Here is a 55558-nt window from a genome sequence, read left to right as displayed (position 1 = left end):
GATCCCCGCCCCCGACGCCGACGGCCACGACGCCGGCCTGCTGAACCACGGCCGCACGGCCTACCTGGCGAGCAAGGCCGGTTTCGACTGGTGGGACGTCAGCGACCCGGCGAAACCGAGGCGCACCGGCTCCTCGGCGATCAAACCCCCGGAGGGCTCCTCCGATTCCGGTGGCTCCGCCGACTCGCTGAACATGGGTTCCGCGCTCTCCCGCGACACCCCGGCCGGTACGGTCATGGCCGTCACGAGTACACCGGACATCACCTGCAAGTGCTCGGCCCTGGAACTGTTCCACTTCACCGCCGGCGGCGAGCCGACGTCGAGGGTCACCGTGCCCGGTGCCTTCAACGACGTCCTGGGCCTGAGCGGTGACGGCCGGCTGCTCGCCGCCGGCGCCAACAACGGAAGCGCCGTCTCTCTGGGACACCGGCGATCCGGGGCATCCCCGTCCCGAGACGACCATTCAGACGGTGCAGGGTGTCAAGGGCGTCGAATTCGCCCAGAACGGCGCGCTCATGGCCATCTGGAACAGCAGCACCCTGGAACTCTGGGACGTCCGCAACCCCACCGCTCCCGTTCTGGTGGCCTCCGTCGCCAATCCGAGCGGCGACACGATCCGCGCGGTCGCGCTCGTGGCGACCGGGCCCACCCTCCTCGTCGCCTCCAACCGGACCGTCTCGCTGCTCGACACCGATCCCGCCAGGCTCGCCGACCGCCTGTGCTCCTACAGCAGGGGCTCCGTCAGCCCCGCCCAATGGCGCCTGTACGCGCCCGACATCGCCTACCGGAACCCGTGCCCGAGCCGCTGACAGGGCTGCGGCCGTCCTCGGCCGCAGCTGCGGACAACCCTCAGGCTCCGTGCTCCCGGGCGGACGCGATGGCCGCCCGTACCGTTTCCAGCAGGGCTTCCAGGCCCTGGGCCCGCTGCCATTCCTCGGCCGACAGGTGCCAGGTGTGCTGTGTCGCCGGGGCCTCGGGCGGACCGGCGACGACCTCGACGGTCCGCCTCCCCTTCCGATCGGGGCCCGTGACCCGCAGGTCCGTGTTCCGGATGTGGAACCGCTTCGGATAGCTCCCGAAGACCTCCAGGATCCGGCCGTCGAACGTGTAGAACTCTCTGCCTGCCCTGGCCGTGATCTCGTCGGTCATGGGGCGACGCTACAGGCGGGACCCGCGGCTGTCAGGCCCCCCGTCCGGCGGCAGGTCCGTCACCGCTCCGGCCGCGGGGCGTGTCACGTGATCCAGGTACCGCCGCTCCGGCACCGGATCTTCGTGACTGTCCGTGACCATCGCGGCTCGGCAGGATCTACCTCACCGAACGGAACGCCGGCAGGAAGGCGGACCGGACAGGTGGCGGCGGTGACGCCCCCCTGGCCGCCCGCACCCGTACCGGGTTGTGCCGGTCCGCCTGACGCTTCCTCCGAACTCGCCCGAAAGCAGCCCATCATGAGCGCCGTTAGCGCCCGCCTGAAGAAGTCCGCCACCGCCACCGCCCTGGCCGTCAGCCTCCTCGCCGGGGCCGGTACGGCTCTGGTCGCGGCCCCGACCCCGGCCGTTGCGGCCGACTGCGCCGGCAAGGACGGCGTCGGAGGTGGCAACTGCACCAGCGCCCTGATCGGCGCCGTCGCCGACACCGTCAAGTTCGTCCTCGGTGCGGCCAACCAGGCGAAGATGGAGAACGCCCAGTTCACCCAGGCCCTGGTCTCGAAGCTGAGCAGTGCCGCGCCCGGCTACAACGTCCTCGTCTTCAAGTACGACGGGACGGACGCCTTTGACACCAAGTGGTTCAAGAACGACTACTCGGCGAACATGCGGGGGGTGATGTTCGAGGACGACGTCAAGCTGGAGCACCACGACAAGGAGGGCGGGCCGCAGGGCTACGACGACTTCAAGGTCTGGGTCTTCGCGGGCGAGTCGACCTTCGTCAACTACGGTGACGGCGGCTTCATGAACTGGGCCTTCATCGGCCATGACTCGGACACCAGCGGCCGTGGGGGCCGGATCATCCACTTCCCGGCCCGGGTGGTGCCGGGGTCCTCCAGCGGCTCCACCCCTCCGCCCGGAACCCCCTCGACGCCTCAGGTGCCGATCGGCGGCCAGATCATCACCGTCCCCGCGATCCCCATCAGCAGCCCGGGGACCCCCGGCATCCCCGCGCACGAGACCGGCGACACCGGGACCAACATCCCCGCCGGCCACATCCGGATGGGGTTCGGTGTCGCCGACTCGGGCGCCGCCCAGCTGAGCGGCACGCTGCACCCGAGCGTCAAGAACGGCCGGGCCCCCGCCGCCAACGGCTCCGCGAGCGGCACCCCGGTCACCGCCGCCACCAGCACCGCCGCCAAGGCCACCGGCTGGGTCTTCACCCAGGACGCCGGCGGGCTCTACAGGATCACCAACGCCGTCACCGGCCTCGCCCTCACCGAGAACACCAAGAGCTACCTGGCCGAGGCGCGCCCCTGGACGGGCTCCGCCGCCCAGAAGTGGGAGGTCTTCGCGTTCGGTGACGGCGAGTACCAGATCCGGGTCAGCACCGACGACTGCCTCACCTACGACGAGGACAACAAGGCCCTCGGCGTCTGGACCTGCACCAACGACTGGAACCAGCGCTGGACGATCAAGGCCTGACCGTCCCGCGCCCGGCCCCGCCCCTGCGCCCGACCCCTCGCCCGACCCCGCCCCTGACTCCGCCCCTGCCGGGACCCGCCGGCGGGGGCGGGCCCGTGTCCGGCCCGACGTCGCGCACGCGCCCCGGGGCCGCGTCACGAGACGGGGAGGCCGTGGCCGTGGGTAAAGGCGAACAGGGCCAGCTGCATGCGGGTGGTGGCGCCGGTCTTGCTGCGGATCCGTCGGAGGTAGGTGTCGACGGTGTGCGGGCTGAGCTGGAGGCGGCGCGCGATGGTGTCGTAGGTGGCTCCTCGGGCCAGCAGCTCCAGCACCTCCACCTCCCGGCGGCTCAGAGCGGGGGTGGCGGTGGCGGGTCGGGACATCGGGGCACTCTCCTGGCTGAGGGGACGTCGGACGGGAGCGGTGGTCACGGCGACCGCTCAGTAGATGGGCTGGCAGCCGGGGGTCGTGCACGCGCCGCCCCACGAGGTGTCGTCCGCGTGAACGTTGCGGGCCGCCGTCGCGTGGTCCTGCGGAACGGCGAGCGCGGCGGGGGCGCTGATCCCGAGAAGTGTCGCGAGCAGTACGGCGGCGGTGATGAAACGCTTCATGGAGTCCTCCTGGAGGGAACCTCAACGGTCCGCCGAGCGGGTCCCGGCCTGTGATCTAGCATGTCGCCGAGATGATCACGCGCCTACGGGCCGACCACCTCACCAAGCTGGGTGGCAGCAAAGTGACTGGGGGATGTACATGGACATTTCCGGTGAACCGGACGATCGGGCGGGCGGAACGGAACCCGATCAGGTCGACGTGGCGGTCTACTCCTGGGTACTGGAACACCACCGGCTCGAACCCGAGGCCATCGCCGCCGAGTTGGGACTGGAGCCGGACCGGGCCGCCGCCTCGGTGCGCCGACTGAGCGCCCTGCGCCTGGTGTACCCGGACCCGCAGGACCCGGCAGCGGGCTACGCCGTCGCACCGGAGGTCGCGATGGCCCGGCTCGCCGCCCCCGTCGAGGCCCGGATCCGGCGCGAGCAGGAGGAGCTGGCCAGGGGACAGGCCCGACTCGTCGGCTTCTTCCCCCACTACCAGCGGGGCGGACGGACGGCCGGCGCCGGTGAGGGGGTCGAGGTCATCAGCAGCCTGCAGGAGGTACGGGCGGCACTCGACCGGGCCTCGGACAGCTGCCGGAGCGAGGTGCTGGCCAGCCAGCCCGGTGGCGGAAGCCGCGTGCCGGAAGCCATGGAGGAAGCACTCGGCCGTGACCGCGCGCTGCTCGCCCGCGGGGTGCGGATGCGCACGCTCTACCACCACACCGCACGCTTCAACGGTCCCAGCCAGGCGTACGTGGAAGCGGCCTCGCCGCTCGGCGGCGAGTACCGCACCGTCCACGAGCTGTTCGGCCGCATCATCGTCTTCGACCGCGAACTCGCCTTCATCCCCGCGAGCGACGGTTCCTGGGGAGCGGTGGCGGTCCGTCAGGAGTCACTGGTCGCCTATCTGTGCGAGATCTTCGAACAGTCCTGGTCGTGTGCCAGGCCGTTCTCCGCCGCCACCGAGGACGGCCTGGAGCAGGTCTCCCAGGAGATCGACCGGACCATCCTGCGGCTGCTCGCCGCCGGGCTCAAGGACGAGACGATCGCCCGCCGCCTCGGGATGTCCCTGCGCACCGCGCGGCGTCACATCGCCGACATCATGGGGCAGTTGGATGCCGAGAGCCGGTTCCAGGCGGGTGTGGCCGCCGCCCGTACCGGGCTGCTGGGCGAGTAGCGGCACCCCGGGAGGCAGGGGGCGGGGGCGGCCGGGTCACTCGGGGGCGGGGGTCACGCGAGTCCGGGACCGGAGGCCCGGGACCGGGTTCGCGTGACTGTCCCGGCGCCACCACGGGAATCCATGATGGAGCCCGGCGAAGGGAAGCCTCCCGACGCGAGGCTCCGGAACGGAGGACGACGGTGCAGTGGGGGCCGGACGATGAGGAGAACGAACCGGCCGACGAGAGCGGCTACCTCCGGGAACTCGCCGCGTTCCTCTCGGCCCGGTCCGGTGGAGGACCGGCCGTCCTGTGGACGGACTACGAGCCCCCCGTCACCGGCGACCCGTCCGCGGCGGAGGCCGCGGCAGCCCTCGCCACCGGGCTGAGCACACTGCTGGGCGTCACCGTGCGGACCCTCCCTCAGGACCCCGCGGACCCGCACGCGGCACAGATGCGACAGGCCGATTCGGAGGAACTCCTGGTACTCCAGCTGTCCTCCGTCACCGACATCCTGGTCGGTGCGCCGACCGCCTCGGCGGCCTCGACGGACGCGATCCCCGGTCCGATCGGCTCCACCGGCTCCAGCAGCTCCACCGCCTCGACCGACGCGCACCGGGTGCCGCTGGCGGTGCGACTGCGGGGCGGCCAGGCGCTCTTCGTCCCGCGCCGCTCGACCTGCACGCTGCTGCCCGAGCCGGGCTCCCGGCATGCGGTGCTTCGGATCCCGACACCGCGGACCGGGCCGGGGGCCCGTCCCGGGGGAGGCCCCGGCCCCGACGTCGGCCGGTAGCCACCGGGGTGATCCCGGTGCGACTCCGGTCCGGAGCCGCACCGGCCCGGCGGCGGGCTACCGGTTGCCCAGGGGGCCCGGGTAGAGGTACTCCTCGGCGGGGAGCGTGGTCCCGTGGGCCCAGGCGTCGAAGAAGCCCTTGAGGTCCTTGCCCGACACCCGTGCGGCCAGTGCCTCGAACTGCGGGAACGAGGCGTTGCCGTAGGCGTGGTCGGCGGTCCAGCGGCGCAGGGTGGCGAAGAACGCGTCGTCGCCGACGGTGCGCCGCAGGGCGTGCAGCATCAGGGAGCCCTTGAAGTACAGGGCGGGGGCGAGCTCCTTGCCCTTCCCGGGGTCGTACAGCTTCGTGGACCAGAACGAGGGGTTGTCCTTGTTCTCGGCGACCACGTGGGGGTAGAAGCCGGTGTCCAGGTCGGCGCCGTTGTGCTCCTCCCACAGCTGGTTGGCGTACTGGGCGAAGCACTCGGCGATGCAGCCGTCGCGCCAGTCGGTGAACGAGACGCTGTTGCCGAACCACTGGTGGGCGCTCTCGTGGACCACCCCTTCGTCGTAGAGGGCCCCGATGTACGTCGGCCGGCTCTGGGTCTCCAGAGCCGCCGCACCGCGTCCGGGATTCTCGGACTCGCCGACCACGATCGCGCCCGCGGAGGAGAACGGGTACGGGCCGAACTTCGAGGCCAGGAAGGCCAGGACGTCCGGTTGCGCGGCCTCCGTGGCCGCGTCGATCGGGACGTCCGGGCTGTACGCCGTGATGACGGGCTTGCCGTCGGGCAGCTGCGTCCGGTGGACGGTGAACCGGTCGACGGCGACCGTGCCGAGGTACGTCGCCATCGGCCGGTCCTCCCGCCAGCGGAACGTCGTCGTGCCGTTGGCGGTGGTGGTCGGCCCCGGCAGGCCGTTGCCGATGGCGGTCCAGCCGTCGGGGACGGTCGCGGTGAGGGCGAAGGTGGCCTTGTCGGACGGGTGGTCGTTCGACGGGTACCACGAGGTCGCGGAGTGCGGTTCGCCCGACACGTTCGCGCCGCCGTTCCGCAGGGTGTGCCAGCCCTCGGCGTCGGGCGTGCCGGCGTACGTCACCCGGACGGCGAACGTGGCGCCCCGGGCGACCCGTTGGGCCGGGACGACGACCAGCTTGTGCTCGCCGGAGCGCGAGAAGGACCGCGCCGGCGTGCCGTTCACGGTGACCGAGGCGACCGTGAAGCCCTTCAGGTCCAGGCTGAAGCGGTCCAGCGCCTGGACGGCCCGGGCGGTGACGGTCGTGTCGCCGTCCAGGTGGTCCGTGCGCGCCGGGTCGTAGGCGATCCGGACGTCGTAGTGCCCCACGTCGTAGCCGGAGTCGCCGTCGTCGGGGAAGTACGGGTCCCCGAGGCCGGCCGCCGAGGCGGGCAGGGCCGTCAGGGCGACGCCGAGGGCGGTCGCGGTCGCCAGCACGGCGGCGGTCCGGCGGCGGGTGGTCGGTGTTGCGGGCATCCGTGTCTCCTGCGGGGTGTCGGGTGGTCAGGGCCGGGCGGTGGCGGGGGTGGTGGCGGCGAGCTGCCACACCACGCCGATCAGGGCGTTGGTGCTGGTGGTCTGCGTCGCCGGGTCGACGTTGGCGAGGTTGTCGCAGGCATCGTGGATGCAGTCGGAGATGCCGGTGCTGAAGCCGGAGGACGGGATGCCGGCCTTGCCGAACGACTCGTTGTCCGACCCGCCCACGCCGATGTCGAAGGTGGCGAGCCCCCGGGCGGCGAACCACGACTCGAAGACCTGCCCGGCCGCGCTGTCGGCCTGCTGACCGTCCTTCACCACGAACCACTGCTGGGTGTTCCGGCTGCCGGTCTGGTCGAAGTTGAGGTACAGGTCGACGGCCTTGCGGTCGGCGTCGGACAGGCCGCGGACGTAGTCGGCGGAGCCGACCAGCCCGACCTCCTCGGCCCCCCACCAGGCGAACCGCAGGTGCCGGGCGGGCTTCAACCGGGCCTTGGCCACCTGGAGGGCGGCGGTCAGCACCGTGGCCGACCCGGACCCGTTGTCGTTGATCCCCGGGCCCTGCTTGACGCTGTCCAGGTGGGCGCCGGAGAGCAGCACGTGGTTCGGGTCGCCGCCGGGCCAGTCGGCGATCAGGTTGTAGCCGGTCGCGCCGTCGTGCGAGAAGCGGCGCACTTCGGTGCGGAAGCCGGCCCGGTCCAGCGCGTGGCGCACGTACGCCAGCGACTCCGCGTACCCGCGGGTGCCGTGCGCGCGGTTGCCGCCGTTGCGATCGGCGATCTGCTGCAGGGCCCGCAGGTGCGGCATCACGTCCTCCTCCGCGACGGTCGGCGCGGTGGCGGGCGCGGAGGGGACCGCGGTGGCCGCCGTGGCGGCGGAGGGGACCGCGGACAGGACCAGGGCCACGCCGAGGACACCGGCGGCGAGGGACAGCGGACGGGAGGACGGCTTCGGGGAGGGCTTCAGGGACGACTTCGGGGACGACTTCGGGGACGGCTTCACGAGGGGCCTCTCGGGAGGGGACCGGGGCACTCGGCCCCGGCTGACCCCGCCACACTTTCCGCCCGATGTCAGGAAGTTGTCAGGAAGCAGTCGGAAAGCGGTGGTGACGTGGGCGGATACGGTCGTGGAACGGCGATCGGACGGCGCTTTACGATCATCCGTATGTGCGCACATGTGGTGGTTGCCGAGGACGATCCCAAACAGGCCGACCTCATCCGCTTGTACCTGGAACGCGAAGGCCACCGCGTCGACGTCGTCCACGACGGCCGGGCCGCCCTGGAGCGGGCCCGCCTCGGATCGGTGCAACTCCTCGTCCTCGACGTGATGATGCCCGTCCTGGACGGCCTGGACGTGTGCCGCACCCTGCGCGCCGAGTCCGCCCTGCCGGTGCTGATGCTGACCGCCCGCACCGCCGAGGAGGACCTCCTGCTCGGACTCGACCTCGGCGCCGACGACTACCTCACCAAGCCCTACAGCCCCCGGGAACTGGTCGCCCGGGTCCGCGCCCTGCTGCGCCGCGGCTCCCGGCCGGCCCCGGCCCCGGACGCCCACGGCGGCCGGGACGCCCAGGACGCGTCCGGGCCGCGGGCCGTCCTGCGGGTCGGACCGCTCACCGTCGACCCGCTGCGCCACGAGGTCACCGCCCACGGCCGTCGGATCGGCTGCACACCCGCCGAGTTCCGGCTGCTGGAAGTGCTGGCCGGCCAGCCGGGCCGGGTCTTCACCCGCGCCCAGCTGCTGGAACACCTGCACGGCATCGACCGCTACATCACCACCCGCACCGTCGACACCCATGTGATGAACCTGCGCCGCAAGATCGAACCGGACGCGCGCCGCCCCGTCGCCCTCCTGACGGTGTACGGCATCGGCTACAAGCTCGCGGAGGAGCCGCCCGGTGCGTCCTGACACCCCGCTGCGCCGCAGCCTGACGGTCCGGCTGCTCGCGCTCTCCGCCCTGGTCTCCCTGTGCTCCATCGCAGCGACCGCCTGGCTGGCCGCCCGCACCACCACCGGCGCGATCGAGCGGGAGCAGACCCGGGTCCTCGTGGACCACACCCGGATCTACGACGAACTGCTCGGGTACGCCGCGACCCACGCCGACTGGAGTGGGGCGCAGGAGACCGTTCGGCGGCTCGCGGACGCCACCGGGCGCCGCATCGTCCTGGCGACGCCGCGCTTCGAACCGGTCGTGGACTCGGCGGCCGGGGCGGGTGCCGGTGCCGCTCCCGTTTCCGTGAACGGGCCCGAGAGCGGTCCCGCGCCGACGGCGGGTGAGCGGACGGCCCTGCCCCGTACGCCCACCACCACGGTGGACCCGCTCGCCGTCGACATCGCCATGCTGCCCGGCGCACCGAGCGACCGGATCGACGCCCGCGCGGCGGGACCGTTCCGGCCGACCGCCGCCGAGCAGGCGACCCTGCGGGCCGCCCTGCTGCGGCAGGCGGACTGCCTCCGGTCGGCGCTCGGCATCGAGGCGACCGTCACCGACGACCTCGCCGGGCGGCCGCGGCTGCGGACCACCGACGACCGCGCCGACGGTGTGCGCTGCGCGTCCCCCGTGGTGATGGCGGCCCCGACCGACACCGAGCGCGCCGCGCTCACCGACCTCACCGCGCTGGTCAACGCCTGCCTGGCCCGCCGGCAGGCCGGTCCCGTCACCCTGTCGCTGGGGCCGGACGGGATCCCGGCAGGGCCGGCGCCGCAGGACCGGGCGATGTCCGCCTGCCTGACCAACGCCCGCCGGCAGCAGCTCGTCCAGTACGTGGCGCCGCCCGTGCTGCTGTTCGTCGACACCCCGGTGACCGCCCCGAAGGGCACCGGCGCCGGAGCCGGGGGCGAGGCCCCGACGGCGGTCTCCGCGTCGATCCCCGCCCACCCCGGACGGGTCGCCGAGGTCGCGGCCCTGGTGCTGTCGGTGACCGTGGCGGTCACGGTGACGGTCGGCCTGCGGCTCTCCCGGCCGCTGCACGCCCTCACCCACGCCGCCCGGCGGATGGCCGACGGGGACCTCTCGGCCCGGGTCGACGTGACCGGCCGCGGCGAGATCGCCGGACTCGCCGCCGCCTTCAACGCGATGGCGGAACGGCGCGGGCAACTGGAGGACCTGCGCAAGGCGATGGTGGGCGACATCGCGCACGAGCTGCGCACCCCGCTGAGCAACATCCGCGGCTGGCTGGAGGCCGTCGAGGACGGCGTCGCCACGGCCGACCGGGCGCTGACGGGCTCGCTGCTCGAAGAGGCTCTGTTGCTCCAGCACCTCATCGACGACCTGAAGGACCTGGCCGCCGCCGACGCGGGCGAACTGGCCCTGTACCGCGAACCCGTGGATGTCGAGGACCTGTTGGCCCAGGTCGCCACCGCGCACGGAGCCCGGGCCCGGGCGTCCGGAGTAGCCCTGGCGCTGGCCGTCGGGCATTCCCGGGACGCGTCGTCCGGGAGCGCGCCGGGTGGGACCGCGTCGTCCCGGAACGTGTCGTCCGGGAGCGAGCCGGACGGCTCGGCGGCCGGAGCCGAGCTGTTCGCCGACCCGGTGCGCCTGCGCCAGGCCGTCGGCAACCTGGTCGCCAACGCGGTCCGGCACACCCCGGCGGGCGGCACGGTCACCCTGCGGGCCCGCACCGACGCCGACGCCGTTCTCATCGAGGTCGCCGACACCGGCAGCGGCATCGCCGAGGCGGACCTGCCGCTGGTGTTCGAGCGCTTCTGGCGGGCGGAGAAGTCCCGCAGCCGTCGGACCGGCGGCAGCGGTCTCGGCCTCGCCATCGTCCGCAAGCTCGCCGAGGTCCACGACGGCAGCGTCCGGGTGGCCAGTACCCCGGGCAGGGGCTCGGTGTTCACCGTGCGCCTGCCGCTGGCCCCGACAGCGGCGTCGGGGCCGGCGGGCCGGGGCGGCCGGAAGGAGCCGGGGGCGACGGCCGCGCCGCGCCCGGGGGTGCCGAGCCGCTCGTAGGCGCCCCGGCCGCCGGCCCGCCGCCCGCCGCCCGCGGGTCAGACGACGGTGAGCAGCGTGCCCTCGTACGCGAGCCACTGGGCGAAGGCGTGCAGTCCCTTGGCATGCCCGGTCGCCGGTGTCCAGCCGGGTGGGCGGGGGCCGTCCGGGAACGCCGGCCGGGCGGCGGGCAGCCCGGGTGCCGGTGGATCGGTCCGGACCGGCACCGGGCGGACGGCGGCGTGCACGGCGTGCGCCAACTCGCCGAGCGTGGCGGGCTTTTCGCCCGCGACGCGCAGGGCGCGGGCGGTGGGCCGGGTGCGCAGCACGGCCAGCACGGCGTCGGCCAGGTCGTCCGTGTAGACGGGGTGCACCTCGGTGTCGGGGCCCTCCTGGACGACCACCGGCCGGCTGCGCAGGGCGTCCCACACCATGCGGCCGACGAGGGTGTCCCGGGAGCAGCCGGGGCCGTACACCTCGTCCACGGCCAGGGTGTACGGCCGGGGGTCGTCGGGCAGGTGGACCCTCAGTTCCCGGGCCGGGGCTCCCGGGCGCAGGCCGGTCAGGTCGAGGACGGCGTCGGGCGCCGCGTCGCCGGTGAGGTCGGCCAGTCTGCGTGCGAGGTGCTCGCCGAGCGGTGTGGCGCCGCCGCGCAGGGTGAGGCCGGCGGGCCGCCGGGGCCGGCGGGAGGCCGGGCGGTGGGCGGCCTCGTGTCCGGCGGCCAGTGCGCGTCGTGCCACGGCGGCCAGGGCCTCGCGGCGTTCGGCGAGGTGTTCCTCGGTGCTGGTGTTGCTGATGCCGCCGGGCCCGATCGTCGCGATCGCCTCGGCGTACACCTCGGCCCGTACCGCGGGCGCGGAGCCGTCGACGTCCAGGCCGAGGCGGGCGGCCTCGTGGCCCATGGCGAGGGCCGTGAGCCAGGTCCCGCGGACGTCCGGCGCGTCCGGCTCCGGCCCGGGCGGCGCGAACAGCGTGCGGGGCAGGCCGAGGCCGTGCAGGTACTGCTCGCAGTCCAGGTGCAGCCAGCGTTCGGGGCCCGGCCCGGTGACCCGTACCGCGCAGCGGGCGACGCCGTACTTGAGGAACGGCAGGACCGTCAGGCCGGTCAGCCGGTTCCCCTCGTCGCCGGGCCGGTCGCCGGGCAGGAAGCAGACCGAACGGCGCGGCCCCCGGAAGGCGTTGCCCGAGATCGAGCCGCGGTCCTGGTGCTCGGCGAGGTTGGGGACGGAGACGTAGCGGGGGACGCCGGCGTCCCGGAGGTAGCGGTGCATCAGGATGTCGTCGGGCCAGCCGCCGAGGCGCTCGCGGCCGTAGCGGACGAAGCCCTCGGCGACGGCCCGGGGGAGCACGATTGCGACGCACGGGAAGTACTCGTTGACCGCGCCGATCCAGCGGGCGCCGGCCATGGCGCCGAAGCGGGCCGCGGCCCCGTTGCGGGAGTCCCACAGGGCGAACAGGGCCAGTGCCGCGTCCGGCATCGCGTCGACGGCGAGGCGGACCCGTTCGAAGAACGTTTCGGACAACAGCATGTCGTCCTGGACGACCAGTTGGTGGGTTGCGCCGTCCTCGACGGCCTCCCAGGCGGCGAGTGCCGTGCGCAGCACCGAGGGGGTGCCGGTGGGGTCCGGGTCCATGACGACGCGCAGCGCGCCCGGGGGCGCCGCCAGGGCCATCCGCTCGGCGGCCCGCCGGCGCTTCGGGTGGGTCATGACCACCCCGCTGAGCTGATGGAGCGTCATCTCATTTCCCTGTCTCTGGTGGGGCGTAAGGGACTTGGTGGACCCAATGGAGCGATCGGCTACTGCGGGTGCCACCGGTTCCGGACAGTACGGATCGCGCCGAGGGCTGGCAAGAGTGCCGAATTCGCACTGGCGGAGCGGTTGGAGATCCACGGATGCTGGGCTGGCACGCCACCTTCCGTGTGAAGCCTGTGGCTGTGTGTGAGCGCGCATCCGAGTTCGCCGTCTCCACGGAAAGGGACACACATGTCCGCTGGATCGCACGCGCCATCGAACGAAGCCGGAGCCGACGGGGGCGAGAGCGTCGAGGCCCGGCTGGAGAAACTGCGCGACGCCCGCGTCGTCGTGACGGGGGGTGGGGGCCTGGTGGGCAGCCGGCTCAGCGCCCTGCTGTGCCGGGCCGGTGCCGAGGTGGCCGTCCTGGACCGGATGGACGCCTATCCCGAGTCCGGCCACGCGGTCTTCGGGGTGGAGGGGAGCGGGGCCCGGCTCGTCGTCGGCGACGTGTGCGACCGCGACACGGTCTCCGGGCTGCTCCGGGACGCCGACTTCGTGGTCCACGCCGCCGCCTACGCGGACGTGGCCGCCTGCACCCGGAATCCCGGCATCGCCTTCCGGGCCAATGTGCAGGGCACCCAGGTCGTCCTGGAGGAGGCGGCCCGGGCGCGGATCCGCCGCCTGGTGCTGGTCTCGTCCGCGTCCGTGTACGGCGACGGCCCCGCCGACTCGCCGGGCCCGCACGTGTTCCACGAGGACCAGCCGCTGTTCCCGCTGTCGGTGTACGCGAACGGCAAGCTGTGGGCGGAGCACCAGACCCGGCTGCTGCTGGGGGCGTCGTCGGGGTGCGAGCACGCGATCGTCCGGTACTTCTCGGTGTACGGGGAGCCGCAGATCCCCAAGCCGGGCAGCCACTCCTGGATGGTCCCGTGGCTGTCCCTGCAGGCCCGGCTCGGCCGTCCCATGCGCCTGAACGGGGGCGGCGTCCAGGTGCGCGACCTGGTGCACGTCGAGGACGTGGCCGAGGCGACGGCGCTGGCGCTCGTGGAGGAGGGGATGGCGGGCCGGACGGTGAACGTGGGCACGGGCCGCCCGACGTCCGTCCGGGAGGTCGCGGACCTGCTCACCCCCTACTTCCCGGGGGCGCGCCGGATCGTCACCCCGCGCCCCGAGGGTGATCCGCTCGGGGGCTACGCCTCCACGGAGCGGTGCCGGGAGCTGCTGCGCTGGCGGGCCCGGATCGACGTGGCGCAGGGCGTGGACCGGTACGTGCGGTGGCTGGAGTCGACACCCGAGGCGGTGCCGCGCTGGCTGGTGGAGGAGAACGCGTGACAGTCTGTGGCGCCGTGGACGTCCGCCGTGGGGCGGGCCGCGAAGGAGGCGGTGCGGGCATGGGTTACGTCGGGTCGTACACCTGGTCGTTGCGTCAGAAGGTCGGCGGCAGAAAGCTGTTGATGCCCGGGGCCCAGGTCCTGCTGCTCGACGCGGCCGGCCGGGGGCTGTTCCAGCAGCGGGTCGACAACGGCGTGTGGGAGCTGCCGGCGGGCGCCTGCGAGGAGGACGGGGGCTTCGCCGACGCGGCCGTCCGCGAGGTGGCGGAGGAGACCGGGCTGCGGGTGGAGAAGGAGGACCTGGTCGCGTTCGGGTCGCTGTCCGATCCGGCCGTGCACACCCTGACCTACCCGAACGGGGACGTCACCCACTGCTTCGCGCTGTGCTTCGTGGCCCGGCGCTGGTCGGGGGAGCTCGCCTTGGGGGCGGACGAGGTGCGCCGGGCGGAGTTCCGGCGCCTCGACGATCCGCCGGGGCCGCTGCACCCGCCCACGGCGGTGGTGCTGTCGATGTACCGGGCGTTCGTCGCCGAGGGGAGGTTCCAGGCCGGATGAGCGAGGAGCACCGGATGAGCGAAGAGCGCCGGACGAGCGAGGAGGATCCGATCCGCGCCGCGGTGCCGTGCCGGGCGTGCCTGTCGGGGGAGGACCTGGACTGGCTGGGGGCGGGCCGCTCGGTCAGCCTCGCCCTCGACCTGCCGACCACGGTCGAGGTGCTGCCGGGGACGGCGGCCGTCGCGGAGACGGCCGGCGACTGGCCGGCCGAGGTGTGGACCTTCCTGCGCGCCCGGCTCCCCGGGCTGGCCCCCGCCCCGCCGCCGGTGCGCGTCCGCAGCGAGGCGCCCCCCGCGAGCGGGCTGTCCTCGTCCACGGCGCTGATCGTGGCGCTGTTCCGGGCCTTCGCCGAGGCCGGGGCGCCGGCCGGCGAGCGGGTGCCGGAGCGCTCGATCGTCCAGTGGGCGTACGAGTTCGAGTTCGCCCGGTTCAACGGCGGCGGCATGGACCACCTCGCCGTCGCCGAGGGCGGCGCGCTGCTGATCGACGGCCGGGAGCACGGGCTGCCGGTCGTCAGGGAGCGGCTGGAGTTCCCGGACGACTGGCGGGTGGTCGTGGTGGATTCGGGCACCCGGAAGAACACCGGCGACCACATCCGTACGGTGCGGGCGCAGCTCGCGGCCGGCGATCCCGCCCTCGCGGCGTACCGGTCCGAGGCCGACCGGGCCTCGGCCGCCGCGTGGACGGCGCTGCGCGGACGCGACCACGAGGCGCTGGGGGAGGCGATGGCCCGGGCGCACGCGGCGATGCGCGACCACCAGGGCATGTCGACCCCGCTCCTGGAGGAGCTGCGGACGGTGGCGCTGCGCGCCGTCGGCCTGCCGCTGAAGCTCAGCGGGGCCGGGGGCGGCGGCTCGCTGGTCGGGGTGTGCCGCGCGGGCGACGCGCCCGCGGTGGTGGCGGGCCTGGCCGGCGCGCTGCGCGGCCGGTACCCCGGGGCGCGGGTGATCCCCGCCCGGGCGGCGGCGGGGAGCCGCGGTGCCCGGGCGGGGGATCGGGTCGGCGTCAGCGCGGTGTGACGGTCACGACGACGGTCACAGGAACGGGTCGTAGTCCTCCTGGAGGGGGACTGCGCCCGTTCCCTCCGCGATCTGCTCCAGTTCCAGGTTGGAGCGATGCCGCGCGCAGTGGAAGCGGCAGTCCCGGCTCGGGTCGATGATGCCGCGGTCGGAGCCCTGCCAGATGTCGGCCAGGCTGTCGGTGACGGCGTCGCCGATCCTGGCCATCGGGTTGCCGCGGTGGTAGGCGCAGACGTACACGCCGGACGGGGTGATCAGGGTGCGCAGTTCGGCGACCCGGCAGCGGTGGTACTCCTTGGGCTGGACGGGGCCGGTGTGCCGGCGCAGGGAGGTGAGCGTGGAGGAGTTGACGAGCTGGAAGGTGTCGCTCTCCAGCCGGGCCGCCTCGGCGAGCTGGCGGTCGACCGCGTCGAGGATGTCCTGGGACACCTGGATGACGTGGTGCTCCTCGTCGAACATCGCCTTGGTCTCGAAGTAGTCGCAGCCGATGTCGTGGGCGAGTTCGGCGGCGCGCAGCACCTCGGTGTGGTTGCTGACGGTCCGGCCGTCCGGCTCCCGGCGGGTCATGACGAGGAAGGAGTAGCCGAGGGCGCCGCTCTTCGCCTCGGCGAGCAGCCGCATGTTCGCGACGACCTTGTCGAAGACGCTGCGGCCCTTGCGGTCGGGGCGGAAGAGGCCGTACGTCCCGGCGGTGCCGGCGTCCATCGAGACGCGGACCCAGGTGGCGTAGCGGGCGAGTTCGGTGAGGTTCTTGTCGATCATGGTGCCGTTGGTGACGACCCCGACGGCCAGGCCCGCCTCACCGAGGATGCGCAGGACCTTGCGGGTGCCCCGGTGGGCGAGCGGCTCGCCGCCTCCGATCAGCACCACGCCCCGGACGGACAGGGCGACCAGCTCCTCGGCGAGCGCCGCCAGCCGTTCGGGGGTGAAGCGGCCCTGGTTGAGGAGCTTTCCGCTGATGCACTCGGGGCAGGCCAGGTCGCAGAAGGTCGTCGGATCGAGGTCCACGACGAGTGGCGCGCCGGAGGCGGCTCCCGAGGCGGCCTCCAGGACACGGGGCCAGCCGGACGGCTGGTACAGCTTGGACACGAGATCGAGGCGGTCGTGCGTCACGGAATCCTCCTGTGGACGTGAACGGGGTGCCGCCGGGAGAGCGGGGCCTGCTGCGCTCGCGGTCAGCCCTTGACCGCGCCGGCCGCGAGGCCGGAGGCGATCCTGCGCTGGACGACGAGGAAGAAGACCACGACGGGCAGGGCGGTCAGCGTGGCGCCCGCCATGAGACCGCCGTAGTCGGTCCCGAAGCTGGTCTGGAAGGAGACCAGCCAGATGCTGACGGTCTGCTTCTTCGGACTCGACAGCAGGACGTAGACGAGGACGTACTCGTTCCACGCCTGGACGAGGGCGAAGACGGAGGTGGCGACGATGCCGGGGGCGAGCAGTGGCAGCACCACCCGGCGGAAGGCGCCGAGGCGGCCGCAGCCGTCGACCATGGCCGCCTCCTCCAGTTCCACCGGGACACCGGCGATGAAGCCGCGCAGCATCCACACCGTGAAGGGCAGCGTGAACACCAGGTAGGTGAGGATCACGCCGGCGAGGCTGTCGGTCATCCCGACGTCGTTCAGCAGCAGGTACACGGGGATGATCAGGGCCGTCAGCGGGACCATCTGGACGATCAGGATCACCACGACGAAGGCCCTGCGGCCGGCGAAGCGGAACCGGGCGAGGGCGAAGGCGGCGAGGGCGCCGACGACCAGCGACACCAGGACGGTGCCGAGGCCGATGACCACGCTGGAGCGGACGTTGGCCCAGAAGGTCTCGGTGCCCAGCGCCCGGGCGAAGTTGTCGAGCGTGAACCGGCCCGGCCAGAACTCCGGCGGCAGGCGCAGGATCTCGGTGGCCGGCCGGAACGCCGTGAGCACCATCCAGTAGACCGGGAAGCCGATCACCGCGGCGACGAGCAGCCCGAGGAGGTCGCGGCCCAGGGACCGCCGCCGCCTCATTCGACCTCTCCCGTCCGGAACATCTGACGCAGGTACACGACAGAACCGGCGAGCAGCAGCACGACGGTCACCAGCGCGATCGCGGCCCCGGTGCTGTACCGGTTGACGGCGAAGGACTCGATGAAGGAGTAGACGCCCAACAGGTAGTACTCCCGCTCGGGCTGGCCGCCGCGCATCAGCCAGATCTGGTTGAAGACGCCGAAGTCCCAGATGGCCGACAGCGTGGTGACCATGACGAGGACCGGTCTGATCACCGGCAGGGTCACGTGCCGGAAGACCTGGAACGGCCGGGCCCCGTCGAGCACCGCGGACTCCTCCAACTCGGGCGGGACCTGGGCCAGCGCGGCCCGCAGGGTGATCGCGGCGAACGGCAGCGAGCCCCACACCACGACGGCGACGATGACGGAGAACCCCTGCCAGGGGTCGGTGAACCAGTTGTGGCGGGTCAGGTCGACCCCGGGCAGGTTCGAGAGCAGCCAGTTCACCACGCCGTAGTCGGCGTCGAAGAGCCAGCGGAAGATCGACGCGGCGACCATGGCGGGCATCGCCCACACGGTCACCAGCACCCCGGCGATGACGGCGCGCACCCACGGGGAGACCCGGTGCATCAGCTGGGCCGTGAACAGCCCGCAGAGCACGGTGAGGACGACGCACACCGCGGTGAAGAGCACCGTGCGGGCCACCACCGTCCAGAAGAACCCGTCACCGAGGATCCGGCGGAACTGGTCCAGCCCGGCCCACGGCGGCGACGTGCCGCTGAACAGCTGCTCGCGGGTCATGTCCTGGAAGGAGAGGACGACCATGTCCACGAGCGGGTAGCCGAGCACCAGGACGAGCGCGAGGACGGTCGGGCCGATCAGGAGGTACGGCAGCAGCGGACGCCGCCGCCGGCCCCGGTCAGCGCTCATTGACCACTTCGTCGATCCGCTGGTCCGCCTCCCGCGCGGCGTCCTGCACCGACGCCTTGCCGTTGGCGATCCGTTCGAGCATCTCGGGCAGGACGTTGGACTTCTCCACCGACGTCCAGCCCGGCGCGAACGGGGTCATCCAGCCGCCGGTGGCCGCGGCCTGGGCGGCAGGCCCGTTGATGCCGCCGCCGGCGACCTCGGCCAGCTGGACGGTGTTGTTGGGCAGGGTGTTCGCGGCGATCAGCGTCTTCTGCGACTCCCGGTCGGTGAACAGCTTGATCCAGTCGGCGGCCAGGTCCTTGCGCGTCGACTTGGCCGGCACGGCCAGGGTGGAGCCGCCGAGGAACGGCGGCAGGAGCTTCCCGGACGGGCCGGGGAAGGGGAAGGTGGCGAACTTGTCCTTCAGCTTCGGATCCCCGCCGGAGCGTTCGTCGGCGGCGGCGTCGGCCTCCCAGGTGTTGCCGTAGAAGACGCCCACGTGGCCCTGGCCGACGACGGCCGGCTGGTCGCCGTTGTCCTTGGCGCGGTCGCCCACGTAGTAGGCGTCGATCAGCCGCTTCCACTCGGTGAGCCCGGCGACGGACTTCGGCGAGGACAGCGAGGCCTTCCAGCGGTCGCCGTCCTTCACCGCGATCTCGCCGCCCGCGTCCTTCACGAAGGCCATCGCCGCGTACCAGTAGCGGCCGGGCATGTAGAAGGCGGAGAAGTTCGGGTCCTGGGCGCCGACGGTGCTCTTCAGCTTGTCGAACGCGGACAGGAGCTCGGGGTACGTCCTCGGGGCGCCCGGCACGCCGGCCCGGTCGAAGTAGTCGGTGCGGTACACACCGACCCGGGCCCCGACGTAGTAGGGCACGCAGTACGTCTTCCCGTTGTTGCGGCAGGCGTCGGCGAGCGCCGGCAGCCAGGCGTCCGACTGGTCGAAGCGGGCCGGTTCGACGGGGGCGAAGGCACCGTTGACGATGTAGTTGGTGGTCTCGCTGTTGCCCATCTCCACCACGTCGGGCACGTTCTTCCCGGCGAGGACGGCGTCCAGTTTCTGGTTCTTCGTCGTCCACTGCTGGTACTGGACGTCGACCTGGATCCCGGGGTGCTCCTTGGCGAAACGGTCGTTGGTGGACTGGACCAATTGTGGCCAACTCTCCTGGGCGTCCACGGCCAGCCACACCGTCAGCTTGCCGCCGGCTCCGGAGCCGCCGCCCGATCCGGAACCGCACCCGGCCACGGCCAGGGACAGCAGCAATGTGAGAACCAAGGGGCGAGAGGGCACGCGAATGGCCATGGGGTCTCCAAGTTCGCTATGGGGGTGGTCTTCTGACTACCCGTCCGATCACCCCGCGGCGCGGAGGCGCGGACATTCGGCCGGAAGATGACGTTCGGTGTCCCGCAGAGGGCGCAGCGCCTTGACTCCTCCCGGGTGGTCCCCGCAGGTTGGGCCTCTGCGTCACCCACGCGACCCCCATCGAAGGGCTTGTACGTGACCGAGCAGACGACGACCGCGCCCGATGCGACCCCCGACACCACCGAACGGCCGGTGCGGGTCAACGCCTGGAACGGCTGGGACCCCCTGCGTCATGTGATCGTCGGGCGCGCCGAGGGCACCGTGGTCCAGGCCCCCGAGCACGCGGTCCGCCGGGACTACCCCGACGACGGCTTCCCGCTGGGAACCCACGGCCCGATGCCCGCCGACATGGTCGCCGAGGCCGAGCAGCAGCTCGACGACTTCGCCGAACTGCTGCGCCGCCGCGGCATCCGCGTCGACCGCCCCACCCCCGTCGACTTCACCCGGCAGGTCAGCACCCCCGAGTGGACCCAGGACTCCATGTTCGGCTGCATGCCGCCCCGGGACCTGCTGCTGACCGTCGGCAACGAGGTCCTGGAAGCGACCATGTCCTACCGCAGCCGCTGGCACGAGTACCTGTGCTACCGGCCCGTGCTGCAGGGCCTGTTCGAGGCCGACGAGCGCATGCGCTGGGAGGCCGCCCCGAAACCGCGGCTCACCGACGCCTCGTACCACACCGAGTTCTGGGACACCTACAACGACCTGTCCACCGAGGAGCAGCTGGCCCGGGTCCGCGACTACGACCTGGTGCTGACCGAGGCCGAGCCGCTGTTCGACGCCGCCGACGTCGCCCGCTTCGGCAAGGACCTGTTCGTCCAACTGTCCTTCGTCACCAACCGCAGCGGCTACCAGTGGCTCAAGCGCCACTTCCCCGACCACCGGGTGCACGCCGTGACCTCCACCAACACCCACCCGCTGCACATCGACGCCACCTGGGTGCCGCTGCGCCCCGGCCTGGTGCTGCACTGCGGCGAGCGGCTCGCGGACGCCGAGTTGATGGAGTTCTTCCGCCTCAACGACTGGGAAATCGTCGAGGCGGTGCAGCCCGCGAGCTGGGACCACCCGCCGAAGCTGTCGTTCTGCAGCCCGTGGCTCGCCGGGAACATGCTGAACCTCGACGAGAACACCCTGTGCATCGAGGAGAACGAGGTCCGGCTGGCGGAGCAACTCTCCTCGTACGGCTTCGAGATCGTCCCGGTGCCGTTCCGGGCGGTCGGGCCGTTCGGCGGCGGGCTGCACTGCGCGACCGTCGACATCGAGCGGGACGGCGAACTCCAGGACTACTTCCCGCGCCGGTACGGCCGGTACTGAGGCAGGGCGGGTGCCGAACGTGTCGCCGCCGCAGGTCCGTGCCGTCGTCTTCGACTTCTACGGGACGCTGGTGCGGATGGTCGAGCCACTGCCGCCCGACCACCGCGGCATCTTCGAACGCCGGGGCCTCGCCGCCCAGGGCGCCCGCTGGGGCGACCAGTGGGCGGTGGGCCCCGGCGAGGGCGAGGAGCACGTGGCCCACTCGGTCGGTGAAACCGCCTACCACCGCTGGGAGTTGGACCGGCTGCTGCGCAGGGCCCGGGCCTGCGGGGTGCCGGAGCGCGAACTCGACGACCTGGTCGAGGAGATCGACCGGGTCATGAAGGCCGTCACGCTGGAGCTCTTCGAGGACGCCCGCCCCGTCCTCGGGGAGCTCCGCGACCGGGGCCTGCTGGTGGGCATCTGCTCCAACTGGTTCTGGAACCTGGAGGACCGCGTCGAGGAGGTCGGCCTCGGCGCGGTGGTCGACGTGGTCGTCGGCTCCGCCCGGGCGGGGGCGCGCAAGCCGCACCCGCTGATCTACCGGGCGCTGCTGGAGCGGTGCGGGCTGCGGGCCGGGGAGGTGCTGTTCGTCGGGGACATGTGGGCGCCCGACGTCCTCGGACCGCTCGCCGCCGGGATGCGGCCCGTCCACCTGTGCCGGCCGGACCCGGCGGTGCGCGGAGCCGCACCGCCCCTGCCGGCCGGGGCGGCCCGGATCCGCGGACTGCGGGACCTGCTCAGGGACGCGCCGCGCGGTGCCGCAGCCGGTCCAGCAGGTTGCGGGTGACCCGCACGACGCCGGCGTCCTGTTCCCTCCCGCAGACCACCGGCCAGTCGGTGGTGCCCGCGGTGAACACGGTGCCGCCGGCGGTGTGCACGCCCATGGTCGCGGCCCGGGGGCTGGTGAGGCCCGGCTCCCGGACCGGGCCGTTCCAGTGGCCCCACTTGAAGTCGTGGAAGTCCTCGTGGACCGGATCGAGGACGTGGATCCCGAGGATGAGGAAGGAGGCGGGAGTGCCGTCCTCGCCGGTCGCCCGGGCCACGCCCCGGGCGTCCCGGGCGTAGGCGGCGCCGTCGCACTCGTACCCGATCAGCGCGGTGCCCGCGCCGAGTCGGTCGGGCTCGCCGCCGTCGGACCCGTCGCGCAGCCCGGTGCCGGCGAACAGCCAGTGGTCGGCGTGCTGGACGGTGTACCCCTCGCGCGGGCGGTCCCCGGGCCACTCGGTGCTCGGCCACATCCCGCCGTTGCGGAAACTCACCCCGGTGAGGGAGTTCTCGGGACGGCCCGCGCCGTCGGGCGGCGCCGGCCACCACTGGTCGGTCGCCGGCAGGTGCGGATACTCGTCCCCCACGTGGTGGTCGGTGTCGGAGACGAAGGCGGTGTTCCCGTCGGTCGGATGAATGCGCCACCAGCACGTGTTGGCGCTGAGGAAGGCGATGTTCCCGCCGTCGTGGACGAATCGCTCGGCGTGGGCGCGCATCGCCTCGCTCCAGTATTCGTCATGGCCGACGCTCAGCAGCAGATCGTACGAGGAGAGAAGTTCCGGGTCCTCGTGGAGGTCGAGATCCGTGCAGAATTCGACCGGGTAGCCGTTGCGCTCCAGCCAGGCGATGAACGGGGCGTCCCAGTAGGCGAGGTCGATGACTCCGCCGGGCCGGTGCAGGCTCACCTTGTGCCCGCGGGGAGCGGCGTCCGCCAGGTACACGGGGTGGTCGTAGAGACTGACGGCGCGTTCCTCGCCCGGCCGGTCGGAGCGGTTGTAGGCGTGCCGGGTGAAGGTCGACTTCTTGTAGAGGATGCGGGACCGGCTGCCGGCCCGCCGGGGCCGCACCACGAAGAACTCGCGGGCGGGGCCCTCGATGCTGCCCGCGTCCAGCGGCGGCAGGCCGTCGCCGCCCTCCTCGACGAACTCGACCAGGTACATCCCCGGAGTCCAGTGGGCGGGCACCGGCAGGTCGAGCGGCGGCCAGCCCCAGCCGTGGGCGGGCGAGGCCCGGCCGGGCACGCCGTCGGGGTGCGGGGGCGGCAGGTGGAGCGAACCGGGGTACCAACCGGTCTCCGCCACCAGGTCCAGGTCCGCGCCCAGCCGGTAGAACCTCAGCCGGAACCGGGCGGCGTCGGTGGAGACGTGAACCGTCAGCCCTCCCTGCGAGTCTCCCCCCGAGTCTCCCCCCGAGTCTCCCCCCGAGGTGACGCTTTCCCGCCCGACATATCCCTCTATCATTCCGCCTCCCCAGCAGAACGACCGGCTCTCGAATGGGTATTCCGGCCGATTCGGCAAGCCATGGTAGGGGGTGCGGGAATTCCGGGCAACGGGCCCGTGAACCGGTCAATTCGGAGCCGCCTTTCGGACAGCGGACCGGGCCGGCCGCGTTCTTCCGGCCGAACGGGGTAGGGCGAAATCCAGCCGCACCCGACCGGCTACCACGAAATCCGTCATCTCCGGTCATCGACAAGGGGCTCTCATGAGCAGTGAATTCCGGGTACGGGAACTCGTCCTGGGAATCGAGGGGCTGGCGCTCCTGCGCCACGCCGTGGACGGGGACGAGACGTTCCTGCGGGAACGCGTCGAGGACATCCGGCGCTTCGCGTCGGGTGACGGGCCGCTGCCGGACGGCGGCGCCGACGTCAGCGAACTCGACGCCGCCGAGGGCTACGCCTCCTGGTCGGCGGTGTACGACTCGCTGCCCAGCTCGTACATCGAGGTCGAGGAACCCGTGCTGCACGGGATCCTCGACACCCTCCCCACGGGCACCGCCCTCGACGCTGCCTGCGGCACCGGTCGCCAGACCGGCGCCCTCGTCTCCCGCGGGCACCGCACCATCGGCGTGGACCAGTCGCCCGAGATGCTGGCCAGAGCCCGCGAGCGCGCCCCCGAGGCCGAGTACCGGCTCGGGCACCTGGAAAAGCTGCCGCTCGACGACGACTCGGTCGATCTCGCGGTCTGCTCGCTGGCCATGACCCACCTGCCGGACCTCGCGGCGGGAGTGTCCGAGCTGGCCCGGGTGGTCCGGCCGGGCGGGCGGATCCTTGTCTCGGACCTGCACCCCTTCGTCATCGCCCTGCAGGGGCAGTGCCTCTTCGTGCACGGCTCCGACCGGCTCGCCTTCATCCGCAACCACGTCCACCTCCCCGGGCGGTACCTGGAGGCGTTCACCGGTGCGGGGCTGCGGGTGCGGGCCTGCCACGAACCGCTCTTCAACGGGCGCCTCGCGCCGGGCGGTTACGAGGAGTTCATCGCGGACGCGGCACGGGCGGCCTGGGACGGGCTGCCGATCGTCATCGTCTGGGACGTCGAAGTCCCCGCGTAGGTCCGGTGGGTCCGGCGGGTCCGGCGGGGCCCGCAGATCCCGCAGATCCCGCAGGCCCGTAGGTTCACGAGGAGAGGAGAACGGTCCGATGGCCCTGGTCGTGGTGACCCACGCGGAGCGCCCCGAACTGTGGGACCGCATGCCGGAACGGTTCGCCGGCATCGTGCCCGAGTACAACCTGCACGGAGACGTCAACGACGCCTACTGGAACCGGCTGTTCGAAGAGTTCCCCGACTACCAGTTCGTCCTGTACGACGACGTGCGCGAGGTGGTGGCCGGCGCCGGACGCTCGCTGCCGCGCACCTGGGACGGCACGGCCGCCGACCTCGGCCCCGGCCTGGACGACTCCATCGCCCGGGCGTTCGCGGACCGCGCGGCGGGCCGGCCCGCCGGTGCCCTGTGCGCGCTGGGCATCGAGGTCGCGGAGGACTACCAGCGCAAGGGGTTCTCCACCGTGCTCCTCGACGCGATGCGCCAAGTGGCGCGGCGGGCCGCCCTGGAGACGGTGCTGGTACCGGTGCGGCCCACCTGGAAGGACCGGTACCCGCTGGTGCCGATCGCACGGTACGCGGGCTGGCGGCGCGCGGACGGGGCCCCGCTCGACCCGTGGATCCGCACCCAGGTGGGCGCCGGCGGCACGATCGCCGGAGCCTCGGAACAGTCGTCGCGGATCACCGGCACGGTGGCCGAATGGGAGCGCTGGACCGGCCTCGCCTTCCCGGAGGACGGCGACTACGTCTTCCCGGGAGGCCTCTCCACGCTGCGGATCGAGCGCGCGCGGGACCGCGGCTCGTACTGGGAGCCCGGGGTGTGGATCACCCACCCGGTCGCGGCCGAGGACCTGTCGGAGGACTCGTCGGACGTCATGCCGGTGGTCACGCCGTAGGCAGCCGCTCCCCGGCCCTGACGGCCGTCCACGCGAAGGCGGACATGAGCCGCACCTCGTCCGGACCGGCCTCGGGGCGGCGCTCGGGCGGCAGACCGGCGGGGCCGGCGGTGGCCACCGCCGCCTCCCGCAGCCGGGCGAGGGCGTCCGGCGGGACATCGCCGGGGTGGCCGGGGTCGCCGGACAGCCGGCGGGCGGCCTCGGCCGCCTGCCGGCCGAGCAGGAGGCAGTGGATCCACAGCTCCTCGGCGAAGCTCCGGCCGAACCGCCGCGCCACCTCGGACGCCAGCTCCTCCGGCATGTCCGCCGCCACCGCGTCGCGCACGGCCCGCTCCGGGATGCCGGTCGCCGGCAGGGCGTCGAGCCAGCGGTGGTGACCCCGTCCGCCGTCCGGGCCGTGCTCCTGGCCGACCAGCCGAACGTAGCCCTCGCCGTACCGCATGTACGGGATCCACCCCGGCTCCTCCAGGACGCGGCCCCGCTCCAGCAGCGGTGCGGCGTCGGCGGCGTCCACGGGGCAGACGGCGAGCCGGATCCCCTGGGTGGCATGGCCGTTGATGCTGCTGGTGCCGATGTGCTCCACCACGTTGGGTACGGCGATCAGACTCATCCGGCCGCGCTCGCGGAAGAAGACCGAGAAGAGCTCGTCGTCGTGGCGCTCGGCGCTGCCGGTGGCGAACCGGCGGAAGTCCTCCACCGTGTCGAGCGGCAGACAGACGGCGAGGGACGGCGTGAACTCGTCCGGTACCGCCCGCACCCAGGAGGCGCCGGCGAGCGCGGCGAGCCGCGCGGCACCGCCGTTGCGCGCGTGCCAGTTGGTGTAGAACACCAGGGCCTCGTCGGGGAACCGGGTGGCCGCGCGGCCGACGAGCGCCACCATGTTCTCCGGGGCGGAGACGTCGTCCTGGACGACGAGGTGATGGCTCCCCCCGGAGTCCGCCGCCGCCCAGGCGACCAGGGCCGTCCGGAGCGCCGACGGAGGGCCGTCCGGCTCCGGATCGAGCGCCAGGCCGTCCAGCCCGAGCCGCTCGGCCAGCTCACGGGCCTGAACCAGGCGTACCGGGTGGGTCATGACCGCCGAACTCACGCGCACCGTCGGTACCACAGCTCTCCCTCGCTCCGGGGTCCTCGCGTCATGGTGGCAGGAGCCGCCCACGGCGGAAAGACCGCGACGCGACCTCGGCCGGTTTCCGCGGGGTCGGGGCCGGGAGCGGGGTCGGGGTCGGGGGTCAGGGCCCGTGGCGACCCCTCCAGTGCGAGGTCGCGCGAGGCTCGGCGTCCGTCCGGTGGGGCAGGTCGGCCTGCTGCGGCGGCCCGTCGCCGTCGTCCACCGACGGGCCCGCGGGCCGTCGCCGCGGTACGGCCAGGGCGAGGAGCGACAGCCAGCCGACCGCGAGGAGCCCGTCCAGGTACAAGGCGGCCATGAGCGGCGTCCGCCCGTCGATGTGCACGGCCACCACCGCACCGGTTCCGATCACGGCGGCAGCCCCAACGGTCAGACAGCGTACGGCCCTTCGCATTCCGCCTCCCATGTCGACCGGTCGTGCGGCAGCGAACCCGGCTGCTCGGGAGGAACAGTGAACGGCAGCCCGGGGCCTGCTGTGACGACGTATTCAGGACAGATTGGAGTAGACCAATAGTGATCACACGAACCATGTCGGGCGCATCGAGCGCGAGACCGGTGAACCCGGCGGGAGCGACGTTCCGGAGTCCGGGGCAACGGTGCGCCGCCGACGGCCCGGGGGCTCGTCGGCGGCGTCACTCACGGTGGGTTCGCCCTCCGGTCCACTTGTGGACCGTGTCGCCGTCGGGCCGGTCGCCGAGGATCGGGTACGAGCCGGTGATGAGCAGCATGGGCATGTTTACCTCCCGTGTCCGATCGGGTGCCCATTGTTGCCCGGTGCTCGAACCGCCCCTGGTAGCCGAACCGGCGCGTCCGGGTCCGGGCGTCCGACCACGGACGGCTCCGGCGCCGCGCGGGTCGGACCCTCCGAGGGTCCGGCGGTCGGCCGCGGCCGGTCTCCTACGGCAACTGTGCGCGCTCGGCGCGGCTCTCGGCGATGCGCTGCGCGGCGAGGTCGCGGGCCCGGTCGTGGCCGGTGAGCCGGGCGAGGATCGTCGCGAGTGGCCTGATCCTGCCGAAGCCGCCCCAGTGGCCCTCGGGGGTGAGCGCGGCCGCGGCAAGGTCGGCCGGCCGGCTGCCGGAGCGGCCGAGGGCCGCCGGCGGTGAGCAGCCCGCGCATCTACGGCGCGGCGGGTCGTCAGCCCATCCGGGGCGCACGCCCAAGCAGCGGTGAGCCGGGGCCGGGAGCGGGTCCGGCCTCGCCGCTGCCGGGCCCGCCGGCGTCACCAGGGACCCCGTACCAGGTGGCCGTGTCCAGCTCGGCTCGACTGAACGACCTCTTGGGCTGCTGGGACACTCGGCCCTCCGGCGGCGGTGCTGCCGGCGATCCGGCTCACTGCAGCACGCGGTAGCCGGCCAGGAGCTTGGTGGACGTCCCGGCGGCAGCGTCCGCCCGGGGCATGCGGCGGCCACTATGGCGAGAACGGTGTCGAGAGTGTGGCGTACGGTGTCGGCGTGCTGGTCGCCGGGCACCTGGATGTGGGCGATGCGTCGGTCGGCGAGCAACTGGTGGAGCGCTTGACGGTGCCGAAGCCCGAGGACACCCTCAACGCCGGAGCCGACCCGCATCTCGGATCGACCGGATATTCTGGCCAAGGCAGCATGACCTGCAATTACTGTGCCGCTGTGACTCTGACTGATGCCGAAATAGGCAACCTACTCGCGCCCGCCGGTTTCCGTTTCATTGAACGGATCCAGGGGGAGGTCCGGTTGCCATCGCTGCCGCCGTACCACTCGCCCGCGAGTGCCGGGCCCGAACACGGGCGTTTCGACTCCCACCAGGACGAGGTCGCCGATGTGGGAGCCTCGGACATGGCCGACAAGGTCAACGCAAGCTGGTACCGGATGGCGACGGAGTTCGGGCTCTTCGACGCGAACCGCGAGTATCTGCTCGCCGTCAATCACGAAAGCCTGGGGGAGGATCCGGATGACGAGCCGTTCACAGTGTGGTTTCGGGTCCGGCTGCTCGACGGCTGGGATCTGGTGGGTAGTGAGGTGGACCTGCTGAGGAGCGGGTTCGCGACGCTCTTCACCGCGCGCTTCGTTCCGGAGTTCACGGTGGCGTCCCTGGACGGCCGGATGATGATGAACACCACCGTCTGGGGCAATGGCACCGTCAGCACTATCGTCATCCGCCCGTAGCTCTCACCGGGCGAAAGGTCCGCTACAAGATCAACTGTCAGGGGCAGACTCGACATGGTCGGACGCCGGATTCGTGATGAACACGCTCAGCCGGTAGGTGGTCGGCTGCATCAGTCGTCCACAGAAGGTGTCCAGGCGGGCCGACGTCCAGTCGATGCACTTGTCCGTCGCCCGGAGGTGGTGGATGTGAGCGCGCCATTCCGACTCGTCCTGAGTCTCGTAGACCGTCTCCCAGCGGCCCATGTCAGGAGCGAGGCGAGTAGCATCCCGCTGTCTCTCGTCCTCTTGCCGGCGCCTTCTCTTCCGTTGTCCTGGCACTGGCTCAGCATCGCTGGGCCGGGCCCGCCGTAGCAAGACCATTACCCGTCCAGAGGCCCACAAGATGCTGATCGCTGCCGGACAAGGCCTGGCCTGCCTGGCCGGTCAGGTGGCTGGTTACGCTGATTGCTCACGCCGAGGGGATGAGTGTCGTGGAAATGAGCCGCGAGGAAGCCGTCGTGCTCGTACAGCGGATCATGGACGCGAACTACGTCAGCGACGACGAGGTGAGCGGCTGGCTGGATCGGCTCGGTGAGTCCCTGTTGTGTCCGACCGGGTACGTCAGCGATCTGATCTTCTGGCCAAAGGGGGCCGAGCCCTCGGCCGAGGAAGTAGTGGATCAAGCTCTGACCTACCAGCCGATTGCTCTGTGATTCCGCACTTGAGTACCCGGCAGGTTGCCCACGCTCTGTACTGATCCACCCCGGCAAGGGCTGACGCAACACGCGCGGACTGGACACGGAAGGCGATCACCCATGTCACACCTTCCCGGTCACAGCACTGACTGGCCAGGCCAGGGGCCGGGCCGACTAGGCTGAGTCGGTGACTCTTCAGCCGCCTCGTCCTCTTACGGCCGCAGCCGCGCGGGCCCTCCACCGCCTGCACGGTGCCGACGTCTCCGCCGGTATGAGCGAGCGGGAGCTGGACGCCGTGGAGGAACGGCTCGGCTTTCGGTTCGCTGCCGACCACCGGGTCTTCCTGGCGGCGGGGCTTCCGCTGGGGACTGGTTGGCCCGACTGGCGCGACGGCGATCCGGCCGTGCTGCGGGAGCGCCTCGACCGGCCGGTCGAGGGCACGCTCTTCGACGTCCGTCACAACGGCTTCTGGCACCCGGCGTGGGGCGAGCGGCCGCAGGAGGCCGAGGCCGCCGTGGGGATCGCGCGGTCCTTCCTGGCCGATGTCCCCCAGCTCGTCCCGGTCTTCGGCCACCGCTACCTGCCGGGGATTCCCGGACAGGTCGGACACCCGGTCCTGTCGGTCCACCAGACCGACATCATCCTCTACGGGGCCGATCTCACCGACTACCTCCGCCACGAGTTCGCCGGCCTGCCCGGGCAGTTGGACTCCGCCCGCGCCACTGTCCCTTTCTGGTCCTACGTCCTCGCGGAGAACAACGGCACCCCGCGTCCGGCCCTCTGCACGACGCCGTACGACTCCTGTGCCAGCACCTCGCGGGAGGCGCTCACCGACCTGCGGATGCTGGCTCTCGAACGCGTCCTGGGACGCCGCGTCGGCGCGGATCAGCTGATCCAGGCCGGCCTGGTGGCGCTCGTTCTGGATGTCGACACGCCCTCGCTGCGGTTGCTCGCCGGGCTCGGGCGTTCCGAGGAGCCGGAGGCGGCCCAGCTCTTCGACCAGGTGATGGACGAGCTCGATCTGCTGGCGGACGCCCCCACGGAGGAACGCGAGATCCGCTGGGAGCTCGCCCGCTGGTGGCTCACCCTGATCGTGAAGGGCAGCATGCACCCGGCCATCGGCGCCGACCTCCTGGGCCACGAGGTGTGGTCACCGCTCGGCCACCCCGACACGCTGCAGCCGATCGTCAGCGAGGGCGTCCAGTACGAGGATTGGAGCCCCGCCGTCGCCGAATCGAAGGAGGCCATCGCCGCGAGGATCGTCGCCGAGGCCGCACGACTGCTCGCCGGCCCCTGGCCACCAGCCCTCTGACGCCCGTTCCGCCGGTGCTACTTCTGCCAGCCGATGGTCTCGGGCAGCGGGCTGTGGAAGATGGTGGCACCGACGTTGGCGAGGCCCTTGCGGATGCCGTAGGTGGAGGGGCCGCTGTAGAGCGGCAGGAGGGCGTACTGCTGGAGGGCCTTCTGCTCGACCTTGTTGACGGCGGCGATCTGCTGGCCGAGGTCGGCGATCTCTCCGGTGGCGCGGATCTCCTTGTCCAGCTCGGGGGTGCCGGAGCCGGTGATGTTGGAGTCGCGGTCCGAGCAGTAGAAGTCGCACAGGTACCGCGCGCCGAAGGGGTCCGTCGAGCGGTTGCCGGAGATGAACAGGTCGAAGCGGCGGTCGCTGAGCACCTTGGAGAAGTCGTTCTCGGAGACCTTGTTGACGTCCACCTTCACGCCGACGGCCTTGAGCATCGCGGTGAACGCTCCGGCGGTGGCCTTCTCGATGGGGCCGTCGCCGAGCAGGGTGTAGCCGAGTGCGAGCTGCTTGCCGTCCTTGGCGCGGATGCCGTCGGCCCCAGGCTGCCAGCCGGCCGCGTCCAGGGTCTTCCGCGCCTCCTCCGGGTCGTACTTCAGCACGGCGGCGACGTTGTCCTGGTAGCCCTGCTGGAAGCTGTAGAGCACCGCCGAACCGGGCAGCGGCTCGGTGTAGTCGAGGCCCTGGAAGCGGATCTTCGCTATCTGCGTGCGGTCGATGCTCTCCTGCACCGCCTTGCGGACCTGGACGTCGCCGAGGAGCGGGGACTTGGTGTTGAGGTACAGCGCGTACTCGAAGGGACTGCCGCCGCTGCGGATCCCGGCGTCCTTGACCGTCTTCACCTGCTTGAGGTTCTCGGCGGTCCCGACGGGGGCGTAGTCGATTTCGCCGTTCTTGAAGGCGTTGATCGAGGCGGCGCTCTCCAGGTTGACGTAGACGCGCTTGTCGAGCTTGCCCGTCCGGCCCCACCAGGTGGGGTTGCGCACGAAGGTGATGTTGCCGGAGTGCTCGTCCCAGGTGCCCACGGTGTACGGTCCGGCGCCCCATTCGGGGTGGGCCGTCTTGACGTACGCCTTGTTGAAGTTGTCGACGGTGGCGGCCTGGGGGTGCAGGAAGGTGGTGAACAGCGCGGACCAGGAGGCGTTGACGCCCTTGAAGGCGATGACCGCCTGCTTGTCGTCCGCGCCCCGGGTGACGGAGGTGATGCGGTCGTAGCCGTCGGTGGAGGCGGCCGCGTAGTCCTTGTCCGAGCCGTTGTTGGCCTTCCAGGTGGCCTCGATGGCCCGCCAGTCGATCGGGGTGCCGTCGTTGAACACGGCCTTGGGGTTGAGGGTGATGACGACCTTCTGGTCGCCGCCCTCGACGGTGACCTTCACGTCGCTGTAGTAGTCCGGGTTGTACTGGACCTCGCCGGTGGGCGAGTAGGTGATGGCGTCGGCGTTGTACCAGGACCAGATCCGCAGCGCGTTCAGGGTGCCGTTGACGTTGAAGGGGTTGCCCTGCTCGTCGAAGGTTCCCGCGGTGGTGTAGGTGCCGCCGTCCTTGATGTTCTCGTACGGCTGGGGGTTGTAGTCGGTGACGGAGGATGCGACCTGGGCGGTGTTCTTGGCGTCCTGCCCGGGGGAGCCGCCGGGGGAGCCGCCGGAGGAGGACGAGGAGGAGCACGCGGTGGCGGCGACCGAGACGGCCGCGGCGAGCGCGAGGGGCAGGGCGAGCTTGCGACGCATGGGATGTCCTTGGTGGGAATCGGTGAGAAGGGGAGGGAGTGCGGGGAAGGGGAGGGAAGGGAGAGGGGGAGAAGGCGCGGGTGTCAGACCGCGTGGCAGGCGTACTGATGGTCGGAACCGTCCGGGGTGCCGACGGTCGCCGGCCGTTCGGTGCGGCAGCGCGTCCGTACGCTCTCGTCGGCCTCCCGGTGGAGCGGGCAGCGGTCGACGAACACGCAGCCCTGCGGCAGCCGGGCGGCGCTGGGCTGCTCGCCCGCGAGGACGATGCGCTCGCGGTGGCGCTCGCGTTCCGGGTCGGGAATCGGGATCGCCGACAGCAGGGCCTTCGTGTACGGGTGCCGGGGCCGGGCGAAGATCTCCTCGGTGGCGCCGGATTCGACGATGTGTCCGAGGTACATCACCGCGATGCGGTCGGAGAAGTAGCGCACCACGGCCAGGTCGTGCGCCACCACCAGGTAGGCCAGGCCCAGTTCGCGCTTCAGCCGGGCGAGCAGGTTGATGATCTCGGCCTGCACGGAGACGTCCAGGGCGGACAGCGGCTCGTCCAGGACCAGCAGCCTCGGCTCGCGGGCCAGGGCGCGGGCGATGCCGACGCGCTGGCGCTGGCCGCCGGACAGGGCGGCGGGGAAGCGGTCGCCCATGGCGCGGTCCAGGCCCACCAGGTCGAGGAGCCGGGTGACCCGGGAGCGGATGGCCGTCCGGTCGGCGCCGGCGGCCTGGAGCGGTTCGGCCAGCAGGTCGAAGACGGTCAGCCGGGGGTCCAGGGCGTCCGTCGGATCCTGGAGGACGATCTGGACCTCGCGCCGCAGCTCGCGCACCTGGGCGGCCGACCGCAGCGTGGCGACGTCGGTGCCGGCCACTTCGATGCGGCCGCCCTCGGGGGCGCGCAGCCGCAGCACCTCGCGCAGCGTGGTGGTCTTGCCGCTGCCGGACTCCCCGACCAGGCCCAGGGTTTCGCCCGCGCGCAGTTCGAAGCTGACGTGGTTGACCGCGTGCAGGGTCCCCACCCGGCGCTTGAGCAGGGCCCCCTTGGTGACGGGGAAGGTCTTGACCAGGTCCTCGACGCGCAGGACCACGTCGCCGGCGGTCCGTTCCGCGGAGCCGGCCGGTGGCACGGGGGCGGCCGCCCCGACCGGGTCGAGGCTTCCGTCGGCGATCTCCTGCGCGCGGTGGCAGGCGGCGCGCCCGGGCTGCCCGGCCGGCGTGGTCGAGTCCGGTGCGGTCAGGTCCGGCGTGGCCAGGACCGTTGCGGTCAGGTCCGGTTCGGTGGTCCGGCACACGTTCCGGGCCACCGCGCAGCGGGGCGTGAAGGGGCAGCCGCCGGGCAGGCCGACCAGGGACGGCGGTTCTCCGCCGACCGGGAGCAGGGGCCGTTGGACGCCGCCGTCCACGGTCGGAATGCTGGCCAGCAGGCGGGCGGTGTAGGGCATCGTCGGACGGCGGAAGAGCTCGTCGACGCTCGCGTGCTCGACGATCCGTCCGGCGTACATGACGGCGACGTCGTCGGCGTGGCCGGCCACCACGCCCAGGTCGTGGGTGATCAGGACGAGACCGGCGCCGGTCTCGCGCTGGGCCAGGCGCAGCACGTCGAGGATCTGGGCCTGGACGGTGACGTCGAGCGCGGTGGTGGGCTCGTCGGCGACGAGTACCGAGGGCTTGTTGGCGATGGCCAGGGCGATGACGACGCGTTGGCGCATGCCGCCGGAGAACTCGTGCGGGAACGCCTTGGCGCGTTCGCGCGGGTCGGGGATGCCGACCAGGTCGAGCAGTTCCACCGCCTGCTCCCAGGCGTCCTTCCTGGACAGCTCCCGGTGCACGCGCAGGGCCTCGGAGAGCAGGCGGCCGACGCTGAAGATGGGTGTGAGCGCGGACATCGGGTCCTGGAAGACCATGCCGATGTCCTTGCCGCGCACCCGGGAGAGCTCCTTGTCGTCCATGGCCGCCAGGTCGCGGCCGCCCAGCAGGATTCGGCCGCCGAGCCGCGCGGTGGGCGGCAGGAGGCCCATGACGGCGAGGGCGGTGGCGGACTTGCCGGAGCCGGACTCGCCGACGATGCCCAGGGTGCGCCCGGGCAGGAGGTCGAAGTCGACGCCGCGCACGGCCTCCACCGGTCCGGCCTCGGAGGGGAAGGAGACGCGCAGGTCACGGACGGACAGGACAGGTGCGGGGCCGACGGGCTCGACGGACCCGGTGGGCCCGGCCGTGGGCGCGGTGCGGTGGGCGGGTGCGAGGGTCATCGTCGGCCTCCGGCCGCGCCGGTGGTGGACGTGGGGTCGAGGGCGTCGCGCAGGCCGTCGCCGACGAAGGTCATCGAGACGGTGAGCAGTACGGTCAGCCCGGCGGGGAAGGCGAAGAGCCAGGGGGCGCTGGTGATGGTGCCCGCGCCGTCGGCGAGCATCGTGCCCAGCGACACGTCGGGGGTCTGGACGCCGAAGCCGAGGAAGGACAGGGCGGTCTCGCTTAGCACGGTGGAGACCACGCCCAGGGTGAGGTTGACGATGAGCAGGGAGCCCAGGTTGGGGATGATGTGGCGCACCACGATGCGCAGGGGGCGCACGCCCATGAACTCCGCGGCGCGCACGTAGTCGCGCTCGCGCAGGGACGTCGACACCGACCAGACCACGCGGGCGGTGGACATCCAGCCGAACACCGTCAGGACGAGGACGAGGACCCGCCAGTCGCCCGCCAGCCGGTGCGAGACCAGGGCGAGGATCAGGAAGGAGGGCACGATCAGCAGGAAGTGGATGAGGGCGAGGGTGGCCTTCTCCACCCGGCCCCCGAAGTAGGCGGCGCCCGCGCCGACGACCGCGGCGATGGCGACGGTCAGCAGGGAGACGGTCACCGCGATCACCAGTGAGCGCTGGAGGCCGTGCACGGCGGCGGCGTAGACGTCGTTGCCGCCCTGGTTGGTGCCGAACCAGTGCTCGGCGCCGGGGGACTGGGTCAGGGCGGAGAAGTCGGTGTCCGCGTAGCCGTACGGGGTGAACAGGTCGCCGAGCGCGCTGAACAGCACGAGCAGCAGGAAGATCACCACGCCGGCGACGGCGGTCCGGTTGCGCAGGAAGCGCCGCAGGTAGAGGCGGCGCCGGCCCAGGTAGCGACCGTCGTGCCGGTCGTGCCCGTCGTGCACGCCTCGCCCGTCGTGTCCGTCCCGTCCGTCGTGCACGTCCCGCCCGTCCTGCTCGGTGAGCAGCGGACCGGCGGCCGGCCCGGGTGCGGTGGCCGGGACGCCTTCGGCGGTCGCGTCGGGACTCACAGGGGTCACAGGGGTACTCATCTCAGCTCACCCGCACTCTCGGGTCGAGAAGAACGGTGGTGATGTCCGCGAGGATCGCGCCGACCGCGGTCAGGGCGGCGGCGAAGGCGGCGGTCGCCACGGTGCCGTGCACGTCGTTCTTGCTGATGGTCTGGATGAAGTACTGGCCCATGCCGTTCCAGCCGAAGATCGTCTCCGTGAGGACCGCGCCGGTGAAGACGGCCGGGATGCTGAAGGCCACGGACTGGGCGGTGGGGATCAGGGCGGTGCGCAGGGCGTGCCGGCGGATCGCCTGGGCGCGGGTGAGCCCGGTGGCCCGGGCGGTGCGCACGAAGTCGGAGCCGATGACGTCCAGCAGCAGGGAGCGCTGGGTGAGGTGGTAGCCCACGTACCCCGTCAGGGTGAGCGTCAGCGTCGGCAGGATCAGGTGCAGCAGCCGGTCGCCGATCGTCGCCCAGAACCCTTCCACGTCGGGCGAGTTCTCTCCCGCGACGTACAGGAAGTGCCAGCCCGCCTGTTCGTTCAGCCGGATGGCCAGCAGCACCAGGGCGAGGGCGGCGATGGACACCGGGACGTTGAAGAGCGCCATGGACAGGGCCTGGGCGGCCCGGTCCCGCCAGCCGTACTGGCGCGAGGCGGTGTGGACCGCGAGCGCGACGCCGACGACGACGGACAGGACCGTCGCGCCGATCACCAGTTCGGCGCTGACCAGGGAGCGGTAGCCGATCTCCCCGTTCACCCGGACCCCGACGGGGGAGCGGCCCCAGTCGAAGCGCAGGACCACCCCGGTCAGCCAGTCCCACCAGCGGTGGAGCAGCGGCTCGTGCGGGTCGAGGTTGTAGGGGGCCAGGGCCCGGGAGATCTGCTCCTCGGTGCGGACCGGGCGCAGCTCCTTGAAGTTCGAGCGCGGGTCGAGGAACCAACTGGCCAGGAAATAGGTGGCGTTGGTGGCCACGGCGATCACCAGGAGCCAGCCCGCCGCCCTGCGTGTCACATACCGGAGCACGGACGGCACCTCCCCACCGGATGCGGCGGGTGCGGCTGGGGAGCGCCGGGTCTGGGGGAACTGGGCATGCGGATGGAACTTCCTCGATCCAAGGGGTGGCTGCACGACCGTGCAGAAGCCAGTCTGTGTGCGAGCGACAGGTGGCACCAGGGATCAGGGCATGTGGACACGAAGACGAAACGCCCCCGCAGCACGCGGAGGTGTTCGCGTCACATTTCGTCGACTTCGCAGGTGGGAGAGGCCGCAGCGGCTGCCGAGGAACTCTCTGTTCCCGCACCTCGGCGGGGCTGCTCAGGGTCTGTCGCGAAGTGGGGTGTGAGCTTGTGGCAAGATCACGGGATGCTGCGACTCACCGATTTCATTATCGACTGCCCGGACACGATGAAGCTGGCGGCTTTCTACTCCGAGGTGACGGGCCGTCCGATCAAGGAAGGCAGCTCCGAGGACTGGGCCGGCATCCAGTTCGGCGAGATCGAGCTGGCATTCATCCGGGTGGACGACTACCGCGCTCCGCAGTGGCCCGACAGCGAGCATCCCAAGCAGTTCCACCTCGACTTCGAAGTGGACGAGATCGAGTCCGAGCAGCGCCGTGTCCTCGACCTCGGTGCGACGTTGAGGCAGGACTTCATCGGCCCCAACGGCTATGGCTGGCAGGTCTACACCGACCCGATCGGCCACCCCTTCTGCCTGTGCCGCAACAAGGGCGTCATCTGGACCGACCAGGGCCCGATCTGGCCCAAGCACGACTGACGCGGCTTTGGTGAAGTTGGCTGCTGATCCTTTGATGACCGAGACCCCTCAGCCAGGGGCTTGGGACCGCAACGACCTCGGGCGCGCCGCGCGACCTGTCCCGGCACACCCGCGAGGAGCTGGACGAGGTCGCCGCCGAGCTCAGCAGCCGCCCACGCAAGGCGCTCGGCCGGGAGGCCCCGGCCGAGCGCCCGGCTGCACTGCTCGCAACCTGACCGACTGACCACGTGTTGCGGCGATCCCTCGGATTCGCCTGCGACGGCGGACCGTCATGCGCGGTCGAGGCCCACATCCGATCCTGATTCGAGTCGCGTGGCATGGAAGCGGCCGGCTTTCAGCGTCCGTCTCCGGCCGCTGAATCGATCACCTGCTCGGGCTGCCCATCACGCCTTGGGCGACTTGTAGATGGTGGCGGCCATCGCTCCCAGTTGCTTGTTGGCCTTGAGCGCGAGGTCGATGGCATCGCTCACGGAGTCACTGGGCACCGGAATGTTGTTCACGTAGATCGCGAAGGCGTAGCGGTGGCCGTCCTTCGCATCGACATAGCCTGCGAGTGCCTTCGTGCCGAGAGCCAGTTTGTCCTGGTAGGAACTGACCAGGGTGCCGGTCTTCGCGCGGATGTGTCCTGCGGCGGGATCGGTGCGCTCGATGACGTCGGCAAGCGAACCGTCGACGCCCATGCTCGGCATGGAGTCGTAGAAGACGTCGAAGTCGTCCTGTCCTGCCAGGTGCCGCAGTAGCGCCACCTGGGCAGTCGGCGTCGCCTTGTCGCCGGGGAGGCCCTGGGCATCGACGAGGCTCACCGAACTCGGATCCACACCTGAGCGGGCGAGGAACTCCTTCTCGATCTTCATGCCGTCCGCGTAGGTTCGTTGCCCGTTGTGTGCTGCCATCAGCGGCGGCAGAAGGTTCGCCCCGAGATTGTGGCTGACCTTGTTGATCAGCTTTGCGTACTCCTTGAAGGGCGGAGAAGAGTAGGTCGCCGAGACGGGCAGCGAGCTCACTTCCGCCGACGGAGGAAGCCTGTTGTCGGGGTTCGCTCCCAGCGAGGGGGCGGATACGCTGACGCCGTTCCTGGCGAGTGCCTCGATGAGGACGGTGCGGGCGAACGCCGCCGGGTCGGGAACCTGGTAGGTCGTCACGAAGGGAGCCTTCGCGTCCGCGGGCACGGAACCTTGCACCCGAATGTGACCGGGACTCACGCTTTCGGTCGTCACCGCCGGCTTGCTTCCGGCGGGCGTGGTGGTCACCTGCGCGTCGACGCCGAAGGCGGCCGTCTTCGGGCGCCAGTCGACCTTGGCCGGTGCGCCGGGTGCGCCCGGCGTGATGAGCACGTCGATCAGGTTGTCGTTGACGACGGTCGGAGTGACCGGAACCCCGCCGATCGACACCGGGTCCCAGAGCCGGTTGTCGATCACCACGTCGCCGTCGACATGGCGGACTCCACTGGCCGCAACCTGTCGAGCCAGTTCGTTGACACCCGCCAGCGGATCCTCTTCGGTGATGGTCGCCATGCCGGGTACGGCGTTGGCGTCATAGTGGTCGAAGTCGGGGACGTCCAGTCCGCCTGCCGCGGTGGTCCGCCCACCGAGTGCCAGATCGCCGCTCCCGACCAGGATGAGATCGCCGGAGAGCCGTCCGTCCGCGCCGACCGTACCCGAATGCACCACGGGCGTACGGAAGCGATGGTCGTCGCCCAGGACATCGAGCGCAGCACTGACCGCGAAGGTCTTGGCCGTCGAACCGGTCATGAACTGGGAATCGGCGCCCTCGGATTGGACGACCTTCCCCGTCTGCAGATCGGCGACCTGCAGGCCCCACTGGCCCGACGACCACGGCGCGGTACTCATGAGCTTCTGCAGGTCGGCGCTTACCCGTGCGGCACCCGGCGCCGGAGAGGCCGAGTTGTCCGTGGAGTTGTGGGAACACGCCGTCATCGCCACGGCAGCCGTCATCGAAGCGGCGAGCGCCAGGGCTGCGCGCCGCCGTACCCGAGGTGTCCTGATTCCGGAGAGGGAGTTGCTCGACATTCGTTCTTTCCTGTTCGACTTTCGTGCTCGATCAAACGCTTCCGGCCTGGTTGCCGCGCAGCGGCTAGGCCCTCTCTTTCGGATCACGTCGGACCGGTGGGCGTCGTTGGAGTGCGTGCATCGGCGGTGCGGAGGAGGGAGTCCATGCGGAGCATCGGCGACCGACGACAAGCCGGCGAGGTGCGTGCTCCGGCGGCGACCGCCTGGCGTGATCCGAAAGAGAGGGCCTAGGACTTCCCGCCCTTGCCGATGGCGATGCTGCCGTTGCGGGTCCGGACGGCCACGGAATGGCCGCTCGCGTCGTCCTTCGCGACGTTCACGGTGACGTCGCCCTTCTTCGCGGCCGTGCGGACCGCGTACGTCGATTCCGGCAGGCCCAGCACGACGTCGCCGTCCCTGCTCTGCACGTCGACCGAGTCGGGCACGTCGGCCAGGCCCAGGTCGACGTTGCCGTTCCGCGACGTGACGCTGACGGACCGGGCGGAGATCCCGTCGCCCTCGATGCTTCCGTCGCCGCCTTCCAGGGCCAGCTCGGCTCCGTGGAGGTCCGACAACCGGACGTCGCCGCCGGCGGTCCTGGCCGAGAAGTCCGCGGTGAAGCCGGTGGCCTCGATGCGACCCTTGCCGCTCTCGGCGGTGACGGCGACGGCGCGCGGCACCTTCACGGTGTACTTCGCGCCGCAGTTCACCGAGATCCCCGTGCAGTCCAGCGAGAGTGTGAGCGTGCCCCCTTCGAGCTGCCAGCCGGACCCCACCTCCCCGCCGACCTTCCTGCCGCTGACCCGTCGTTCCACCTGAACGCCCTCGACGTCGGCGGCCACCAGCGCGAGGTCGGCGGAACCGGACTTGACGGTCAGGCTGCGACCGGCGAAGTCGAAGGACCTCGATTCCACGGTCGCGTCGGCCGATGCGCCGTCCGGGGTGCACGCCGTGGCGGCGAGGCCGAGGAGCACGGCTCCGCCGAGGGCGAGAAGCGTGCGCGTGGTCGGTTCCATCGAATTTCTTCCTTCGTCAACGAACATGGTGGTGTGGATTCCCGCACCTCGGTTCACGAGCGCAGTGCCCGGACCGCGACCGTGCGCGACACCCGGGCCGCCTGCAGGACCAGCGCGAGGCAGGTGGTGACCAACGTCCCGGCGGCGAGCGCCCCGAGCGTGGCCCAGGGGAGGCCCGCCAGGACCCGGACGACGTCGGTCCGGGCTCCCAGGGCGATGGTGAGACTCGACACGGCGACGAACAGCGCGCCGAAGACGATCGCCGTCCCCGCGTAGATCGCCCCCTCGTAGACCATCGACCGGGTGACCACGCCCGGCCGCGCACCGGCCACCGTCACGACGGCGGAGTCACGGGCGCGCTCCCGTCCGACGAGGGCGATCACGGCGAGGCCCCCGACCCAGGACACGGCGAAGACCCAGCCCAGCACGACCAGGATGTTGTCCAGCCCGGCGCTGCCTCCGGGCATGACCTCCCCCATCACCATGAAGAGGCCGACGAACGACAGGGAGAGCGCGAAGGGCAGCACCGTGGTGACGCTCCTCGTCGCGCGGGCCCGGCACGACTGCACGGCAAGGTGCCAGGCGACGCCGCGCGAGGGCACCAGCGCAGTCCAGAGCTTCATCAGCGGGGTGAGCACCCACGGCCCCATCAGCAGCAGCAGGCAGACGAGGAAGAGGTTCCCGGCGAACGCGAAGGCCGTCCGCTGGGCGAGCCCGCCCTTGAGTTCGAGGCCCAGGCCGGGGACCCACATCCCGACCACACCGGCGAGCAGGCACACGGCGAGGCCACCGCGGGCCACGCCCGGCCGCGCCGGGGGATCGGAGAAGTCCCGGAAGGCGCGCATCTCCGGCGTCCTGGCGGCCCGCCGGGTGACGCCCCAGCCCCCGAGCAGGCACGGAACCAGTCCGAACAGCACACTCACGCCGACGTACCAGAACCGGAACCCGACCGAGGCCCCGTGCAGTTCGAGACCCGTCCCCTTCCACTGCGCGAGGGTGACACCCGCGACCAGCAGGGCGAGCGGTGCGGCCAGCGCGCCGGCCATCGCGCCCAGCACCACCAGCTCCGTCCGCAGGATGGTCCTGACCCGGTGGCGCGGAATCCCGAGGATCACCCACAGGGCGTGCTCGCGCCGCTGGGTCGTCAGCGTCAGACCGACCGCGGAGGCGACGATGCCCACGGCGGCGAGCACGGTGAAGAAGACGATGTTGCCGCCGAGGGCGATCGACGCGGAGACCATCCGCGCGTCACCCGCCGCCCGCGCCGCCGAGACGGCGGTGAACATCGCGATGGCCGAGCCCGCCGAGCACGCCGCGCCGACCGTGGCGCACAGGAGCGTCCACCACCACATCGACGCCTGCAGGCGGATGTCCGACAGCACGAGCCGGATCACGACTCCTCCCCGCCCGCCTCGTCCGCCGACTGCGCCGCGAGGACGGCGTCGCCCACCGCGCGGGAGTCGCCACCGGGGATGACGGCGTGCACCCGCCCGGACCCCATCACCACGACCTGATCGGCCCGCGCGGCCGCATGAGGGTCGTGGGTGACCATGAGCACCGTGCTCCCCTGCGCGGGAAGCGCCTGCAGCCAGTCCAGCACCACATGACCCGACTTGAGGTCGAGCGCACCCGTCGGCTCGTCGGCGAAGACGATCCGCGGCTGGTTCGCCACCACCCGGGCCACCGCGACGCGCTGGCGCTCGCCACCGGAGAGGCGGTCGGGGCGTCGTCGCGCGTGCTTGGCGATGCCGAGCCGCGCCATGGCGTCCTCGACCCGAGCCCTGGGCACCCGGCGTCCGGCGAGTCGCGCCGGCAGGGCGATGTTGTCCTCGACCGTCAGCGAGCTGACGAGGTTGTACTCCTGGAAGACGAAGCCGATGTTCTCGCTGCGGAACGCGGCCTGCTTGCGGGGGCTGAGCGAGCGGACGTCCGTCCCGAGGATCTCGACGGACCCCGCGGTCGCCCGCTCCAGCCCGGCCGTGCAGAGCAGGAGCGTCGACTTGCCCGAACCGGAGGGGCCGACGACGGCGGTCAGCCGGCCTTCGGGAATCTCCAGGTCGATGTCGTGCAGGACGCGCGCCGTCTCGCCCCGTCGGCCGGGAATGGGGAATTCCATCCGAAGGCCGCGCAAACGAATGCACGGCACGGGAGAGGTAGTGGAAAATGCCATGACCCAAGGAAAGCAAGGCCGGGCAGTGGAGTGCACGGGTGCCTGCTCTGCTCTTGGCGGTAGACTTGGATCTACCACCCGACCGATCCGAACTGTGCGAAAATGTTGATCATGGCGCAGATTCGTGTTGCCCGGAGGCTGCTGACCGAATTCGTCGCAGCGGCCGCCTTTCCGATTCTCCTGATTTCCGTTCTCGCTGCGCCGGTCTCGGTTCCGGTGGTGGCCGAACTGGACCGCTCCAGGGCGCAGTGGTGCGGAGTCCGGACGATGCCGCTGCGACCCGCCGACCGCAGCTGGCCGCAATGGGTGGCCGGTCGACTGCGGGCACGGTCGGTGTGGAAGACCGACCTCCCCGTGTTCGTCACCGCCGCGCTCCTGTCCGCGCTCTCGCTGTTGGTGGGCTTCTTCGGATTCGTCGGCGCCCTGGTGCTGGTTTTCTCCCCCGTCTTCTGGGGTTTCGGCATCGCCGCGAAAGTCGGCCCGTTCACCCCGGCCGCCCTGTGGGAAACCCTCGTGGCGGTGCCCGCCGGAATCGCCCTCGGCGCGGTCACCGTGGGCGCGCTGGCCGGCATCTCCCTGCTCCGCGACCTGCTCCTGCGGGCCTTCTCAGGGAGCCGGAACCCCGACCTGCTCGCGAAACTGGAGGAACTCCGCGCCAGCCGGGCCTCGCTGACGGCGGCCTTCGAGAACGAGCGTCGGCGCATCGAGCGCGACCTGCACGACGGCGCCCAGCAGGAACTCGTCGCCCTCGTCATGCGCCTGGGAATCCTGGAAGCCGCAGCGACGGCCACCGACCAGGAACGGATCGTCCAGCTGGCCCGCCAGGCCCAGGCCCAGGCGGAGCGCGCGCTCGAACGGCTGAGGGAGACGGTGCGCGACATCCACCCCAGCGAACTGAGCGATCTCGGTCTCGTCGCCGCCGTCCGGGAACTGGTGGCCAGATCACCGTTGCGGGTCGAACTGACCAGCACCGGTACGGACGCCTGGCTCTCCTCGCCGATCGCCACCGCCGTGTACTTCACGGTCTCCGAGGCCCTGACGAACATTGCCAAGCACGCGGGCGTCGGGAACGCCCGGATCGAGATGCGGTGCACCGAGAGCGGCGTCCGCGTCCGGGTGGGCGACGACGGCGCCGGCGGCGCGCGGATCAGCGCCGGATCCGGGCTCTCCGGGCTGCGTGAGCGGATGCGAAGCGTCGGTGGGAACCTCGAAATCATCAGCCCGCCGGGCGGCGGAACGGAGGTCGTGGCATCCGCCCCGGCCCACCCCCCGTGGTGACGGAATTCGACAGGGAAAAGCGATGGGAAATCGATTGTGAGAATCATCCTGGCGGACGACAGTCTGCTGATACGCGCCGGAATCCGGGAGATCCTGGTTTCCAGTGCCCACGACGTGATCCGTGAATGCGAGGACGCCGACGAACTGGTCGCCGCCGTCGACGACCTCATCGCCGCCGGAGCCGCCCCCGACCTGGTGATCACGGATGTCCGCATGCCGCCCGGGAACACCGACGACGGACTCCGGGCCGCGATCGACATTCGGTCGCGGCACCAGGACCTGCCGGTACTGGTCCTCTCCGCCTACGTCACGGGCCCGTACGTGCGCGAACTCCTGAACGGCCCGGGCGCCGACGGGGCCGTCGGCTACCTGCTCAAGGAGAAGGTGGGCAGAGTGGCGGACTTCCTGCGGGCCGTCGAGACGGTCTCCGGCGGCGGCGTGGTGATCGACCCCGAGGTGGTCCGCCACGTCACCCGCGCCGACCCGCCGCAGGGCCCGCTCGCCCGGCTCACGGCCCGCGAACAGGAGGTGCTCGCTCTCATGGCCGAAGGCCGCTCCAACGCGGAGATCGCGGCAGAGCTCTTCCTCTCGGGCGCCGCCGTGGCCAAACACGTGGGGAACGTCTTCCTGAAACTCGGCATGCCCTCCGGCGAGGACAACCGCCGGGTGAAGGCCATCCTGACCTGGTTCGAATACAACTAGAGCGGCGGCAGGAGTCCTCGCGTCATGGCGAAGGCGGAGGTGGCTGCGACGAGCAAGGCGTTGACACGACCGATCACCCGGTCGATACGCGCCGGGTCGTTGGTCGCGACGGCCTCCTCGAGGTCGTCCGCGTGGCCGCGGGCGGCGAGCGCCTCGATTTCCTGGGCAGTGGCCGCGTCCTCACGGAGCGCTGCCACCAGGGTGGGAAAGTCGAACGGTCGGGGGGCCGCGTGGTTTCCGGCGCCCACCTGGACGGTCGCGCCTTCACTGTGGACGTTGACCCCGAAGACCGTAGAACCGTGGGTGGCGTTGATGTTGATGCCTTGCGGGTCGCTCATGAGGTCCCTTCCGTACAAGTCGGCGCCCAGGGGCGTGGGCGCGTAGTACTGACGGGAGCTCGGGTGACCGATCACCAGCCCCCGGTTGAGCAGTTCGCGTGTGACCAGGCGAACGTCCGCCTCGTTCCAGCCGCGGGCGGCGAAGTAGTCCCCGAGAGAGACGTGCCGCTGGGGACCGGTGCGTGCGCAGATGACGGAGAGCAGCTCACGTGCCCGTGCGGGCACATGCTCCGGAACGACCGAAGGAGCGGGAAGGCCGGCAAGGTAGCGGCGATGGTTCCAGGAACGGTAGGCCCGCCAAGGCCGACCCAGAAGGCGCCTGAGGCCCCGTAATCCGCCCAGGCACAACCAGGCCAGCACGAGGAGCAACGCAGAAGCTGCCACAGTGAACGACACGTTGCCCCCCAACCCAACGCCGGCCAACGGTTCACCAGGCGCCGCCTGCGCGCCACCGTACTCCATCCGGCAATCGATCCGACATGGTTCGACCGCATGCACGGCCGAGGCATCCATCCGGCCGGGCCGACCTCGGGCGAACTCTCGACTGGTTGATCTGCGCCCGGACCTGCACCGGCATCGGCCCCTCCTTGGTCCGGGGCATGCAAAGAGGGCCCGCCTCCCCGGTGTGCGGGGAGGCGGGCCCTCGCAAGGTCTCGTGCTCCGCCCTCGCAAACTGCGGTTCACCGCCACCGCGCTGACCAGGGAGTTCTGAACGATCACCCGCAAAACCATGGCGCTCCGTCACACCCGTCGAACAGTGTGACGATCTGGTTCCGGACAGTGATGCCTTGGATCGGGTCACCTTCGCCCGAGCACCCACCACCCCGTCGGTCGGCCGCCACTCTTGACCCGGCACGGTCAGCGCCGTGCCACATCGAAAAGGGGGAGGCAGATGATGGGCACCACCCGGCAGGTCGAGCTCCTACGGACCGAAGTCGGGCAGATCCTGCGCGAAGGCCTCAAAGAGCTGCGCACCGACAACGCGGCCCTGCGGGCCGACCACACCGCACTGCGCACCGAGCTCACAGCCACCGTCACCGGGGAGCTGCAGGACGTCCGCGACGAGCTGCGCCGCACTGTGGGCCGCGACCGCAAGGAGCTGCTCGAGGCCCGCCAGGAGATTCGGGATCTGCGCCGGCAACTGGACGACGCCCGCGCCGGGCGGTCGGCGCAGCAGGCCGCCGACCCCGGCCGGGACCCGGATCCGCCGCCGTTCTTCCACGGGAGCAGTACACCCGCCGTTCCCGCCGGCCCTGGCCCGTTGCCCGGACGCGACAGTGCCTGGAGCGGCCAGGAGCCGGCCGCGACCGCCACCGACGGGCAGGCCGTCACTGCGGCCGGCCAGCCGACCTCCACCGACCGCACCGCCCAGCCGACGTTGCCCATGAAGGAGACCACTGTGCCCGACCAGACCGCCGACGAGCCGAGCAACGAGTCGGTCGGCCCCACGTCCGAGGCCGGCATGGTCGCCGAACTCACCGCGGCCGTCGGCGACCTGCTGCCCGCCACCGAGGCCGCCACCGCCCGCCCGGCCTCCACCACGGCGCCCGCGCCGGACACCCTGATCGGCACAAGCCGCCTGGAGGCCGACCTCTTCCACACCCTGACCAGCGCGGCGTGCGTGGGCTCCGCCGAACTGGTCTGCCACCCCCACGCCTGGCAGTTCATCGGCTCCCGCGCCGCGGCCGCCAGCCCGCACTTCCAGTTCCCCGCCGGCATCACCCAGGAGAAGACCGACATGGTCGTCGTCCTGCTGCCCGGCCCCAGCCTCATGGCCGTCATCAAGGCCCTCTACAGCGCCTACTGGCTCGCCGGCAGCGACCTGGCCCGTATCGAAGACCGCGCCCTGGCCCTGGCCTATTACACCGCCATCGCCCACGAGGTCCGCAAAACCCAGCCGGTCACCGCTACCACCGAAACCCCCGAACCCGACCGGCCCCGACTCCGCATCATCATCGACCAGCGCCCCACCTGAACACCTGAGCCGCACACCAGACCAGCCCCAGCCGGGCTCCCCACACCAACCACCGACACCCGGCTGGCATCCAAGGGGGTGGCGTCATCGGTGACGCCACCCCCTTGGATGTCACCGGTGACGCCCGCTACCCCTGGGCCCCGAACTCCAGGACCGTCCCTGCGCTCGCCTTGCCGAGCGGTCGCAGGCCTGCAGGAGGGCGCGCACCTCGGCGACGAGGTGTCCGGAACGGAGGGTTCTCCATCCGCCGCCGACCGTTCTTCTCCGCGACGGCGAAGGCCGGGCCCGTCGGGGATTCGACGGGCCCGGCCTGGGCCTGCGCGGTCGGTCAGCCGGTGCGGCCGAGGTGGATCACAACGATGGTGCCGGCGGCCTCGGTGATCTCGTACATGACGCGGTAGAGGCCGACGTGCATCCGCCGCAGGTCGGGCGAGCCGTACTCCGCGGTGCCCGGCGGGCGGGGGAGTCGGCGAGCAGGAGCGCCACAATCAGGAGGTCGTGGCCCGGGTCGACGACACCTTCGTTGCCGCCGTCCGCGAGCGCACCGACGAGCTGGACTTCCTCGCCGGCCTGTTCGGTGAGGCCGCCGCCGGGTGGGAGGCCGGCCTGCGCCAGGACTACAACTGGCTGCGCGAGTCCGAGAACACCCACCAGCCCCGCGATCGAGGACACCCTGACCCCGGACGCCGATGAGCACGCCGCCAGCAGCGCGAACGTAAGTGTGTCGAACTGCCGGTGGAGGGGTTCTGCGAGCCGGTGCCCCGGGGATCGCCGACCGGATGCTGGAGTGGCTGTCCCCGGTGCTCGAGCGGGGCCCGCCGTTCGCCGGCCGGAGGCGGGGTCAGTGGGTGGCTTCGACGGCGACGCCGACGAGCTGGAGGATGGCGCGGCCCCAGGAGGTGGCGGCGATCAGGACACCGAAAGTGACGGCGGTGAAGACGGTGAGCGCCTCGTCGGCGCGGCTACGGGCCTCGGTACGGCGCCGGAGCCGGAGAAAGATGATGATCGCGAGGAACGCCGTCGCGCTGATCGTGTACTGCACTGCCCCACCCCGACCCGGAATTTGACTCTGTGTGAGGCCCCGGTGACCCGGAGCCTACTGCATTCGGGTGAGCGTGCCAGAGCCGATCGCCGGCCGGGGCCGGTTCGGGGGAATCCGGCGGGCACAGACGGTCCTGCCCGCAGCTTGTCGTCGAGCGGCCGGGCCTCGCGCGAAAGCCACCCGTGGATGGCCTTCGGCGTCCGGGAGGCACGTCTACTTCTCTATCGACTGGGTGGAGATCGGCGCGTCGCTCGTAGCGGGTGCGGAGCCGTTTGAACTGGTGCAGCCAGGCGGTTGCTCGACTACCCAGCGCACCTTGCCCAGTCCGGGCCTGCAGCCTCATATGCCTGCGCCGCCTGCGAACCTCATCCTGAAGTGATCAGCTGGCTACGCTGAACCAACCCGGCCGCACCTCGATCAGAAGCGGATGCAGCGACCGCACTGCGGCCCGCAGGTCCTCATCCGTGACGTCAAGAGGCTCTGGCAAGCTCAGCCCATACCGGCGCAGCCGCCAGAGGTCGACAATCTCGCTCCCGTTTGCTGCGAAGTCCACATCGACCTCAGCGCCGTCGTCGTGCACGAAGCGGCACCCTGCCCCATGAACCGTGTAGGAGAAGGTGCCGATGTGCCCACTCCGGCTGATGATCCGGCGTGAACGGACCAGGCCCAGGACATCTGCGAGCCGCTCAAGCGATGGAATCGCCGCCCTCATGGCCTCGCCAATCGCGTTCAGGGCGTGGACGTAACCAAGCACGAGGTCCTGTGCAGCCCCAACCCGTTCCATACGGCGTCACCCCCTGAGATCGTGGCTGAGGGAATTGTTCCATGGGCCGCCGGTATCTCCGCAGGACAGCATTCTGAAACGATCAGTTAATACTGCAACCGCATCTGGGGTCGCGCCGGTGCCTCCGAGTGCCGAATCCGTCCGATACCAGCCCCCGGGAGACCTCGTGCGGGCGACCCGGGCCGGCCTACCGTGGCGGGGTGAGCGACGAGACGAACGGGTGCACCGGGCGGGTCCTGGTCCTGGTGCTGCCCGAGGTGAACCTGCTGGACCTCGGTGGTCCTGTGCAGGTGTTCGACGCCGCGGCGCATTTCGGCGGCGGCTACCGGCTGGAGTACGTCGGCGAGGCAGACGGCCTGCGGTCCGCCCAGGGCCTGCGGCTGGCCGGTCTGGCACCGCTGCCGACGACCCGGCCGACGGCCGGCGATCTGGTGCTCGTACCGGGGCCCCGGTTGACCGGATCCGACCGGCTGGTCGAGCCCGCCGTGGTGCGCTGGGTCCGCGAGGCCTACGACGCGGGTGCCCGGGTGGCGTCGGTGTGCAGCGGTGCCGCCGTCCTGGGGGAAGCGGGACTGCTGGACGGCAGGGCGTGCACGACCCACTGGTCGCTCACCTCGGCGATGCGCGAGCGGTACCCGCGGGCCCGGGTCCGCGAGGCCGCGCTCTACGTGCACGACGGGCGGATCAGCACCAGTGCGGGGATCTCGTCGGGGATCGACCTCGCGCTGTCCCTGGTCGAGCGGGACCGCGGCCCGGAACTGGCCGCGCGGGTCGCCCGCGAACTGGTGCTGTACCTGCGGCGGGACGGGGACGCGACGCAGATCAGTCCGTTCCTGCGGCACCGCGACCACGTCCAGCCCGCGGTGCACCGGGTGCAGGACCACCTGGCCCAGCACCTGGACGCCGCCTTCACCCTGCGGGAACTCGCCGGCCTCGCCGGGCTGTCCCCGCGCGGTCTGACGCGGGCCTTCACCGCGGTCACCGGCATCACCCCTTTCGCCTACCAGCGGCAACTGCGGCTGGAGCGGGCCCGCTCCCTGCTGTCCGGTACCGATCTGACGGTGGAGGCGGTCGCGGCCCGCTGCGGCTTCCGCGACGCGCGGCAGCTGCGCCGGGTGGTCGCCGACGCCTTCGGAGCCCCTCCCTCGCGGCTGCGCGCACCGCTGCGGCCGACCGCCTGACGGACCCGGCCCCTGCGTGAGGGCCGTCGTCCTCCCTCCCCCGGCCTCTTCCGCTTTCGCGTTTCCACGGGTTTCCCCGTTTCCATGAAGTCGTTTCCACGAGGGCCGGCGGCACCACGCTGCCGATCGGTGCCCGGATTGTCGAGGTATGTGTTGTCCGAAGTGAGTTCCGAGGTGGGTTCTGGTTCCGAGGCGCGCAAGGGGCACCGGGCCCTGCGCCGTATCGGCTGGGTACTGCTGGCCACGGCGCTGTCTGCGGCGTCCTTCGCGGGGATCGCCTTCGCGGGGGTGAGCGCGTCGATGGCCGACAGCTTCGCCGCCGCCCCCCGCGGATCCGGTGCCAGGGCGTGGCCGGCCGCCCGGCCGGTGCCACCCGGCCGGATCACGGTGGCGGTCGCGGTCGGCAGCGCGGGCTCGGTGGCCACCGACGTACTCGCGCCCTACCAGGTGTTCGCCGAGTCGCGGGAGATGTTCGTCTACACGGTGGCCGCCGAACGCCGTGTCAGCCCGCTGTCCGGCGGCGCCCATTTGCTGCCCGACCACACGCTGGCCGAGGTGGCGGACGGCACCCTGCCGGAACCCGACGTGGTGGTCGTGCCCGCGGTGACCGACCCCACCGGCGCGGGCGAGGAGGGCCTGCGCCGGTGGATCGTCGAACGCCACCGCAAGGGCGCCCGGATCCTCGGGGTGTGCGCGGGCTCCGAGCTGCTGGCCGCCTCCGGTCTGCTCGACGGCCGCGACGCCACGTCGTTCTGGTCCAACATCGGCTCCCTGGAACGCAGTTATCCGAAGGTCAACTGGAAGCGCGGGCAGCGCTACGTCGAGGACGGGCGGGTGACCACCACCGCGGGCGTCACCTCCGGCACCGTGGGCGCCCTGCGGGTGGTCGAGGAGCTGGCCGGCGAGACGGAAGCGACCCGTATCGGCACCGGGCTGTCCTACCCCGGCTGGACTCCGGACGGACCGACCGCGATACCGGCCAACCACCTCACCCTCGGCGACCTGCCGTACGCCCTCAACGCCACGTTCCCGTGGCTGCGACCCACTACGGCCATCGGCCTGGTCGACGGGGTCGAGGAGATCGACGCGGCCGCGGCCGTCGAAGGGTACGGCGGAGTCTCCTTCGCCACCCGGACGGTAGTGATCGGCGCCGGCGACACCGTCACCACCCGCCACGGTCTGGTCCTCGTCACCCGGCCGGCGACGGGGGACGCCCACGGCGCGGACCGCTTCGTGGTGCCCGGCGTCAGGGACGCCTCCGGCCTCGGCACCGTGCTGAGCGGCTGGGCCCGCCGCAACGGGCTCACCGCCGAACTGCCCGGCGGGGGACGGCGGTCCGGGGAGTTCGGCTTCGATCCCGTCCTGCGGGACCTCGCCGAGCACAGCGACCGCCGTACGGCGCTGGCCACCGCGAAGTTCTCCGAGTACCCCTCGGCCCATCTGGAACTGACGGGCGCGCCCTGGCCCTGGCGGTCCACCCTGCTGGCCGCAGCGACGGTCGTCCTGAGCGTGGGAGTGGGGCTGGCACCGACGGCGACACGCCGGGCGATGCGACGGCGGCGCCTCCCACGGCGTCCGGCGGCGTAGTCCCCAGTGTCGGCAACGGGTGAAACGAGGGCCACGGACGGCGGATCAAAGGCGGGTCACTGCGTGATCTCTTGATCATCCTGACTTCACTGGTACGGGAGTCAGGAGGGAAGAGGTGATCGGGGTGGAGGACTGGGCTGAGATCCGTCGGCTGCATCGGGCCGAGGGGTTGTCGGCGCGGGCGGTGGCCCGACAGCTGGGGATCTCCCGGGGCACCGTGGCGCGGGCCCTGGCCTCGGACCGGCCACCGGTCTACCAGCGTCCGTTGAAGGGCTCGGCGGTGGACGCCGTGGAGCCGGCGGTCCGCGAGTTGCTGCGGCAGACGCCGCATCCGAGCCCTGGCCGGGGCCGGCCGGTCGACCGCGCACAGCTGGGCGCGGATGATGGATGACCACGACACGCCACTCACCTACACCGCCATCAACGACTTCCTCCGCCGCGGCGGCAGATCCACCACCACCCCCGCCGCTGAGCGGACCCGAGGCGGCCAGTGGGGCGAGCGAGATGGCCGTTGACAACCAATAGCCCTGCTCAGACCCCTGGCCGCAGCGGCGTGCGCAGGCAGAAGCTCGACAGCCGAGCCAGGGGGCCAGGCCGCCGGCAGCCTCGCGTGAACGCCGTGCGGGTCACAGTGGCTGCCGCCAGTTGCGGTAGGCATGCGGGGGCCTGGCGAAGCCGCTGTCGCTGAAGGGGTTCGGCAGCGTGCCGTAGAGGGTGCCGACCAGGAAGTCGCCGAAGCCCGCTGCGAAGCGGACCCAGCGTTCCTCCCCGTAGAGGGGCTGGCGCTTGAAGACGACGACGTCCCAGCGGTCCGGGTCCCGGGTGTCGCAGAGCCAGAAGGCCACGTCGCTATTGACGCTGCTCGCGAAAGGGAGAAGCCTCCCCTCCTCCAGGTTCTCCGGCGCGGTGCCGGTGAGGGCCGCCGGCTCCTCTCTGGGGTCGAAGTCCAGCCCGTCGACGAGGTCGCCGTACGGGGAGCCGTCCACCGGCGGCGTGCTGACGCCGAGGTATTCGTCCAGCTCGCCGCCGCCGTAGAGCGCGACGAAGTCACGGTAGTCAGCGGGCAGGCGCAGGCCCGTGGTCCGGGCCAGCTCCTCCCAGTCGACGGTGTCGCCCGAGGTGCTCGGCTCCCCCAGCAGAACCGAGAGGCGGGTGATGGTCGGGTGGACCATGGCGGCATCTCCTCCGTGGGTGGCAGGGTTCGATCAGTCACCGTAGCCCGGCGTCCTGCCCAGTGCCGCCCTAACCGGAAGATGCCGTCGCCGTGCGCGGCGTACACCACGGCGGTCTCGAAGGGGCGCTGGGTGAGTTCCCTGTCCTGTGCCAACCGATCTTGAGCGTTTGCCACATGATCTTGACCGGTCGTGCGGCTGAACAGCCTTCCTGGGGTTTGCTGGCGCCGAGGCGTCGTCACCGGGCCGGGACGGACTGTGGGATCGGCTTGGTGCGCTCCGCGCGCTCCAGGCCCTCGTCGATCTCCCCACATTGCGCTTCCTGCTCAAGGGCGCCAAGGACCCTCTTGCTCCAGGCACGGCCCGTCGGCACCTGCCGGGCGGGCCGCTGCCGACACGGCCGCCATGACACGATGCCAGCCCCGGCCAGGGGCGGCTGGAAGGACCGATGCCCCTCCACCAGGAAGCTCGCCCAGGACCTCGGCGTCTCCCAGCGCACCGTGCAGCGCTGGCTCAAGGGCCAGGGCGCCCCGAAGCCAGCCGCAGCGAAAGCCATCGAGCAGAAGGTCCGCGCCGGCTGGCAGCCGCGGGTCAAGCAGCGGGTGCGCCGCGACGCCGAGAATAACGGCTTCATGCTGCACATCCAGGCGACCTTCGGCTACTCGGCGGCCGGCGGCTCGACCGACGACCCGCGCGAGCGCATGATCACGCAGAAGATGCCCGACGCCGTCGCCCAGCGGCTCTACGAGGCCCGGGACGCCGGAGCCAGCCAGGCCGAGCAGGAGCGGATCCTCGCCGAAGGCCTGCGCGAGCACTACTTCAAGGACAACGGGCACCGCGCCCGCGGCCTCGACGTCGAGCTCAACGACGTCGCGTGGATGGACGTCGAGCTGTAGGACTACCCCGCCGGCGGCCCCGTGTCGCCGAAATGTGACTGAGCGCTTCAGTTGGCGAGTGAGCGCTGGAGTTGGCGGGGCCGGCGCTCACGTCTGCGCCGCGCGTGAGCCGTGACGCGCTAGTTGGCACCTGGTCACGAGAGTTGGAATCGGCATCAGGCGTGGCAGGCAGGGCCGGCGTCGATAGAGTCGGTTCGTGACCGAGCGCGCTGTCCAGCAGTCCCTGCCGACCCGAGATCAACTCGGCGCTCTGCGGGACTTCGTTCATGGGCGGAGTTGCTCCGCTGGTTCGGTTGCCATTCGGCTTCCCGGCGAGCCGCCTCATGCTTCGGACTCGGGCGTGGCCGATGCGGCCCGTGCCTCGGGCGCCCTGTATGACGTCACCAACCTCCTCTGCAAGCGGCTGTTCGCCGAACTCGACACTGGCCGGCCCGGCGCCGCCGCCGAGGTCGCGTGGGAGGCGCTTCTCGCGATCGCAGGCGCCTGGCGAAATGCGCCCAATGTGCCTGCCGAACTGCGGGACCTACTGCCTGGCGCTGACCTACTTGGGCCCTGAGTCCAGGCCGTGCAGCTCGGTCGGCCCCTTCCGAACTGCGAACGAGAGGACTGACAACTCGGAGTTGGTTGCATGAAGCATGACCGCATGGTGCCAACAAGCGTGACCCATCGGCCAGAGACCACCAGCTCGCCGGGCCCTACTGCTTTCAACTAGCGCGTCCAGGCTCAGCGGGAGCGCATGCCGGTAAGGGCCTCGCCGCGCAGGCCGGCGAGAACTACGGTGCTGGGGTGACTGATCTTGAAGTAGTGGCACGTGCGCTGGTTGGCGGCGAACGCTCTTTTGAACAGCTGAGATGCCATCCGCGGCTTCCGCTGGTGGCCTGCTCGGACTCCGAGCGTCCGGCAGTCCACATCTGGGACTGCGGCGCGGGGCAGCTACGCGAACTCTGCTCCGTGAGCCTCACGTCGAATGCCTATGGAGACACCTTTGGGTGGGAGCGGGCAGAGCAGACGCCCGCTGTGGCGTGGCATCCGCACCAGCCACTGCTTGTCGTGACAGGGGAAGACGGACTACGGCAATGGACTCCTGCTGGGGTCTCCGAACCGGAAGGCGCTCCAGCCACCGCCTCCTACCGCAGTCTGGCTTTCAGCCCGGACGGGCAGGCCCTGTGGGCTTCACCGTCGTTTCGTGACGAAGGCGGCGGGTGGGAGAGCTCGGACGTCCTTGACCTTGCCTCCGGAGCCATCGGTGCCGGACCCCCGTGGGACACAGGAGTCGCGGAGCATCCCGGGGGCGGACTTGTCGCCACGCTCACCAGCGATCAGGGGGCCACGCACTGCCTTTTCGCTCGCGTTGATCGGGGGACCGCACCTGCCGCGATGCGGCCCCTCCGCCGGGCGCTGATCCTGGACTGTGACGGCTACGAGACTCCGCTCTTCAGCGCGGACGGACGTCATATGGCGGTTCGTGGCAACGCGTACGACAATTCGGTGGAGGTATTCGAGTTTCCTTCGTTGCACCGGGTTCTGGCCACAACCCTCGGCGACCCCAGCCCTGGTTATCCGTACCCGCAGAAGTGGCTTGACCAGATGGAAGCCTGGTCGCGTCACAACATCGCCTTCGGACCGCAACCGGGCGTGCTGTGGATCGCAACGCCTGCGGGGACGCTGGTCGAGGTGGACCTCGAAACCCGGCAAGCGGTCGAGCACGATGTGCTGTCCGGGCCCCGCTTGTCCGCGCTGGCCGTCACGGCGACCGGCGAGCTTCTCGTTGCCGGCAGTGAGGGAGAGCTGGTGCTCTTGTCCGTGCTGACCGGCTCCACGCTCTCCGGCTCCACGCAAACCCGCACCACAAGCAGGGACGTCTCAAGGGCTGCAGCCATAGCGTTCCTGGAGGCCACCGCCGAGATTCCGGACGACGGCGACGACCTGGAGACGCACCTTGTCCTGACCGACGGAACCCGCACATGGGAAGCAGACGATCTGGCAACGGTGACCGCAGCCAGCGCGACAGATCCAACCTGGCTTCAACTTCAAGCCGCCATCAACAAGGCACAGGTCCAGAGCGAATAAACTGTGGAACGCGATGCACCGCCTGCGACGGCGGTGCATCAGCACGCCACATCCCCAGAGATGCTGGCCGAAATCGAAATCCCAGCAAAGCTTGGGTCTGTACGGTCTTCGGTGCACCGCGACCAGGACGGTGCCCTCGTGGTCCCTGCCGACCTCGTCACCGCCTTGCTGCGCGGCATCGCCGCCACCTGGCAGGTCTGGGCGCAGCGCGGGGTGCCCGGCCTGGACACGGTGACCGCCACCGGGCTCGGCGCGGTGCTGGCCGACCTTGCCGATCAGCTGGACGTTGAGTGCATCGCCACCGCCGGCCAGGACCGCCCCGCTGGCGGCCGGGGCGGGACTCAAACGAGTCCGGCCCCACCGCGTGAGCGGTGGGGCCGGAGCGATGTCCCGGTCAGTCTTCCAGGTCTGACCAGATGTTGAGACTGCC

At 71.6% G+C, this 55558-nt stretch carries 52 protein-coding genes and 4 pseudogenes (1 of these 56 cut by a window edge); 29 read left to right on the top strand and 27 right to left on the bottom strand.

Annotated elements, in window-relative coordinates:
* On the top strand, positions 1–1072 hold the 3' portion of the coding sequence (locus tag ACFVVA_RS23210; protein ID WP_387692179.1) for a trypsin-like peptidase domain-containing protein. Its footprint begins 3713 nt before the window's first position; 1072 of the gene's 4785 nt are visible here — the last part of the coding sequence; its start codon lies off the left edge, out of view; the stop codon is at positions 1070–1072.
* 374 nt (positions 1073–1446) lie between these two features.
* Positions 1447–2628 carry an RICIN domain-containing protein gene (locus ACFVVA_RS23205; protein ID WP_387692177.1) on the top strand — a complete coding sequence of 394 codons (1182 nt, stop codon included), beginning with the start codon at positions 1447–1449 and terminating at the stop codon, positions 2626–2628.
* Positions 2629–2762: 134 nt separating this feature from the next.
* Here the strand turns inward: ACFVVA_RS23205 and ACFVVA_RS23200 are convergent, their stop codons facing one another.
* Together ACFVVA_RS23200 and ACFVVA_RS23195 are read right to left on the bottom strand one after the other, a co-directional pair.
* On the bottom strand, positions 2763–2990 hold the full coding sequence (locus ACFVVA_RS23200) for a response regulator transcription factor (RefSeq protein WP_387692175.1): 228 nt from the start codon (positions 2988–2990) through the stop codon (positions 2763–2765).
* Positions 2991–3047: 57 nt separating this feature from the next.
* Positions 3048–3218, bottom strand: coding sequence for a hypothetical protein (locus tag ACFVVA_RS23195; protein WP_387692173.1), 171 nt, complete (start codon positions 3216–3218; stop codon positions 3048–3050).
* A gap of 139 nt (positions 3219–3357) precedes the next feature.
* On the opposite strand from ACFVVA_RS23195, the gene ACFVVA_RS23190 reads away from it, so the two are divergent.
* Both ACFVVA_RS23190 and ACFVVA_RS23185 read left to right on the top strand, forming a co-directional pair.
* Positions 3358–4377, top strand: a complete 1020-nt coding sequence (locus ACFVVA_RS23190) for a LuxR C-terminal-related transcriptional regulator (protein ID WP_387692171.1) — start codon at positions 3358–3360, stop codon at positions 4375–4377.
* Between the two features lie 182 nt (positions 4378–4559).
* Positions 4560–5150: a hypothetical protein gene (locus ACFVVA_RS23185; protein WP_387692169.1), complete on the top strand. Its 591-nt coding sequence runs from the start codon at positions 4560–4562 to the stop codon at positions 5148–5150.
* Between the two features lie 57 nt (positions 5151–5207).
* Here the strand turns inward: ACFVVA_RS23185 and ACFVVA_RS23180 are convergent, their stop codons facing one another.
* Both ACFVVA_RS23180 and ACFVVA_RS23175 read right to left on the bottom strand, forming a co-directional pair.
* A complete protein-coding gene (locus ACFVVA_RS23180; RefSeq protein WP_387692167.1) occupies positions 5208–6620 on the bottom strand; it encodes a M1 family metallopeptidase in 1413 nt (470 codons plus the stop codon).
* Between the two features lie 27 nt (positions 6621–6647).
* Complete coding sequence (locus ACFVVA_RS23175) at positions 6648–7622, bottom strand: M28 family peptidase (RefSeq protein ID WP_387692165.1); 975 nt, start codon at positions 7620–7622, stop codon at positions 6648–6650.
* A gap of 162 nt (positions 7623–7784) precedes the next feature.
* On the opposite strand from ACFVVA_RS23175, the gene ACFVVA_RS23170 reads away from it, so the two are divergent.
* Both ACFVVA_RS23170 and ACFVVA_RS23165 read left to right on the top strand, forming a co-directional pair.
* A complete protein-coding gene (locus ACFVVA_RS23170) occupies positions 7785–8528 on the top strand; it encodes a response regulator transcription factor (RefSeq protein ID WP_387692164.1) in 744 nt (247 codons plus the stop codon).
* Entirely contained in the window at positions 8518–10572 is a 2055-nt protein-coding gene (locus ACFVVA_RS23165) for a sensor histidine kinase (protein WP_387692162.1), read from the top strand. The genes ACFVVA_RS23170 and ACFVVA_RS23165 overlap by 11 nt, the downstream gene beginning before the upstream one ends.
* A gap of 38 nt (positions 10573–10610) precedes the next feature.
* Here ACFVVA_RS23165 and ACFVVA_RS23160 read toward each other — a convergent pair whose 3' ends face one another.
* Positions 10611–12290, bottom strand: a complete 1680-nt coding sequence (locus tag ACFVVA_RS23160) for a hypothetical protein (RefSeq protein ID WP_387692161.1) — start codon at positions 12288–12290, stop codon at positions 10611–10613.
* A 246-nt stretch (positions 12291–12536) separates the two neighbouring features.
* Between ACFVVA_RS23160 and ACFVVA_RS23155 the strand changes: the two genes are divergently transcribed.
* Genes ACFVVA_RS23155 through ACFVVA_RS23145 form a run of 3 tightly spaced genes read left to right on the top strand, consistent with a single transcriptional unit; the run spans position 12537 to position 15192 of the window.
* Entirely contained in the window at positions 12537–13619 is a 1083-nt protein-coding gene (locus ACFVVA_RS23155) for an NAD-dependent epimerase/dehydratase family protein (protein ID WP_387692159.1), read from the top strand.
* A 59-nt stretch (positions 13620–13678) separates the two neighbouring features.
* Entirely contained in the window at positions 13679–14173 is a 495-nt protein-coding gene (locus ACFVVA_RS23150; RefSeq protein WP_387692158.1) for an NUDIX domain-containing protein, read from the top strand.
* A 14-nt stretch (positions 14174–14187) separates the two neighbouring features.
* Positions 14188–15192, top strand: coding sequence for a galactokinase (locus ACFVVA_RS23145; RefSeq protein ID WP_387692156.1), 1005 nt, complete (start codon positions 14188–14190; stop codon positions 15190–15192).
* A gap of 15 nt (positions 15193–15207) precedes the next feature.
* Here the strand turns inward: ACFVVA_RS23145 and ACFVVA_RS23140 are convergent, their stop codons facing one another.
* From ACFVVA_RS23140 to ACFVVA_RS23125, 4 genes are all read right to left on the bottom strand, one after another.
* Entirely contained in the window at positions 15208–16305 is a 1098-nt protein-coding gene (locus tag ACFVVA_RS23140; RefSeq protein WP_359904638.1) for a radical SAM protein, read from the bottom strand.
* Between the two features lie 62 nt (positions 16306–16367).
* Positions 16368–17192, bottom strand: a complete 825-nt coding sequence (locus ACFVVA_RS23135) for a carbohydrate ABC transporter permease (RefSeq protein WP_387692153.1) — start codon at positions 17190–17192, stop codon at positions 16368–16370.
* Positions 17189–18100, bottom strand: a complete 912-nt coding sequence (locus tag ACFVVA_RS23130; RefSeq protein WP_387692151.1) for a carbohydrate ABC transporter permease — start codon at positions 18098–18100, stop codon at positions 17189–17191. Before ACFVVA_RS23130 ends, ACFVVA_RS23135 begins: the two co-directional genes overlap by 4 nt.
* Complete coding sequence (locus tag ACFVVA_RS23125; protein ID WP_387692149.1) at positions 18090–19352, bottom strand: extracellular solute-binding protein; 1263 nt, start codon at positions 19350–19352, stop codon at positions 18090–18092. Before ACFVVA_RS23125 ends, ACFVVA_RS23130 begins: the two co-directional genes overlap by 11 nt.
* A 222-nt stretch (positions 19353–19574) precedes the next feature.
* Between ACFVVA_RS23125 and ACFVVA_RS23120 the strand changes: the two genes are divergently transcribed.
* The gene (locus ACFVVA_RS23120; RefSeq protein WP_387692147.1) at positions 19575–20750 is read left to right on the top strand and encodes a serine/threonine protein kinase; all 1176 of its coding nucleotides are present in this window, start codon (positions 19575–19577) and stop codon (positions 20748–20750) included.
* A gap of 19 nt (positions 20751–20769) precedes the next feature.
* Complete coding sequence (locus ACFVVA_RS23115) at positions 20770–21519, top strand: HAD family hydrolase (protein ID WP_387692145.1); 750 nt, start codon at positions 20770–20772, stop codon at positions 21517–21519.
* Here ACFVVA_RS23115 and ACFVVA_RS23110 read toward each other — a convergent pair.
* A complete protein-coding gene (locus ACFVVA_RS23110; RefSeq protein ID WP_387692143.1) occupies positions 21470–22798 on the bottom strand; it encodes a N,N-dimethylformamidase beta subunit family domain-containing protein in 1329 nt (442 codons plus the stop codon). The genes ACFVVA_RS23115 and ACFVVA_RS23110 overlap by 50 nt on opposite strands.
* A gap of 400 nt (positions 22799–23198) precedes the next feature.
* On the opposite strand from ACFVVA_RS23110, the gene ACFVVA_RS23105 reads away from it, so the two are divergent.
* Together ACFVVA_RS23105 and ACFVVA_RS23100 are read left to right on the top strand one after the other, a co-directional pair.
* A complete protein-coding gene (locus ACFVVA_RS23105) occupies positions 23199–24044 on the top strand; it encodes a class I SAM-dependent methyltransferase (protein ID WP_387692141.1) in 846 nt (281 codons plus the stop codon).
* Between the two features lie 88 nt (positions 24045–24132).
* Positions 24133–24930, top strand: a complete 798-nt coding sequence (locus ACFVVA_RS23100) for an N-acetyltransferase (protein ID WP_387692139.1) — start codon at positions 24133–24135, stop codon at positions 24928–24930.
* Here the strand turns inward: ACFVVA_RS23100 and ACFVVA_RS23095 are convergent.
* Positions 24920–26017 (bottom strand): hypothetical protein, encoded by a 1098-nt coding sequence (locus ACFVVA_RS23095; RefSeq protein ID WP_387692137.1) that lies wholly within the window; start codon positions 26015–26017, stop codon positions 24920–24922. The genes ACFVVA_RS23100 and ACFVVA_RS23095 overlap by 11 nt on opposite strands.
* A gap of 142 nt (positions 26018–26159) precedes the next feature.
* A complete protein-coding gene (locus ACFVVA_RS23090; protein ID WP_387692135.1) occupies positions 26160–26408 on the bottom strand; it encodes a hypothetical protein in 249 nt (82 codons plus the stop codon).
* A gap of 1100 nt (positions 26409–27508) precedes the next feature.
* On the opposite strand from ACFVVA_RS23090, the gene ACFVVA_RS23085 reads away from it, so the two are divergent.
* Entirely contained in the window at positions 27509–28195 is a 687-nt protein-coding gene (locus tag ACFVVA_RS23085) for a hypothetical protein (RefSeq protein WP_387692133.1), read from the top strand.
* A gap of 30 nt (positions 28196–28225) precedes the next feature.
* Here ACFVVA_RS23085 and ACFVVA_RS23080 read toward each other — a convergent pair whose 3' ends face one another.
* Positions 28226–28438 (bottom strand): hypothetical protein, encoded by a 213-nt coding sequence (locus tag ACFVVA_RS23080; protein ID WP_387692131.1) that lies wholly within the window; start codon positions 28436–28438, stop codon positions 28226–28228.
* A gap of 218 nt (positions 28439–28656) precedes the next feature.
* Here ACFVVA_RS23080 and ACFVVA_RS23075 point away from each other — a divergent pair, with 218 nt between their 5' ends.
* Positions 28657–28887, top strand: a complete 231-nt coding sequence (locus tag ACFVVA_RS23075; RefSeq protein ID WP_387692130.1) for an e9imm peptide — start codon at positions 28657–28659, stop codon at positions 28885–28887.
* Positions 28888–29056: 169 nt separating this feature from the next.
* The gene (locus ACFVVA_RS23070; protein ID WP_387692128.1) at positions 29057–30181 is read left to right on the top strand and encodes a hypothetical protein; all 1125 of its coding nucleotides are present in this window, start codon (positions 29057–29059) and stop codon (positions 30179–30181) included.
* 17 nt (positions 30182–30198) lie between these two features.
* Here ACFVVA_RS23070 and ACFVVA_RS23065 read toward each other — a convergent pair whose 3' ends face one another.
* From ACFVVA_RS23065 to ACFVVA_RS23050, 4 genes are all read right to left on the bottom strand, one after another.
* On the bottom strand, positions 30199–31896 hold the full coding sequence (locus ACFVVA_RS23065; RefSeq protein ID WP_387692126.1) for an ABC transporter family substrate-binding protein: 1698 nt from the start codon (positions 31894–31896) through the stop codon (positions 30199–30201).
* Between the two features lie 83 nt (positions 31897–31979).
* Positions 31980–34133 (bottom strand): dipeptide ABC transporter ATP-binding protein, encoded by a 2154-nt coding sequence (locus ACFVVA_RS23060; RefSeq protein WP_387692124.1) that lies wholly within the window; start codon positions 34131–34133, stop codon positions 31980–31982.
* Positions 34130–34990, bottom strand: a complete 861-nt coding sequence (locus tag ACFVVA_RS23055; RefSeq protein WP_380631191.1) for an ABC transporter permease — start codon at positions 34988–34990, stop codon at positions 34130–34132. Before ACFVVA_RS23055 ends, ACFVVA_RS23060 begins: the two co-directional genes overlap by 4 nt.
* A gap of 184 nt (positions 34991–35174) precedes the next feature.
* Positions 35175–36158: an ABC transporter permease gene (locus ACFVVA_RS23050; protein ID WP_387692122.1), complete on the bottom strand. Its 984-nt coding sequence runs from the start codon at positions 36156–36158 to the stop codon at positions 35175–35177.
* A 339-nt stretch (positions 36159–36497) separates the two neighbouring features.
* Between ACFVVA_RS23050 and ACFVVA_RS23045 the strand changes: the two genes are divergently transcribed.
* Together ACFVVA_RS23045 and ACFVVA_RS23040 are read left to right on the top strand one after the other, a co-directional pair.
* Positions 36498–36908: a VOC family protein gene (locus ACFVVA_RS23045; RefSeq protein WP_387692121.1), complete on the top strand. Its 411-nt coding sequence runs from the start codon at positions 36498–36500 to the stop codon at positions 36906–36908.
* 92 nt (positions 36909–37000) lie between these two features.
* Positions 37001–37123 (top strand): annotated as a pseudogene (locus ACFVVA_RS23040) (IS30 family transposase); the annotation flags it as partial.
* 168 nt (positions 37124–37291) lie between these two features.
* On the opposite strand, the gene dacB reads toward ACFVVA_RS23040, so the two are convergent.
* The 4 genes from dacB to ACFVVA_RS23020 form a co-directional block, all read right to left on the bottom strand.
* The gene (dacB, locus tag ACFVVA_RS23035) at positions 37292–38938 is read right to left on the bottom strand and encodes a D-alanyl-D-alanine carboxypeptidase/D-alanyl-D-alanine-endopeptidase (protein ID WP_387692119.1); all 1647 of its coding nucleotides are present in this window, start codon (positions 38936–38938) and stop codon (positions 37292–37294) included.
* 227 nt (positions 38939–39165) lie between these two features.
* The gene (locus tag ACFVVA_RS23030) at positions 39166–39933 is read right to left on the bottom strand and encodes a DUF4097 family beta strand repeat-containing protein (protein WP_387692117.1); all 768 of its coding nucleotides are present in this window, start codon (positions 39931–39933) and stop codon (positions 39166–39168) included.
* A 53-nt stretch (positions 39934–39986) separates the two neighbouring features.
* Positions 39987–41327, bottom strand: a complete 1341-nt coding sequence (locus ACFVVA_RS23025) for an FtsX-like permease family protein (protein WP_387692115.1) — start codon at positions 41325–41327, stop codon at positions 39987–39989.
* The gene (locus ACFVVA_RS23020; protein ID WP_387692113.1) at positions 41324–42049 is read right to left on the bottom strand and encodes an ABC transporter ATP-binding protein; all 726 of its coding nucleotides are present in this window, start codon (positions 42047–42049) and stop codon (positions 41324–41326) included. The genes ACFVVA_RS23025 and ACFVVA_RS23020 overlap by 4 nt, the downstream gene beginning before the upstream one ends.
* A gap of 321 nt (positions 42050–42370) precedes the next feature.
* On the opposite strand from ACFVVA_RS23020, the gene ACFVVA_RS23015 reads away from it, so the two are divergent.
* Positions 42371–43381, top strand: a complete 1011-nt coding sequence (locus ACFVVA_RS23015; RefSeq protein ID WP_387692111.1) for a sensor histidine kinase — start codon at positions 42371–42373, stop codon at positions 43379–43381.
* 33 nt (positions 43382–43414) lie between these two features.
* Positions 43415–44083: a response regulator gene (locus tag ACFVVA_RS23010; protein WP_387692295.1), complete on the top strand. Its 669-nt coding sequence runs from the start codon at positions 43415–43417 to the stop codon at positions 44081–44083.
* Here ACFVVA_RS23010 and ACFVVA_RS23005 read toward each other — a convergent pair.
* Positions 44080–44883, bottom strand: a complete 804-nt coding sequence (locus tag ACFVVA_RS23005; protein WP_387692109.1) for a hypothetical protein — start codon at positions 44881–44883, stop codon at positions 44080–44082. The genes ACFVVA_RS23010 and ACFVVA_RS23005 overlap by 4 nt on opposite strands.
* Positions 44884–45313: 430 nt before the next feature.
* Here ACFVVA_RS23005 and ACFVVA_RS23000 point away from each other — a divergent pair, with 430 nt between their 5' ends.
* On the top strand, positions 45314–46396 hold the full coding sequence (locus ACFVVA_RS23000; protein WP_387692107.1) for a hypothetical protein: 1083 nt from the start codon (positions 45314–45316) through the stop codon (positions 46394–46396).
* A 328-nt stretch (positions 46397–46724) separates the two neighbouring features.
* Here ACFVVA_RS23000 and ACFVVA_RS22995 read toward each other — a convergent pair.
* Positions 46725–46859, bottom strand: a pseudogene (locus tag ACFVVA_RS22995) (type II toxin-antitoxin system RelE/ParE family toxin); the annotation flags it as partial.
* A 35-nt stretch (positions 46860–46894) separates the two neighbouring features.
* Here ACFVVA_RS22995 and ACFVVA_RS22990 point away from each other — a divergent pair.
* A complete protein-coding gene (locus ACFVVA_RS22990; RefSeq protein ID WP_387692307.1) occupies positions 46895–47089 on the top strand; it encodes a hypothetical protein in 195 nt (64 codons plus the stop codon).
* Positions 47090–47237: 148 nt separating this feature from the next.
* On the opposite strand, the gene ACFVVA_RS22985 is transcribed toward ACFVVA_RS22990, so the two are convergent.
* The 3 genes and pseudogenes from ACFVVA_RS22985 to ACFVVA_RS22975 form a co-directional block, all read right to left on the bottom strand.
* Entirely contained in the window at positions 47238–47438 is a 201-nt protein-coding gene (locus tag ACFVVA_RS22985; RefSeq protein ID WP_387692105.1) for a hypothetical protein, read from the bottom strand.
* 232 nt (positions 47439–47670) lie between these two features.
* Positions 47671–47765, bottom strand: a pseudogene (locus tag ACFVVA_RS22980) (IS5/IS1182 family transposase); the annotation flags it as partial.
* Between the two features lie 52 nt (positions 47766–47817).
* Positions 47818–48222: a DUF6896 domain-containing protein gene (locus tag ACFVVA_RS22975; protein ID WP_387692103.1), complete on the bottom strand. Its 405-nt coding sequence runs from the start codon at positions 48220–48222 to the stop codon at positions 47818–47820.
* Between the two features lie 200 nt (positions 48223–48422).
* Between ACFVVA_RS22975 and ACFVVA_RS22970 the strand changes: the two genes are divergently transcribed.
* The 3 genes and pseudogenes from ACFVVA_RS22970 to ACFVVA_RS22960 all read left to right on the top strand — a co-directional run.
* Complete coding sequence (locus ACFVVA_RS22970) at positions 48423–49403, top strand: GlxA family transcriptional regulator (RefSeq protein ID WP_387692101.1); 981 nt, start codon at positions 48423–48425, stop codon at positions 49401–49403.
* A gap of 174 nt (positions 49404–49577) precedes the next feature.
* Entirely contained in the window at positions 49578–50990 is a 1413-nt protein-coding gene (locus ACFVVA_RS22965) for a DJ-1/PfpI family protein (protein WP_387692099.1), read from the top strand.
* 115 nt (positions 50991–51105) lie between these two features.
* Positions 51106–51318 (top strand): annotated as a pseudogene (locus ACFVVA_RS22960) (helix-turn-helix domain-containing protein); the annotation flags it as partial.
* 298 nt (positions 51319–51616) lie between these two features.
* Here the strand turns inward: ACFVVA_RS22960 and ACFVVA_RS22955 are convergent.
* The gene (locus tag ACFVVA_RS22955) at positions 51617–52162 is read right to left on the bottom strand and encodes an SMI1/KNR4 family protein (protein ID WP_387692097.1); all 546 of its coding nucleotides are present in this window, start codon (positions 52160–52162) and stop codon (positions 51617–51619) included.
* 413 nt (positions 52163–52575) lie between these two features.
* On the opposite strand from ACFVVA_RS22955, the gene tpg reads away from it, so the two are divergent.
* The 4 genes from tpg (at position 52576) to ACFVVA_RS22935 (ending at position 55551) form a co-directional block, all read left to right on the top strand.
* Positions 52576–53058 carry a telomere-protecting terminal protein Tpg gene (gene tpg, locus ACFVVA_RS22950; protein ID WP_387692095.1) on the top strand — a complete coding sequence of 161 codons (483 nt, stop codon included), beginning with the start codon at positions 52576–52578 and terminating at the stop codon, positions 53056–53058.
* Positions 53059–53254: 196 nt separating this feature from the next.
* The gene (locus ACFVVA_RS22945; RefSeq protein WP_387692093.1) at positions 53255–53614 is read left to right on the top strand and encodes a hypothetical protein; all 360 of its coding nucleotides are present in this window, start codon (positions 53255–53257) and stop codon (positions 53612–53614) included.
* Positions 53615–53844: 230 nt separating this feature from the next.
* Positions 53845–55128, top strand: a complete 1284-nt coding sequence (locus tag ACFVVA_RS22940; RefSeq protein ID WP_387692091.1) for a hypothetical protein — start codon at positions 53845–53847, stop codon at positions 55126–55128.
* A gap of 60 nt (positions 55129–55188) precedes the next feature.
* A complete protein-coding gene (locus ACFVVA_RS22935; RefSeq protein WP_387692089.1) occupies positions 55189–55551 on the top strand; it encodes a DUF6213 family protein in 363 nt (120 codons plus the stop codon).
* The last annotated feature ends 7 nt before the right edge of the window (positions 55552–55558 follow it).

Source organism: Kitasatospora sp. NPDC058048 (genome assembly GCF_042885555.1).
GTDB lineage: Bacteria > Actinomycetota > Actinomycetes > Streptomycetales > Streptomycetaceae > Kitasatospora > Kitasatospora lactacystinica.
The sequence above is the reverse complement of the archived record's forward strand: the minus strand, read 5'-3'. Positions and strand labels throughout refer to the sequence as shown.

Excerpts from the sequence above, each read along its gene's own strand:
- ACFVVA_RS23020 (WP_387692113.1), bottom strand. The coding sequence starts at position 42,049 with ATGGAATTCCCCATTCCCGGCCGACGGGGCGAGACGGCGCGCGTCCTG.
- ACFVVA_RS23105 (WP_387692141.1), top strand. The coding sequence starts at position 23,199 with ATGAGCAGTGAATTCCGGGTACGGGAACTCGTCCTGGGAATCGAGGGG.
- ACFVVA_RS23000 (WP_387692107.1), top strand. The coding sequence starts at position 45,314 with ATGATGGGCACCACCCGGCAGGTCGAGCTCCTACGGACCGAAGTCGGG.
- ACFVVA_RS23005 (WP_387692109.1), bottom strand. The coding sequence starts at position 44,883 with ATGGAGTACGGTGGCGCGCAGGCGGCGCCTGGTGAACCGTTGGCCGGC.
- ACFVVA_RS23195 (WP_387692173.1), bottom strand. The coding sequence starts at position 3,218 with ATGAAGCGTTTCATCACCGCCGCCGTACTGCTCGCGACACTTCTCGGG.
- ACFVVA_RS23135 (WP_387692153.1), bottom strand. The coding sequence starts at position 17,192 with ATGAGGCGGCGGCGGTCCCTGGGCCGCGACCTCCTCGGGCTGCTCGTC.
- ACFVVA_RS22955 (WP_387692097.1), bottom strand. The coding sequence starts at position 52,162 with ATGGTCCACCCGACCATCACCCGCCTCTCGGTTCTGCTGGGGGAGCCG.
- ACFVVA_RS23130 (WP_387692151.1), bottom strand. The coding sequence starts at position 18,100 with ATGAGCGCTGACCGGGGCCGGCGGCGGCGTCCGCTGCTGCCGTACCTC.
- ACFVVA_RS23065 (WP_387692126.1), bottom strand. The coding sequence starts at position 31,896 with ATGCGTCGCAAGCTCGCCCTGCCCCTCGCGCTCGCCGCGGCCGTCTCG.
- ACFVVA_RS23015 (WP_387692111.1), top strand. The coding sequence starts at position 42,371 with ATGCCGCTGCGACCCGCCGACCGCAGCTGGCCGCAATGGGTGGCCGGT.
- ACFVVA_RS23030 (WP_387692117.1), bottom strand. The coding sequence starts at position 39,933 with ATGGAACCGACCACGCGCACGCTTCTCGCCCTCGGCGGAGCCGTGCTC.
- ACFVVA_RS23145 (WP_387692156.1), top strand. The coding sequence starts at position 14,188 with ATGAGCGAAGAGCGCCGGACGAGCGAGGAGGATCCGATCCGCGCCGCG.
- ACFVVA_RS22935 (WP_387692089.1), top strand. The coding sequence starts at position 55,189 with ATGCTGGCCGAAATCGAAATCCCAGCAAAGCTTGGGTCTGTACGGTCT.
- ACFVVA_RS23075 (WP_387692130.1), top strand. The coding sequence starts at position 28,657 with ATGAGTGTCGTGGAAATGAGCCGCGAGGAAGCCGTCGTGCTCGTACAG.
- ACFVVA_RS23150 (WP_387692158.1), top strand. The coding sequence starts at position 13,679 with ATGGGTTACGTCGGGTCGTACACCTGGTCGTTGCGTCAGAAGGTCGGC.
- ACFVVA_RS23205 (WP_387692177.1), top strand. The coding sequence starts at position 1,447 with ATGAGCGCCGTTAGCGCCCGCCTGAAGAAGTCCGCCACCGCCACCGCC.
- ACFVVA_RS23155 (WP_387692159.1), top strand. The coding sequence starts at position 12,537 with ATGTCCGCTGGATCGCACGCGCCATCGAACGAAGCCGGAGCCGACGGG.
- tpg (WP_387692095.1), top strand. The coding sequence starts at position 52,576 with ATGCCAGCCCCGGCCAGGGGCGGCTGGAAGGACCGATGCCCCTCCACC.
- ACFVVA_RS23200 (WP_387692175.1), bottom strand. The coding sequence starts at position 2,990 with ATGTCCCGACCCGCCACCGCCACCCCCGCTCTGAGCCGCCGGGAGGTG.
- ACFVVA_RS23060 (WP_387692124.1), bottom strand. The coding sequence starts at position 34,133 with ATGACCCTCGCACCCGCCCACCGCACCGCGCCCACGGCCGGGCCCACC.
- ACFVVA_RS23190 (WP_387692171.1), top strand. The coding sequence starts at position 3,358 with ATGGACATTTCCGGTGAACCGGACGATCGGGCGGGCGGAACGGAACCC.
- ACFVVA_RS23180 (WP_387692167.1), bottom strand. The coding sequence starts at position 6,620 with ATGCCCGCAACACCGACCACCCGCCGCCGGACCGCCGCCGTGCTGGCG.
- ACFVVA_RS23080 (WP_387692131.1), bottom strand. The coding sequence starts at position 28,438 with ATGGGCCGCTGGGAGACGGTCTACGAGACTCAGGACGAGTCGGAATGG.
- ACFVVA_RS22975 (WP_387692103.1), bottom strand. The coding sequence starts at position 48,222 with ATGGAACGGGTTGGGGCTGCACAGGACCTCGTGCTTGGTTACGTCCAC.
- ACFVVA_RS23160 (WP_387692161.1), bottom strand. The coding sequence starts at position 12,290 with ATGACGCTCCATCAGCTCAGCGGGGTGGTCATGACCCACCCGAAGCGC.
- ACFVVA_RS23045 (WP_387692121.1), top strand. The coding sequence starts at position 36,498 with ATGCTGCGACTCACCGATTTCATTATCGACTGCCCGGACACGATGAAG.
- ACFVVA_RS23170 (WP_387692164.1), top strand. The coding sequence starts at position 7,785 with ATGTGCGCACATGTGGTGGTTGCCGAGGACGATCCCAAACAGGCCGAC.
- ACFVVA_RS23100 (WP_387692139.1), top strand. The coding sequence starts at position 24,133 with ATGGCCCTGGTCGTGGTGACCCACGCGGAGCGCCCCGAACTGTGGGAC.
- dacB (WP_387692119.1), bottom strand. The coding sequence starts at position 38,938 with ATGTCGAGCAACTCCCTCTCCGGAATCAGGACACCTCGGGTACGGCGG.